Genomic DNA, 55,397 nt, shown 5'->3' with positions numbered 1-55,397 from the left:
GGCACTTGCAGCCAACGCGAGCCAAAGATGAGTTGGGCGAACAGGCCGAGTCGCGGCGGCTCGGCCTGCGCCGAAGGCGCTTTGGGTTCGGACGTCATGAATCGCTCCGGATTGCGGAAAGAGTTTCGCGTCAGAGACTCGCGATGACGGGAGCGAGTTCCAGAGAGCCCCGATAGATCATCTCGAACGCGACGTAAATGATAATGGCGAGACCGACATAGGCGATCCAGCGCTGCCTCTGGAGCACGCGGCCGAGCAGATCGGCGGCGACGCCCATCATCGCGACCGACAGCAACAGGCCGAAGGCGAGGATGTAGGGATGCTCGCGCGCGGCGCCCGCAACCGCTAGCACGTTGTCGAGCGACATAGAGACGTCGGCGGCAACGATCTGAATCGCGGCCTGCCCGAAGGTCTTTTGCTTCACGGGCGCGGCATCCGCGCCGCCGCCATGGCTGAACGCGAGTTGCCTCGAATGCGCCGCCTGCTCGCGCAGCTCGCGCCACATCTTCCAGCACACCCAGAGCAGCAGCACGCCGCCGGCGAGCAGCAGGCCGATCACCTGCAGGAGCTGGGTCGCGACGCCGGCGAAGACGATGCGGAGCCCGGTGGCGGCGGCGATGCCGACGATGATGGCACGGCGACGCTGCTCGGCCGGCAACCCCGCCGCGGCGAGACCGATGACGACGGCGTTGTCGCCGGCGAGCACAAGGTCGATCAGGATGACCTGAACCAGCGCGGTCAGGGCGTCGGAGGTGATGAATTCAGTCATGATTGATCATTTTTCGGTGCAGACGGCTCGAGCCAATGCGGCTTCTTCCGCTCGATCCAATCCAGGACCTTCGAACGTGAGGAGCGCAGCGCAGGCACGTCCTCGGCAAGCAGCGCGAGACCGAGCGGCAGCATCCAGACGCCGAGAATCGGCAAGAAGGACAGCACGCCGCCGACGATCAGCAGCGTGCCCGAGGGGATTCTCACCCAGCGACTGGACGGCTTGAGCAGATAGGTGAAGGTGTCGCCCATGCGTGGCGGCAGGCGGTGGACGAGCTTGTCGAGGCGCGGGTCACCGCCGGCCATCTGGCCGGTGGTGCCCTCGGTTTTCGTCGCGCGCTCGTCCGAAACTGTGCTCATGCTTACTCCTTCAAGGCGGCCTGCCGTTCGGCGCCCGCTGCACTCGGCACGACCGGCTTCGCGCGCGGCAGCACCAGCGTCAGCAAGCGCAACAATTTGATCGCCTGCACTTCATGGGGATGGACGTCCTCATCCGCCGCAGCAACGCGCTCCGACAGCTCGATCAGATGGGACGAGAGCGGCAGATTCGAAACCGGCCGCAGCGTGTCGATCACGACATTGGCAAAATCCGGCTCCTCGAGCCGTTCGGCGAGTTCATCGAATATCGCATAGAGCCGTTCATCGGGAATGTGCGGCGCCAGCTTGCGATCCCTGATGAAACGGATCACCTCGTCGCGCTCGACCGGCGAAACGCGCCGGTCGGCAACTGCAACCAGCGCCCCGACGATCACCAACGCGACCGCGGCCTGCTCGTTCAGGCTGGACGGTTCCGTGATCTCGATCTCGATCGGATTTGAGGATTTGACGGCAGACATCGTTGCTCCCTTAACTTGCGAAATGGCCGCACGGAGCTGCGATGGGGACGAATGGTCGGAGAGAACGAACAGGGGCCCGACGATCGGCCAATCCATCGCATTCGCGCGGGACAGGTCATCCGACATCACGAGGTTTGCCGACATCGTCGGCGTCCTCGCCAGAGGGGCCCGGATTCTTGTTCGCTCCAGAAATAGAGGTGGGTCTGTCGGAATCAAGGCGGCACGACTGCGACTAGCCGCCGCATCGGTTCCGTCGCGTTGCTGCACGGAGTCGGGACACAGAAAGCACGCGAATCCGCCGCTAGATGGGCCCCGGCTCTGCAGCCGCACCTCCAAGCTGCGCCGTGCCGGGGCACAAGGCCACCAATTCGGCGCGCAACTGCATTAAAGCGCGACTTACCCCACCCGCTCGACCAGATGCGCACGTGATGGAGCGGGATCGAAGCGGTCGCCGAAATATTGCGTCTCGTGCGCCACCAAGCCGTCGCGGAATTCCATGATGCTCACAACATACGACGGCACCCCGTCATAGCTCAGCACGAATTCACTCACCCAGAGATCGCCGCCGCCAACGATCCGTCGAACCGTGAAGCGTTTCTGGTTCGGCTGCACCAACCGGCTCTCCTGAATATTCCTGCGACCGCGGATGCGCTCGCCGGACTGCGGATAATCGAGCACCGCATCGTCGCGATAGATGTCATGCTCGGCCTCGAAATCATTGGCGTCCGAGACGTCCCAATGGCGCCGAAGCGCGGCCAATATGGCTTGATCGTTCATCTCGGTCTCCGATCTCGACGTCCGGCATCTTAACACCGAAGTCGCTCTGGTCGTGATCACTGCTTCGCGCCGGGAACCACGAGGCCGGCAGGTCGGTTAGTGCAACTCACGACCCATCCGCCGTCTACAGGAACCTCATGTGCCGCTGGATCGCATACCGAGGCGAGACCACCTCATTCGAACCTTACGTCACCGAACCCGAGCATTCTCTGGTCGCGCAGAGCATTCGCTCGCTTCAGTCGACGGCGGGCTCGAACGGTGACGGCTTTGGTCTGGGCTGGTACGGCGAGCATCCGGAACCGGGCCTTTATCGCGAGACGCGCCCGGCGTGGTCAGACGAGAACCTGCGCTATCTTTGCCGCCATCTGCGCTCGCATCTGTTCTTCGCGCATGTGCGCGCGGCCACCGGCACGGCGGTGACGCGGCAGAATTGCCATCCCTTTGCCTGCGGCCACTGGATGTTCATGCACAACGGATTCGTCGGGAGCTGGAATCGGTTGCGACGCAAGGTCGAGGCGCTGATCCCCGATGCTTTTTATCCATCGCGGCTGGGCACGACCGATTCGGAAGCCGTGTTCCTGGCAATGATGGGGGCCGGCCTCGACGGCGACCCGCTCGGCGCAACGCGGCGCGTGCTGCAAGCCCTCGTTGGTCTCGTCAATGAAGGCCAGCTCCGCGAACGGCTGCGCTTCACCAGTGCGATCGCCAACGGCCAGGATCTCTACGCCTTCCGTGTTGCGGTCAACGACGCCGCGAACACACTCTATTTCCGCGAGGACGGCGGCGAGGTCATCGTCGCGTCCGAACCCTTCGACAAGGAATCGGACTGGACCGAAGTGCCGCCGAATCACGCGCTGATCGCGCGCGCAACCGAAAGCGTGAAGATTGTTCCCTTCGACCTCGCAATTTCCGGTGAGTGCGATGCGGAACCCGCTGCTGTCAGGAGGATTATCGCCCTCAGGTAGTGCCTTGCCGGGTGGCCAATGACATTTGCTTCGGACGTTTTGAAATTGCTGCGCCTTGATTCCTCTCACGACAAGCAGCACCTCGTCATTCGCTCTGCCGGCGGCGGCGGCAAGGCGGCTGAATATTCCTTCGGCATCGAGGAGGAGTACTTCCTGGCCGACCGCCGCAGCTTCGAGGTCGCGATCCAGACTCCCAACGAGCTGTTCGAATCGGCGAACTGGTCGACCGGCGGTCAGGCCATGCGCGAGATGCTGCAATCCCAGCTCGAGGTCGCCACCAACGTTCACGTCGACGTCAACGACGCCCGCGAAGAGCTTCGCTTCCTGCGGCGCGAAGTCGCGAACGTCGCCGCGCAATATGGGTTCGTGATCATGGCCTGCGGCACGCACCCGACAGCGGTCTGGCGCATGTCGCAGCCGAGCCCGAAGCCGCGCTATGAGGAGATGATCGAGGATCTGCGCAGCATCGGCCATCGCAACATGATGTGCGGCATGCATGTGCATGTCCAGTTGCCCGATCCCGAGAAGCGCATGGCGGTGATGCGGGCGATGCTGCCGCATTTGCCGCTGTTCATCGCGCTGTCGGCATCCTCCCCATTCTGGAATTCGCACAAGACCGGGCTGAAGGGCTACCGGCTCGCCGCCTATTCCGAGCTGCCGCGCACCGGCCTGCCCGAATTGTTCGAGAGCAGGCAGGACTACGACGAATATGTCGGCGCGTTGCAGCGCTCCGGCGTGATTCCCGACGAGAGCCACATCTGGTGGGCAATGCGTCCTTCGATGCGGCACCCGACGCTCGAGCTTCGTGCGCCCGACACCTGCACCTTGGTCGAGGACGCCGTCGCGATCGCCTCACTCTATCGCTGCCTGACGCGCCACCTCCATCTGCGACCTCATTTGTCGAAGGAGGTCACGGTGGTCGAACGCGCAATTGCGGTGGAGAATAAATGGCGCGCCCAGCGCTACGGAACCGATTGCATCTTTGCCTCCAGAGACGGACCGGTCACGATTTCGGAGATGCTCTCCCGAATCATCGACGACACCGCCGAGGACGCGGACGCACTAGGCTGCGCCGCCGAGATCGAGCATTGCCGGACCATTGTGGATCGCGGCAGCTCGGCGGAATTCCAGCTTCGCGCCTATCGCGAAAACGGCGGCGACATCACAGCCGTGTCACGATGGATCGCTACATCAACGATCTCAGGAACGAGCGCGCCCATGGGGCGCAGTGCCCCAGCGCCGTCATAGCGCCCGCGCAAGCTTCGCGAACGACTATGTCGTTTCTGGATTTGCTACGCCGTAGAGGAATGCATGACTGACATCGCTTGGTGCGCCGGTTGCGGCCACAGCCTGGTCCCGATCCTGTCCGAGAACGGCCACACGCGGCCGAGTTGCTTCTGGTGCGAGGGCGTCGACGCGCGGACCATGGACATGGCAAAGTGGGCGGACAGCCCGGCCGGCAAGCCGGATCGGGCCGCGCCTCACGCTTTTGATTGAGGCGCCCCCTCCGCGTCAAACCCGCGCCACCACACGCGGACGGAACACGGATTCGGCGGTTAGCGCCGCGACCGACCTTCGCGTCGGCCGGCGCCGCGGGATGAAGAAGCTGTTCACGAGGATCGGCTCGTGATCGCCGAGCGCAGTTCGCTCCTTCACGAGCAGACTCATGACCGAGCGCATCTTGATGACTTCCTGCGCCACGAAGCTGCAGTCCTCATCACGGTTGATCTGCTCATGCATGATCGCTTCAGCTTCGCGCATGCTGACGCGGAGCGCTCTGATGGTTCTGCGGATTTCGTTGATGCGGTTGTCCATAGCTGCCTCCATCTCGGTCGCAGCATAAGAACAAAACATGAACAATCTGTCAATCGTCGCCCTGCCCGCTCGCGAAATTATCGCTCATCCCGGGGCCGGCATCGCGCCGCCCCCCGCCACCAGCGCCGCTGCACGTGCACCGGCGAGGCTTGCTGACAAATTAGACAGGTCTCGTCGCTGCCCCGGAAGCCTGCGCCCTTGGCACGGCCTCTCGGTCAGAACCAGTCGTCGATCTAACCTCCCGTGCAACCACCGGATTTTTCCTGGACGGGCACGTCCGCAGCACGGCGCCGGGCTCGCTTGCTGCTTCGCAAACCAACTGGCCCAAAATTCGCAATGACGTCGTAAGCGAAGCAACGACGCGGAGCGGAGAACGTCATGAACGTGCATGCTGCGGGCGATCTCAAGACGACCGGCCTCACCCATCCGAATGGCGCGCCGCTTCGCCTCAACACCCAGGACTTCGTCGCAATTGATCGCGACCGGAATGCGAAGTTCGAGGCGACGTATCGCCCGCAAGCGCTCTACAATCGCGCCAACGAAGGCTTTCACGCCAACAACGAAACCTTCCTCCTCCACGAAGTCGCGACCAATCTGCCAATCTACCGTCCCGACACCGGTCCCACCGACTTCCATCTGCATCTTCCACCCGGCGGCTTTCAGCTCGTGCTGGTCACCTCGGGCGCTTTCACCTTCGACTATGACGGGCGCTTCTACAACGTCGGCCCTGGCGCGGTGATGCTGCAAAGCGCGATCGTGCATCGCCAGTTGTTCTACACCTGGTCGGGCCTGTCGACCGAAGAGAATCTGAAGACGCCGCAGACGGTGGTGCCGGATCCGATCTCGATGGGCTATTCGGGCAAATTCCTCGAAGCCTTCATCACTGATCCCACCACCTTTCCGAATCCGACCATCGTAGGTCCCGATCAGATCGTTGAAGCTGAAACGCCGCGCATAGCCTGGAGCCATCCGCTGCACGATCGCCCGGCCAATGCCGGCTTCTGGCTTCAGGATCCCCTGGCGCTGGATGCACTGTTCAAGCCGCTCGCGGACGGCTCGATCAAGTCGGCGCTGCCGGTTTACGTACGCGACATCGGCATCGAGGCCCCGAGCGGCCAGCTCGTCACCGGCCACATCATCGCAACCGACCCGCGCGGCCAGTCGCTTCTGCCGAAGAGTACATCGGCATCCGCGGACGCCGCCTCGCTCGCCAAGGGTGAGGTCGTAATCTATCGCGTCATTCGCGGCACGGCCGAATTCAGGACCAAGGCGGGCGAGACCTTTGAACTCGCGGCCGGCGACGTGGTGACGGCCGGCAAGAGCGCGATCAACCTCATTGGTGTCGGCGAGAACACCCAGGTCCTCCGCCTCGGCCTTCTCAAGGGCATGAACGAGTTGCGGAGCTGGACGCCGACGCAGCGCGACGAGATCGACGGTCTCGCCGGCCAGATCATCACGCGGAGGGACATTCGTCCGCTGCGTATCGAAGGCAAGCCGGTCGGATATCTCTACGGTTAGGAGAGGCCTTACTCTGCCGCCTGGCGCACATGGCGCGCGGTCGGCGTGCGCATGGTGACGAGCTCTTCGGCCGCAGTCGGATGCAGCGCGATCGTCGCGTCGAAATCGGCCTTGGTCGCCTTCATCTTCACCGCGATCGCGACCGCCTGGGTGATCTCGGCGGCGGCATCGCCGACGATATGGCAGCCGAGCACGCGATCGGTCGCGCCGTCGACGACAAGCTTCATCAGCACGCGGGTGTCGCGGCCGGACATCGTCGCCTTGATCGGGCGGAACGAGGTCTTGTAGATGTCGACGTGGCTGTATTGAGCCCGCGCCTCGGTTTCCGTCAAACCGACCGTGCCGACCTCCGGCTGCGAGAACACGGCCGTCGGAATGTTGGCGTGATCGACCCTGACCTCGCGCTTGCCGAACACGGTGTCGGCAAAGGCATGGCCCTCGCGGATGGCGACGGGCGTCAGGTTGAAGCGATGGGTGACGTCGCCGATCGCATAGATGCTGTCGACCGAGCTCCTGGAGAAATGGTCGACCGCGATGCCGCCATTCGCAGGGTTGATGGCAACGCCGGCCTTCTCCAGCCCGAGATTGGCCACGGCCGGATGGCGGCCGATCGCGAACATCACCTGCTCGGAGGCGAGGCTCGATCCGTTCGACAGATGCGTGGTGAATTCCTCGCCGTGGCGGTCGACCTTGCTCACCGTGCAGCCGGTGAGAATGGTGATGCCCTGCTTTTCCATCTCGGCACGAACGTGGGTCCGAACATCCTCGTCAAAACCGCGAAGGATGTTGTCGCCGCGATAGATCACGGTGACGTCGGAGCCGAAGCCGGCGAAGATGCCGGCGAATTCCAGCGCGATGTAGCCGCCGCCCTGGATCACGATCCGTTTCGGCAGCTTCTTCAGGTGGAACGCCTCGTTGGAGGAGATCACGTGCTCGATGCCGGGAATCGAGGCGCCGTGGTTGGGCGCACCGCCGGTGGCGATCAGGATGTATCTTGCGGTGATCTTGCGGTCGTTTTCGAGCAGACGGACGGTGTGCTTGTCTTCGATCGCCGCGCGGCTCTTGACGATTTGCGCGCCCGACTTCTCGACATTGGCGGTATAGGCCGCCTCCAGCCGCGCGATTTCCTTGTCCTTGTTGGCGATCAGCGTCGCCCAGTCGAAGCTGGCGGGCGGAACGGTCCAGCCGAAACCGGCGGCGTCCTCGAGCTCGTGACGGAAATGCGAGCCGATCACGAACAGCTTTTTCGGCACGCAGCCGCGGATTACGCAGGTGCCGCCCATGCGGTACTCTTCCGCGATCATCACGCGGGCGCCGTACCCGGCCGCGATGCGGGCGGCACGCACGCCGCCCGAGCCGCCGCCGATGACGAAGAGGTCGACGTCGAATTCAGCCATTATCCACTCCGACCTCTTTCAGGACTCCCGATCAGATAGGATCGATCAGATCTCCTTGCCACGCTTGCGCATCTCGGCGCGGAAGGCCCCCATCACGGTTTCGGCGAAGTTCTGGGCCCAGGAGTTCATGAAGGCCATGCTGAGCCCGATGGCGCGCGGCTCGGCCTCGATCAGCTTCTTGCCCAGCGGCGACTTGTAGAAGACGACGAGGTCCTTCAGCTCCTGCTCGGTGAACTCGCTGGCATAGATCTGCGCCATGCCTTCGCCGATCTCGTTCTGACGTCCCTGGAGCTGCTGCGCCACGATCGGAGCGACCTCGTTGAGATCCTTCTGATAGTTCAGGTTCTGCTGGGTCAGCGCGATCTTGGTCTTCTCGACGAGGCCGGGCACGGCGCCGGCATACATCGCATTGGCGTTCTTGATCTGCAAAATCTCCTTGGCTGCCGCAATCGCCGCGGGCGAGGCCTTCGGCTGGGCAGGCGCGGCGGCAGCCTTCGGCTGGGCAGGCTGCTGCGCCACGGCCGGAACGGCCGCGAGGGCCAATCCCGCGGCAAGGGTCGCGGCCGGCAAAAATCTCAAAACACTCTTCATTCCTGGTCTCCTTTCGGCTTGCGCCGTTCAATCACGCGAATTCCCTCGCCGCCCGCCAGAACGGCTGAGCTGGCCAAGTCGATGAACAAGCCGTGCTCGACCACGCCCGGGATGGCGCTCAACGCCTTGGCGAGACCGGCTGGATCCACAATACGTCCGAGATGGGCATCGACGATCCAGTGGCCGCCATCGGTGACGAAAACGTGGCCGTCCTTGGCCTTGCGGACTGCCATTTGCCCGGAAACGCCGCATTCGGCAAATGCCTTCTCGATCGCCCGGCGCGTCGCCCCGAGGCCGAACGGGATCACCTCGACCGGCAGCGGAAAGCGGCCGAGCGTCGGCACCCATTTGGTGTCATCGGCAATCACGATCATGCGATCCGAAGCGGCCGCCACGATCTTCTCGCGCAGCAGCGCACCGCCGCCGCCCTTGATCAGGTTGAGCGCGGGATCGATCTCGTCGGCGCCGTCGACGGTGATGTCGAGATGGTCGATCTCGTCCAGCGTGGTCAGCGGCACGCCGCAGCGCTCCGCGTCCGCGCGCGTCGCTTCCGAAGTGGGCACCCCGATCACCTTGAGCCCGGCGGCAACGCGCTCGCCGAGCAGCTCGACGAAATGTTTGGCCGTCGAGCCGGTGCCGAGCCCGAGCTGCATGCCGTCCCGCACCTCATCGAGCGCGCGCGCCGCGGCCTGCCGCTTCAACTGGTCCATGTTCACCTGTGCGCCCGCCTCTGAATCCGGAAGATGTGCCGCCGATCATGGCCACTTTCGGCGGCCTATGTAGCCTCGTTTTTCTCGCGGGAACAGGCCTATAAGGTGATCTTATGGGCCTGCCCCTTGCGTGGACACGACCGGGCCGGTAGCGCTTGGATCATGAACTCCCCTCACACCATCGTCTTCGATCTCGACGGCACGCTTGTGGATACGGCGCCCGACCTGATCACCGCGCTGAACCACGTGCTCGACCGCGAAGGGCTGCCGCCCGTGCCGATGGCCTCGGCCCGCAACATGATCGGGGCCGGCGCCCGCAAGCTGATCGAACGGGGGCTGGAAGCGGAGGGCCGCACCGTCACCCCCGCCGACATGGACCGGATGACGGCGGATTTCATCGGCTATTATGCCGATCATATCGCGGTCGAATCCCGCCCCTTCGAGGGGCTCGAGGCCGCGCTCGACCATTTTGCAGCCCAGGGCCATCGCCTCGCGGTGTGCACCAACAAGCTGGAATGGCTCTCCAAGCGCCTGCTGGACCAGCTCGACCTCAGCCGCCGCTTTGCCGCGATCTGCGGCGCGGACACGTTTGGCGTTCAGAAACCCGACCCGACCATCTTTCGCGAGACCGTGGCGCGCGCCGGCGGCGCGGTCAAAGCCAGCATCATGGTCGGCGACGCCGGAACCGATGTCGGGGTGGCCCGGCGGGCCGGGGTACCCGTGATTGGGGTCAGCTTCGGCTACACGGACGTGCCGATCGCCGAGCTGAAGCCGGACCGGCTGATCCATCACATGCGCGACCTGCCGGCCGCCGCCAGCAGCCTGATGACCGCATAGCCCCCATCAAGCCACCGGAATTGCTTTGTTATTACGCGAATCCTCGGCGTTAACCCTTCATTAACCATGCGCAGCCCGCCGGTTGCCTGCCCCAAACGACGCTCCTAAGGTCCGTGCGGGGTTATGTGGCGGTTCGTCGCAGTTGAAGTGGATGGGTCATGCGTCGTAGCATCGCGGTTGCGTTAGCGGGAGCGGGTCTGTTGGGAGCGGCAAGTCTTGGCGGCTGCTCCTCGATGTCTTGGGACATGTTCAAATCGGCCCCGCCGACCGTCCAGGTCCGGCTCGAATCCAATCCCCCGGGCGCCGACGCTACAACCTCGCTCGGTCCGGGCTGCAAGACCCCCTGCTCCGTCTCGGTTCCCGCCCCTGACGCCCCTTTCACGGTCGCTTTCGCGCTGCCCAAATTCCAGCCTGCGAGCGTCCCGGTGAATGTGATCAAGAATCCCGGGGATTTCACCACACCCGCCGCGGTGACCACGGACCCGAATCCGGTGTTTGCGGAACTGCAGCCGGCCACCCCGCCAAAACCGGTTCGCAAGCCGCATCGGCCCAGGAAGCCCAAACCGGCTGCGGCCGCGCCTGCCGCAGCACCGACTGTGGCCGCTCCGGCCGGTGCTTCGCCGTTCCCCGACCCGAACGCCGGCAGACGCTAATCTACGTATACCACCCGATTGTCCTCGTCGCGTCCGATGCTTAGATTGCGTCCCGAGCACCGTTGAGCAAAGGTGCGCTCGTCGCCGTAAGTGACAAGGCCTCTCGCATGAACGGATCCGCCGCGCTGTCGACCCCGATGACCGATCCGTTCGGACGGACCATCAACTATTTGCGTGTTTCCGTCACCGACCGCTGCGACCTGCGCTGCTTCTACTGCATGTCGGAGGACATGACGTTCCTGCCCAAGGCGAACCTGTTGACGCTGGAGGAACTCGACCGGCTCTGCTCGGCTTTCATCGCCAAGGGCGTCAAGAAGCTGCGGCTCACCGGCGGCGAGCCGCTGGTCCGGCGCAACGTGATGACGCTGGTGCGCTCGCTGTCGCGGCATCTTTCGACCGGCGCCCTGAACGAGTTGACGCTGACCACCAATGGCACCCAGCTCGCGAAACACGCCGGCGAGCTCGCCGATTGCGGCGTCCGCCGCATCAACGTCTCGCTCGACACGCTCGATCCCAAGAAGTTTCGCGAGATCACCCGCTGGGGCGAGATCGACAAGGTCCTGGAAGGCATCGAGGCCGCGCGCGCTGCAGGACTTGCCGTGAAGATCAATGCGGTGGCGCTGAAGAACCTCAACGAGGACGAGTTGCCTTCGCTGATGCGCTGGGCCCACGGAAAGGGCATGGACCTGACGCTGATCGAGGTCATGCCGATGGGCGAGATCGGATCGGGACGGATTGACCAATATCTGCCGCTGTCGCTGGTGCGTGCGCGCCTCGCCCAGCAATTCACGCTGACGGATCTGGCCGAGAGCACTGGCGGTCCGGCCCGCTATGTCAGCGTCGCCGAGACCGGCGCCAAGCTCGGCTTCATCACGCCGATGACGCACAATTTCTGCGAATCCTGCAACCGGGTTCGCATTACCTGCACGGGAACGCTGCACACCTGCCTCGGCCACGAGGATGCCTCCGACTTGCGCAAACCTCTGCGTGCATCCGATGACGACATGCTGCTTGCGGATGCGATCGACCGCGCCATCGGCCTCAAGCCCAAGGGCCACGATTTCATCATCGATCGCCGCCACGACCGTCCCAGCGTCTCCAGGCATATGAGCGTCACCGGCGGCTGAGGTCGCCGCGCTGCGGCTTTATTTCCCTGAACTATCAACCAAGTTCCAATTGACGGCCCGCGCGCCCGCTGTTTTGGTGCGACAGCCTCATGCCTGCGCGGCGAGACAAGCCCACGCGCGCGCCCGGCACAATCCGGGCGGCGCGGCACAATCGGGGAGGACCTATCGTTGCAAGCGCTCCTGAAGTTGAGCCAAGGGATTGACGCGTTCACGCGCTGGACGGGCAAACGCCTGGCGTGGCTGATCGTAGCCGCCGTCATCATCTCGGCGGTCAATGCGATCATCCGCAAGACGTTCGATACGTCCTCCAATTCGTGGCTCGAGCTGCAATGGGTGCTCTTCAGCATCGTGTTCCTGCTCTGCTCGCCCTGGACGCTGCTCGACAACGAGCACATCCGCATCGACATCGTGAACAACGCGCTGCCGAAGACGGTCCGCAACGTGATCGACGTGGTCGGCCACCTGTTCTTCCTGATTCCGTTGTGCATCATCATGATCATCACCGGCGTGCCGTTCTTCCAGCGCTCGTTCCACATCAACGAACAATCCGGCAATGCCGGCGGTCTGCCGCAATGGCCCGCGAAATCCCTCATCATGATCGGGTTCGCTTTCCTGCTCGTTCAAGGCATCTCCGAGCTGATCAAGCGAATTGCGGTCATGCGCGGAATGCTGCCGGATCCCCATGAATCCCAGGTGTCGGCGCTGGAGGCGGAAGTCGAGCATCTCGTCGAAGCGATCGAGAAGAAGTAGCCGTTGGCGACGGTTCAGGGGGAATCATGACCGCATTCATCATCGCCAATATGGCGCCTATCATGTTCGCGTCGCTGGTCGTCGTGCTGCTGCTCGGCTATCCCGCGGCATTCTCGCTCGGCGCCGTCGGCCTGTTCTACGCCGTCGTCGGCGTCGAGCTCGGTCAATTTCACCCCGACTTCCTCCAGGCGCTTCCGGAGCGGGTCTACGGCGTGATGAACAACGACACGCTGCTGGCCATTCCCTTCTTCACCTTCATGGGACTGGTGCTGGAGCGGTCGGGCATGGCCGAGGACCTGCTCGACACGATCGGCCAATTGTTCGGCACCATCCGCGGCGGCCTTGCCTATGCCGTGATCTTCGTCGGCGCGCTTCTGGCCGCGACGACGGGCGTGGTTGCGGCATCCGTGATCTCGATGGGTCTGATCTCGCTGCCGATCATGCTGCGTTACGGTTATGACCGCCGCGTGGCATCCGGCGTCATCGCCGCGTCCGGCACGCTCGCGCAGATCATTCCGCCCTCGCTCGTCCTGATCGTGATGGCCGACCAGCTCGGAAAGTCCGTCGGCGACATGTACGAGGGCGCCTTCATCCCGGGCCTCGTGCTCGCGGGCCTCTACGCCGTCTACGCCTTCCTCGTCAGCATGATCTTCCCGAAGGCCACGCCGGGCCTGCCGAAGGAAGCCATCGGCTTCCGCGAGAACGACGGCAGCCGTGGCCTCGCCTCGCTCGGCGTGCTGTTCCTGGCGAGCTGCGTATTCGGCTGGTTCATGATGCGCAACTCCGAGACACACGGCGCCGATTACGTCGTGCTCAGCATGTTCTTCGGCATCATCTTCGCGTTCGCCGTCGCCGTGGTGAACTGGGTCATCGACAAGCTGACCGGCTTCCGCTTTCTCTCGAAGATGGCGCAGCAGACCACCTTCGTGATGGTGCCGCCGCTGTTCCTGATCTTCCTGGTTCTCGGCACGATCTTCATCGGCATCGCGACCCCGACCGAAGGCGGCGCGATGGGTGCCGCCGGCGCCCTCATCCTCGGTGCCGCAAAACGGCGGCTGAGCTGGGACCTGATCCGGCAAGCCACGGAATCAACCGCCAAGCTGTCGGCCTTTGTCGTGTTCATTCTCGTCGGCGCCCGCGTGTTCTCGCTCACCTTCTACGGCGTCAACGGACACGTCTGGGTCGAGCACCTGCTCACCTCCCTGCCCGGCGGCCAGGTCGGCTTCCTGATCTTCGTCAACGCGTTCGTGTTCGTGCTGGCCTTCTTCCTCGATTTCTTCGAGCTGGCCTTCATCGTCATCCCGCTGCTCGGACCTGCCGCCGAACACCTCGGCATCGACCTGATCTGGTTCGGCGTCATTCTCGGCGTCAACATGCAGACCTCGTTCATGCATCCGCCGTTTGGCTTCGCGTTGTTCTATCTCCGGTCGGTCGCGCCGAAGGATCGATACACCGATCGCGTCACCGGCAAGCGGATGGACCCTGTCACCACGGGCCAGATTTATTGGGGCGCGGTGCCATTTGTCGTCATTCAAATCATCATGGTCGCGCTGGTGATCGCGTTCCCGTCGATGGTGATGCACTACAAGGGCGTCCAGTCGAACATCGATCCCAGCACCATCAAGATCGAGGTGCCGCAGATCGAGCTGCCTCCACTGGATCTCGGGCCGCCGCAGAAGTAATCGGACGCGGCTCGCTGCCCTCTCCACCCTCCCCTGGAGGGTGAGAGCTATCGCATTCGAACTTTCACCGGAGGTCGTCATGCCCGGGCTTGTCCCGGGCATCCACGTTCTTTGTGCTGCGCGGCAAAACGTGGATGGCCGGGACAAGCCCGGCCATGACGCGGGGAGAGTGTCGGTGCCCCTTGCACACACCTCCTATGCAATAGCCCTACCCTCCAGGCGAGAGCGAAACGTCTTCTCCCTCCGCCAGCCGAAACCGCAGCGTGAACTCGGCGCCACCGCCGACGAGGTTCGCCACCGCGACCGTGGCCGCGTGGTCATCCGCCACGGCGCGCACGATCGAGAGTCCCAGCCCCGCGCCGTCGCTGCGTCGGCGGTCGGCACGCCAGAAGCGCTGGAAGATCAGCTCGCGCTCGGCCTCCGCGATCCCCGGCCCGCGATCGCGCACGCGCACCGAGCCGTCCTCGCCCACCTCGACGTCGACGGTGGTGTCCTTCGCGGTAAATTTGATGGCGTTTTCGGCGAGGTTGAAGATCGCACGCTGGAGCATCTCCGAATTGCCGTGGATCTTGACCGGCGCGTCGGTACCCCTCAGCGCAATGTCCTTGTGCTGGCTGATCGCGAACGGTGCGATCGAGGCGACCACATCGGCGCAGACGGCCCGCAAATCCGCGGTCTCGCCGGGATCTAGCACCAGGGTGTCGAGCTCGGCGATCTCCAGGAGCTGGGCGACGAGCCGGCTCATGGCTTCGATGTCGGCATGCAGCGCCTGCCGTGTCGCGCGATCGTCAAGCATCTCGATGCGCGTGCGCAGGATCGTGAGCGGCGTGCGCAATTGATGCGCGGCATCCGCCGTGAACTGCCGTTGCAGCCGAAAGCCGTCCTCGAGGCGGTCGAGCGCCTGGTTGACGGCGGTGACGAGCGGCAGGATCTCGCGGGGGATCTGTTCCGTCGGCAAGCGGATATCGGTGCGCGCCGGACCGATATTGCTGGCCTCCTCGGAGGCCTTCCACAGCGGCGCGATCGCACGGCGGAAGATGATGATGTCGGTGGCAAGCAGGACCAATAGGATCGGGATGGTGATCCACCCCACCCGCCGGAAGAAGTTCGAGACGATGTCATCGATGATGACGTCGCGATGTGCGAGGTCCTCGGCGACCTGGACGCGCACCGTCTTGCCGTCGATGTCCCGGGTGACCGCGGCGCCGGAAATGCTCTCCGAGGAGCGCGGTGCAGCGGCGGCGGAGCGCGGGTGCGAGGAGAACAGCAAGCGGCCCTCGGCATCGCGAATGTCGTACTGATAGCGACCATAGGCATCCGAGTAGAGGCCCTTGAGACTGTCGGGCAGATTGAACGTCATGAGGCCGTCCGGCTGCGCAACGATGCGCTGCGCCAGCACTTCGGCCTGGGCCCGCATGGCATCGCGATGCAGCTGGTCGATCTCGGAATTGAGCAGCCAGAACAGCACCAGCGGCAGGAAGATCGCGACCACCGCCACCGCCAGGATGTGCAGGAACACGATGCGCCAGATCAGCGATTTGAACGTCGGCGACCTGCCATAGGACCCGGCATAGGATCCGACGTGAGATCCGACCCGGGCCACGCTATTTCTCCACGTCCATGAGATAGCCGACGCCGCGGATGGTATGGATCACGACCTTGGCACCGTGTTCAGCGAGCTGCTTGCGCAGCCGCGAGACATAGACCTCGACCGCGTTGGAAGCGACCTCGCCGTCCAGCCCGAAAATGTGGTCCTCGACGTTCTTCTTCGGCACCACCCGCCCCTGCCGGCGCAGCAGGATCTCGAGCACCGAGGTCTCGCGCGCAGAAATGATCCGCGGCTGGTCGTCGACGAAAATCTGGCGGCTCTCGGTGTCGTAGACGAGGTTGGCGAGAGTGAGCGAGCGGCCGAGCAGCTGGCCGGGCCGGCGTAGGATCGCCTCCAGCCGCGCCACCAGTTCCTCCATCGCGAACGGCTTTGCGAGATAGTCGTCGGCGCCGCTGCGCAGGCCGCTGACGCGGTCCTGCAGGCCGCCGCGCGCGGTCAGCACCAGCACGGGGAGCGGTTCCATCTTGAGGCGCAGCTCGCGCAGCACCGACAGACCGTCGCCGTCGGGCAGCCCGAGGTCGAGGATCATCGCAGCATAGCTGACGCTGCTCACTGCCTCGCGCGCCTCGGCCGCGCTGCCCACGATGTCGCTCTGGTAGCCGGCCGCCGCCAGCCCGGCCGCGACGAGCCGCGACAGCTCGGCATTGTCCTCGACGATCAGAAGGCGCATCGCATGTCAGCCGAATACTCGGGTCGCCGCATGGCTCCTGCGGCATCTTCGCTCTATTCCATCATTCCGGTCGCCTCGGCCAGCGAAAAAGCACGGCTGGTCGCCCTGCCCTGTCAGATTCATGTAAGCCGGAGCCGCCCGTCTCCAGTAAGCGGCCGCTGCATGCTTGATCAAACGTCGCCGCGTCCGTCCCGTTGCGGAGCTCGGATCGCTGCCCCATCATGGCGTCATGCATCCATCATCGGCACTCATTGTGTTCGGCGGCCTTCCGGGCACGGGCAAGACGACGATTTCCCGCGAACTGACCGTTCGGCTCGCGGCGACATATCTTCGTATCGATTCGATCGAGCAGGCGTTGAAGGACGCTGGCCTTACGGTCAACGCAGAGGGCTATGCCATAGCCAACGCGCTGGCGGCCGAAAATCTCAAGCTCGGGCGCATCGTTATCGCCGACTGCGTTAACCAGTGCTGGCAAGCCGCGCTGCGTGGCGGCAATGTGCCTTGCAGACCTCGGCACGCTTGGTTGAGATCGAAATGGTTTGCAGCGAAGCGGTGCTGCACCGGCAACGCGTGGAGAGCCGTACGCCCGACATTGATGGCCTCGAACTCCCAAGCTGGAATGATGTCGTGAGCCGAGCGTATGAACCGTGGGATCGAGAGCATCTGGTGCTCGATACGGCGGGTTGTTCGCTCGATGATCTGCTGGGGCGAGCGGAGAGCTATGTTCGCGACAAGATGGCTAGCTCGCAGGATGGCCGCTTCTAAAAGCGTCTCTGAGTTCGGCCAGTTGATCGCTTGTTGCGCCGAGCTCCGCCTCGGTCCGACTCGCAGGCAAATCCACATACGCGATCGGCTCTTCGAACTGGCTCGCCGTGAAGTCGTACCTCTTGCCTTCGATCCGATTGTAAAAATGGTCGCCAGCCGGCAGCGGCGTCTTCAGCAACTCGCCGCCGAACAGTTCATGGATGAGCAACGACGTGACGTTGCATTGTCCCGACGCAGGATTGCTCGCCGTCCATTGGCTGGCCGTCGACAGCGACCAAGCCTTGTGCAGCGTTCCCAAAACGTCGTTGGGGATCGAAGCTCATCCTCGTCTTCCGGGTTGGCATCGACGAACTCGATTTCGGATTATTCGATGATTGCTTTCTACTCCTGCTTTGCCCGACGGGTCAAGCTGCACCTGGTTGGCAGGAGTTACGAAACGAAAGCATCCATCGATCCGCCGGCTTTCGGGGGCGACTTCGCCCGCACACCGCAGCACCGGTATCATCTCCGCGAAGGCCGCTTGTCCTGCCAATTTTTTCCTATGACTTATCAAGCCATTGGCTACTGTGCATGGGGTTGTTTTTCAGTTTTTGAGGTTTGGGCCCTTCCATATACGACAGCGCCCCGAAGCTTCCGCTTCGGGGCGCTGTCCGCGAGAGATGACGTGATCAGCTCTGCGAGCGCCGCGCCATGAAGATGTCGTAGCCGACCTCGGCGACCTGGAACCAGGCGTAGCCGTCGCTTGTGAACTTGGCGAGGGAGTCATGCACCTTCTTGAAATTGGCGTTGGTCGCGCCGACCTCGGCGTGCAGCTCCTTGGCGGCCTTGTGGCAGGCATCCATGATCGATGGCGAGAAGGGGTGCAGCTTGGTGCCGCCCGCGAGCAGCTTCTTCAGCGCGAGCGGATTGGCGGTGTCGTAGCGCGCCATCATGTAGTTGTTGGCGTAGTGGCCGGCCTGCTCCAGCACGCTCTGGTAATATTTCGGCAGCGCGTTCCATTTGTCGAGGTTGACGAAGGCCAGCAGCATCGGCCCGCCTTCCCACCAGCCGGGATAGTAATAGTGCGGCGCGATCTTGTAGAAGCCGAGCTTCTCGTCGTCATAGGGGCCGACCCACTCGGCGGCGTCGATGGTGCCCTTCTCCAGCGCGGGATAGATGTCGCCGCCGGCAAGCTGCTGCGGCACCACACCGAGCTTCTGGAGCACGCGGCCGGTGAAGCCGCCGATGCGGAACTTCATGCCCTTGAGATCATCGGGCGTGTTGACCTCTTTCCTGAACCAGCCACCCATCTGGCAGCCGGTGTTGCCCGCGAGCAGCGAGGTGACGTTGTAGCTCTTGTAGAACTCGTTGAGCACCTCGCGCCCGCCACCCTGCATGTACCAGGCCTGGTTGATGCGCATGTTGGGACCGAACGGCACGGCCGAGCCGAAGGTAAAGGTCGGATCCTTGCCGAAATAGTAGTAGGAGGCAGTGTGGCCGATTTCGCAGGTGCCGTTCTGCACGGCGTCGAGCACCTGCAGGCCCGGCACGATCTCGCCGGCCGCGAAGATCTGGATCTGAAATTTGTTGTCGGTCGCCTCAGCGACCATCTTGCACATCATCTCGGCGCCGCCAAACAGCGTGTCGAGCGATTTCGGCCAGCTCGTCGGCATCCGCCATTTGATTTCCGGCATCGATTGCGCGATCGCGGGAGCCGCGAGCGTGGCGGCGCCGGCCGCGCCAAGTCCGGTGACCTTGATGAAGTCTCTTCTCTTCATGATTTCCTGCCCTGATGGATCGTGATGGTGAGCCTTCTTGCCGAGGCTTGGCATCACCATGACGCAAGCCGCCGCCCAATTCCATCCCGATCGCACTGCGGCAAACAAAAAGCCCGACCTCCAGGGGAGGCCGGGCTTTCCGGTCTTGCGACTTTAGGCCTAGGCGATCAGCCGCGCGTGCGCGAGCGGATCATGAAGCTGTCGTAGGTATATTCGGCGACCTGCCACCACAGATATTCATCGGAGCGGTAGGCCTGCATGGCGTCGATCGACTTCTTGAAGTCGGCGTTCTTGCCCGAGATGTCGGCCCAGAGCTCGTTGGTCGCCTTGAGGCAGGCTTCCAGCACCTCGTTGGTGAAGGGACGAAGCTGGGTGCCGCCGGCGACCAGACGCTTCAACGCCGCCGGGTTCTGCATGTCGTAGCGCGCGGCCATCCAGGTGTTGGCATTGGCCGTCGCGTTGGTGAGGATCGCCTGGTAGTTCTTCGGCAGCGCATTGAACTTTTCCAGGTTGGCGAAGGCATGGACGGTGGGACCGCCTTCCCAGAAGCCCGGATAATAGTAGTACTTGGCGACCTTGGCGAAGCCGAGCTTTTCGTCATCGTAGGGGCCGACCCACTCGGCCGCATCGATGGTGCCCTTCTCCAGCGCCGGATAGATGTCGCCGCCGGCGAGCTGCTGCGGCACCACGCCGACCTTCTGAAGCACCTGGCCGGCAATGCCGCCGATGCGCATCTTCAGACCGGAGAGGTCGGCAACGGTCTTGATCTCCTTGCGGAACCAGCCGCCCATCTGGGTGCCGGTGTTGCCGCAGGGGAAGCCGACGACGTTCGACTTCTTGAAGAACTCGTTGGCGAGCTCATTGCCGCCGCCCTGATAGAGCCAGGAATTCTGCTGGCGCGCATTGAGGCCGAACGGCACCGAGGCGAAGATCGCGAAGGTCGGGTCCTTGCCGACATAATAGTAGGACACCGTATGGCACATCTCGACCGTGCCGCTGGAGGTCGCATCGAGCGCCTGCAGGCCGGGAACGAGCTCACCGGCGGCGAACACCTGGATCTGGAATTTGTTGTCGGTCATCTCGGCGACGTATTTCGCCACCTGCTCGGCGCCGCCATAAATGGTATCGAGCGACTTCGGGAAGCTCGAAGTCAGGCGCCACTTGATCTCGGGCGAGGACTGCGCGATCGCCGGCGAGGCCACTGCGGTCGCCGCCGCGCCTGCTGCCGACACTTTCAGAAAATCACGACGCTTCATCTTCAGGTCTCTCCTTGCTGGGGCGTTTCCCCTTGACGTCTCTTGTGCCGCCGCTGATTCCGGCGACGCGCCAAGGCGCGTCGAACCGAAGGGGCTTGACTGCCGTGGGCCTTTACCACGGAAGCCCCGCTTGCGGAACGCGACAATGGCATGACAGGGCTCTACGAAAGTCGCATGCCCCCAAAGGAATGAGAAGGCGCGCCGCGGGCGGCCTCATCAGGCCGCTGCGATGACACCCTTGAGCTGGTCCCGGACCTGCCCTGCAATGGCGCGGTAGATCGCCGCATGGGGACCGTCCGGCTCGCTATCGACGACGGGATTGCCGGCGTCCGAGGTGGCGCGAATCGTCATGTGCAGCGGGATCTCGCCGAGGAACGGCACCTCGAGCTTCTCGGCCTCGTGCCGCGCCCCGCCGTGGCCGAAAATGTCCGACTTGGTGCCGCAATGCGGGCACTGGAAGTAGCTCATGTTCTCGACGATGCCGAGCACGGGCACGTTGACCTTCTTGAACATGGCAAGTCCCCGCCGCGCATCGATCAGGGACAGGTCCTGTGGGGTCGAGACGATCACCGCACCCTTCAGCGGCACGTTCTGCGCCAGCGTGAGCTGGGCATCGCCGGTGCCCGGCGGCATGTCGACCACGAGAACGTCGAGCTTGCCCCATTCGACATCGCGCAGCATCTGCGTCACCGCCGACATCACCATCGGACCGCGCCAGATCATCGCGGTCTCCTCCTCCACCAAAAAGCCGATCGACATGATGGCGAGGCCGAAGCGCCGGAGCGGAATCATTTTGCGCTCGCCGTTCAGCTCCGGCTTGTCGTGCAGGCCGGTCAGGCGCGGCACCGAGGGTCCGTAGATGTCGGCGTCGAGCAGCCCGACCTTGAGGCCGAGGTCCCGCAGACCCAGCGCCAGGTTCAGCGCGGTGGTCGACTTGCCGACGCCGCCCTTGCCGGAGGCGACCGCGATCACGGCGGCGACGCCCGGGATCTCCGACTGCCGCGCCATGGGCGATTGGGCGCCGCCCTGCGGCGGCGGCTTGTGGGCATGCACCGGCTGCACGCCCGGCGCGCCGCGGCTGGGTTGCGGAGGCGGTGGAGGTGCGGAGCCCGGCTTGCGCTCGGCGGTCAGCGCCACCATGACGGTGGTGACGCCGGGAATGGTGCGCACGGCAGCCTCGGCCTCGGCGCGGATGGATTCCCAGGCCCTGGCCTCGGCGGCGTCGACATTGATCGAGAAGAACACCTTGCCGTCGGACGCGCTGATGGCGCTCAGCACATTGGCATTGGTGAGCGCGACCCCGCGGGGCGACTTGATCCTGGCGAGGCTGTCGAGAACCTGTTGCTGCGTCACGCTCAAAGCGCATCTCCTGAACGGAGCCTGATCCGGACCCGGAGGGCTGCGCCAGCGCAAAGCGTGGAGCGGCTTTCCGGCAAGGTCATGCTCGAGACTCTAGGATGCCCCATTAGAGCGGAAACGCCCAAAAGGCTACTGCCTGCCGATATCGTCAGCCATCTCGGCAGGCGCGGCCCCCTGCTCCTTGGCAGCCTCGTAGTTCAGCTCAATCATGACCCCGTTGGGGTCGTGAACGAAGATCTGCCAGAGGTTGCCGCCGGGCACCTGGCGAGAGTCGAACTTCATCCCCTTGGATGTCAGCCGCTGCTTCATGCCGTCAAAGCCGCGGCTGACGAAGGCGACATGGTGGACAACGCCGGAATCCGGCTTTTGTGGCTCAGCCGTCGCAGAAATATCGACGAGATGCACCACCGCCTTGCCCTCGCTGTACATCCAGGCGCCAGGGAAGGCGAAGTTCGGCCGGGCGCCTTTTTCCAGGCCCAGTACATCCTCGTAGAAGCGGACGGTCTCAGCCAGATTTCGGGTCCGGATGTTGAAATGATCGAGGACGCCAACGCTCACGCCGCCCATGCTCTCGCTCCCTTTTTTCGAAGTCCTTAGGTCCCGCCATCCTAGCACAGGGGGCCGCCAAACGAAGCCGTTGCCCTCCCGGCTTAACGGTTTATGGTGCGCCTCCGGCCCGCCCTTGCAGCGGAACTCCGAGGATGCCGCCCGGCGCCCTCGCCCGGATACAACCGTAAAACTCAAGCTACGGACAAGGTACCACACATGGCTAAAGTCGCTTTCCTCGGTCTCGGCGTCATGGGCTTCCCAATGGCCGGACACCTCGTCAAAAAAGGGGGCCATGAGGTCACCGTCTACAACCGCACCGCGGCCAAGGCGAAGGAATGGGCGGACAAGTTCGGCGGCAAGACCGCACCGACCCCGAAGGCCGCCGCCGAAGGCCAGGATTTCGTGATGTGCTGCGTCGGCAACGACAACGATCTGCGCGCGGTCACGATCGGCGCCGACGGCGCCTTCGCTGGCATGAAGAAGGGTGCGACCTTCGTCGATCACACCACCGCCTCCGCCGAGGTCGCACGCGAGCTGGACGCAGCCGCCACCAAGGCCGGCTTCAAATTCATCGATGCGCCGGTCTCCGGCGGCCAGGCCGGCGCGGAGAACGGCGTGTTGACGGTGATGTGCGGCGGCGCGCAGGATGCCTATTCCGGCGCCGAGCCGATCATCTCAGGCGCCTATGCGCGGATGTGCAAGCTGCTCGGGCCCGCCGGCTCCGGCCAACTGACGAAGATGGTCAACCAGATCTGCATCGCCGGTCTGGTGCAGGGTCTCTCGGAGGGTATCCACTTCGCCAAGAAGAGTGGCCTCGACGTCGCCGCAGTGATCGAGACCATCTCCAAGGGCGCAGCGCAGTCCTGGCAGATGGAAAATCGCTACAAGACCATGAACGATGACAAATACGATTTCGGCTTCGCGGTCGAATGGATGCGCAAGGACCTCTCCATCTCGCTGGCTGAAGCCCGCCGCAACGGCGCCACCCTGCCGGTGACCGCCCTCGTGGACCAGTTCTACGCGGAGGTCGAGAAGATGGGCGGCAAACGCTGGGATACGTCGAGCCTGCTCGCGCGCCTGCAACGCTGAGGAGCGCGTGACGGTCGTTGCCCGGGCAGCTGCGACCGTCACCGGCCTTGATGCTGCGCAGCGCCGCGTCAAGGCCTGACTAGCGCAGTTGAGCCGACGAACGAATTCCGGGGGGCCGATTTGCTGAGCGTGATAGCCGCCGTTTTCATCGTTGCGTATGCAGCCATCGCGCTCGAACACCCGCTAGGCGTTAACAAGAGCGCTTCGGCTCTCTTGGGAGCGGGCCTGCTCTGGACCATCTATGCGATGTCCGTGGGCGACGCTTCGCTCGTCAACCGCCAGCTCGACGAATCCGTCGCCTCGACCGCGCAAATCGTCTTCTTCCTGATCGGCGCCATGACGATCGTCGAGGTGATCGACGCCCACAACGGCTTCGAAGTTATCACCTCGATCATCCGCACCACGAAGCAGACCACGCTGATGTGGATCATCGGCTTCGTGACGTTCTTCCTGAGCTCCATCCTCGACAATCTGACGACCACCATCGTGATGATCTCGCTGATCCAGAAGCTGATCGGCAACAAGAGCGATCGCCTGCTGTTTGCGTCCATCATCGTGATCGCCGCCAATGCCGGCGGCGCCTGGACCGTGATCGGCGACGTCACGACGACGATGCTCTGGATCGGGGGCCAGATCACGCCTGTCAGCATCATGAAGGCGGTGTTCCTGCCGTCCCTGCTCAACCTTCTGATACCGCTGCTCATCGTCGGCTACTCTGTCAGGGGGAAGGACATCGCTCCGCCGCTGCAGCAGGAAGCGCAGGCTCTCAGGGTCGAGCTGTTCGAGCGCAATCTGATGTTCTATCTCGGGCTCGGTACGCTGATCGCGGTCCCGGTTTTCAAGGCCGTGACGCACCTCGCCCCCTTCATGGGCATCCTGTTCGGGCTGGGCATCCTCTGGCTGGTCGGCGAGATCGTTCACCGCCACAAGGACGAGGATGCGCGTCGCCCCCTCACCCTCGTCCATGCGCTGACGCGCATCGACATGAGCTCCATCGTGTTCTTCGTCGGCATCCTCATGGCCGTCGCGTGCCTGGAGCATGCCCGCGTCCTCGAGCTGTTGGCCAAATGGCTCGACGCCACGGTTGGTCGTCTCGACATCATCGTCATCCTGCTCGGACTCTTGAGCGCCATCATCGACAACGTGCCGCTCGTCGCGGCAACGATGGGCATGTACAATCTGACGCAATATCCGCCGGACAGCTTCATCTGGGAGTTCATCGCCTATTGCGCCGGCACCGGTGGCTCGATCCTGATCATCGGCTCGGCCGCGGGCGTTGCCGCCATGGGACTCGAGAAGATCGAGTTCTTCTGGTACGCCCGCCGCATCGCAGGCCCCGCGCTCGTGGGATATCTGGCGGGAGCGGTGGTATACATCGTGCAGTACGCGGTGCTGCATTGATCGGCGCAGCCGAGATCCAAATTAACGCCGGGTTAACGTAATTCTTTAGCTCCTTAAGTCACCTCTTAACGATTTGTTGCCAGAGATAGACAATGCAGAAGGCCCGCGTCCGGCGTGGGCAGGAATCGTGTTGCTTGATGAGTAACCCCGCTGAAAAGCCCGAGGTTGTGGAGCTTCCGGCCGAGCCGGTGAGCGCTCCATCGGCGAGCAGCCGAAGGGCTGCGGCGCAGCGGGTGCGCGAGGCGCGCGACAAGTTAACATCGACCAGCGGCACCCGGCCGGCCTTCGACGCCGAGATGCTGCGCCAATACGCCCAGACGCGGCTATCGGCTTCCTACGTCGTGATGCTGCTGGTGGTCGCAACCGGCGTGCTGTTCGGGCTGTGGATGCAGCCGATCCCGGCCGCGGCCTGGACCGCGGGCATGCTCTGCATTCACAGCGCCATGATCCGCAGTTGCCGGCGGTTCCTGATCGAGCCCAGCTCTCCAGCCGCGACGCGGGCATGGCGGACGCGCTTCGTCGTGCTCGACCTGCTCTATGGCCTCTGCTGGATGGCGATCCTGATCCATCCCGTGCTCGACATGGTCACGGAAACGCTGATGATGTTCCTGATGCTGCTGGTGATCGCAGTATCGAGCATGCTCGCCGCCAATCTGCCGATCGCAGCCCTTGCCGCCACCGCGCCGGTCGCGGTCGCAATGGCGCTGAGCTTCGCGATGACCGGCTCGCTGGACAATTACGTCCTGGCTGCGCTGGCGCTCGCCGCCGAAGGCTACTTCGTGCTGCTGGCGCATCGCCTGCACTCCTCCACCTTCGCCACGCTGGAAGCACGCGCCGAGAAGGACGCACTGATCGGCGAGCTCGAACAGGCCAAGGCGATCTCGGACGAAGCGCGTCATCGCGCCGAATCCGCCAACGTCGCCAAGTCGCGCTTCCTCGCCCAGATGAGCCACGAGCTGCGCACGCCGCTGAATGCCATCCTCGGTTTCTCCGAGGTGATGAAGAGCGAGATTTTCGGCGCGCATGCCGTGCCGGTCTACAAGGAGTACTCGGCGGACATCCATAATTCCGGCGTGCACCTGCTCAACCTCATTAACGAGATCCTCGATCTGTCGCGGATCGAGGCAGGCCGCTACGAGCTGAACGAGGAAGCGGTGTCGCTGGTCGGCATCGTCGCCGACTGCCATCATCTGATGAAGCTGCGTGCCTCGAGCCGCGGCATCACCATCCACGAAGTGTTCGAGCAGGCCATGCCGCGGCTCTGGGCCGACGAGCGCGCGATCCGTCAGGTCGTGCTCAATCTGCTCTCCAACTCGATCAAGTTCACCCCGCAGGGCGGCGAGATCTGGCTCAAGGCCGGTTGGACCGCCTCGGGCGGACAATACCTCTCGGTGAAAGATTCCGGCTCCGGCATTCCCGAGGACGAGATCCCGGTCGTGCTCGCCTCGTTCGGCCAGGGCTCCAACTCGATCAAGTCGGCCGAACAGGGCGCAGGTCTCGGCCTGCCGATCGCCAAGAATCTGATCGACCTGCATGGCGGCACGTTCACGCTGAAATCCAAGCTGCGCATCGGCACCGAGGTGATCGTCACCTTCCCGCCGGAGCGCGTGATGAGCGCGCTTGCGCCGCTGTCGGATGATTCTCCACCGCTCCAGCCGGAGAGTTCCGCACTGCCCGAGGAGAAGCGACGGCCGCGCCACAAGCCGATCATGAGCGCAGGCACGGGCTCTTAACCAGATGCTTGCAGACATGCCCGACAACCCCTCACTATGTCCGAATGAGCAAAGAAACGCCGTGCGTCGCCGTGTGCATGATCGATCCCAGGACCAAGCTATGCTTCGGCTGCGGCCGGACCTTGCCCGAGATCGCGCGCTGGCACGCCATGGAAAGTGCGGAACGGCTCGCAGTCATGGCCCGGTTGCCGGCACGCATGACGGAAGCTGGACTTGTGCCGATCGCGGGATCTCCGAAACGCACCTGACCGGCCTGCGCGCCTCCGGAGGCGCGCAATGATCCGCTTCCTCCTCGTTCTCGTCATGCTTGCCGGCACGGCAGGTGCGGTCGTCGCCTATGGCGATCCCGAGCAGATCGCGCGCGCCAGCCACAAGGTCTCGCACATTTTTCGCGCAAAGACGGCAACGCCTGCCCCCGCCGTGCAGATCCCACGCGGCCAGGGCGGCGAATTTGCGCTGCGTGCGAAGATCAACGGTGTCGCAGCGCCAATGGTGATCGATACTGGTGCGACGTCGGTCGTGCTGACCTGGGAAACCGCGAAAGCAATCGGGCTGCCGCTCGAGATGCTCGAATACGATGTCGATCTCGAAACCGCCGGTGGTCACACCAAGGCGGCCCGCCTCACGCTCGACCGCCTCTCCGTCGGCCATCTGGTCGAAAAATCGGTGCCGGCCCTCGTCGTCCAGCGCGGGCAGATGAAGACCAATCTGCTCGGCATGAGCTTCCTCGACCGCCTGGAGAGCTGGGGCGTCCGCGCCGACAGGCTGATGCTCACGGGCTATCCCGAACTTCAGAGCGGCCACCGCCGCCCGCGCACGGCGATCGACTAGCCGACCTACGCCGCCTCGGCCGGCACGCGTGCGCCGACGCGCGCGATCGCATCGCGCAGCACCTCGAGGCCGGCGCCCGGCTTCACGCCCTGCTCTGCGAGATGGCGACGGAAGGCCCGTGCGCCGGGCACGGCATGGAATGCGCCGACGAAATGCCGCGTGATCGCATGCAGCCGCGTGCCGCGCGCGAGTTGCTGCTCGATATAGGGCATCATCGCCTCGAGGGCTTCCTGCATGGATCCATGCGGGGCCGCCTCGCCGAAGATGTCGGCATCGACGGAGAGAAGCCGCCACGGATCCTGATAGGCGGCGCGGCCGAGCATCGCGCCGTCGACGTGTTCGAGATACGCCTTCGCCTCGTCGATACCAGGAATGCCGCCATTGATGATCACGGGCACGCCGGGCATTGCGCGCTTGAGGCGATAGACGCGCTCATAGTCTAGCGGCGGGATGTCGCGGTTCTCCTTCGGAGACAAACCGTTGAGCCAAGCCTTGCGGGCGTGCACGATCAGCGCGTCGCAGCCGGAGGCGACCACCTCGCGCGCAAGCGCATCAAGCGCAACTTCCGGATCCTGGTCATCAATGCCGATACGGCACTTCACCGTGACGGGAACGGCGACTGCGCGCTTCATTGCTTCCACGCACCTTGCCACCAGTTCCGGCTCCGCCATGAGGCAGGCGCCAAAACGACCATCCTTGACGCGATCAGACGGGCAACCGACGTTGAGATTGATCTCGTCATAGCCGAACGCCTGGCCGATCGCCGCCGCCTGCGCGAGCTCGCGCGGATCCGAGCCGCCAAGCTGAAGCGCAACCGGATGCTCGATCGCGTCGAACCCAAGCAACCGCTCCCGGTCGCCATGAATGATGGCGCCAGTGGTCAGCATCTCGGTATAGAGCAGCGCCCGCCGCGTCAGGTGACGATGGAACACCCGGCAGTGACGGTCAGTCCAATCCATCATGGGTGCAATGCAAAATCGATGCGATAACATATTGATGTTATTTCGCTTTTCGTTCTCGGTAGGTAGTTGCTGTTTTTGGGCCGACAGAGATTTCAATCTAACATTCGAGGCATTTTCCTTTCATTTCAAGTGCTTATTTGGAAGGCTTCCCAGCGCTTTAGAACACGGCACCCCTTCTCGGTACTGCGTTGCAGTACCGGATGAGCTTCCGCAGTACCGTGCTGCTTTGGACCCTTCTACCGATCCCGTTCGCTTCGGCCGCAAAATAATGAGCCGCTCTCACCGTGCCGAGGGCAGAACAGGTGTAGTCGTAGTATTGGAGGCGATAGAGCAAGAAGACTTGCGAGCTGCGGTTCCCAGGCGGGGCGACGCGCGCTATCAGAACCGCGGGCTAGCTAGCGAAAGCTTCGGTGCATCTTGGCCTCGAAGAATAAGCGTTGCCCTTCGAGGCAAAGGTCACACCTTCGACTCGCGCCGGGTGCGCCAACATCATCGACCCGCAATCTCGATTGTCTGCTGACAACGGCCTTGACGGGAAACAGCGGCAAAAGCGGGCATCAGGACTGCCGACAGCCACCGTCGACAGGCATAAGCTACGGTCTCGGCTACTAGCCAGTCGCCCATCCGACGATAGCTTTTCCAAGTTCTGGCCCAACCGGCCAATGTCGATGCGTGATCCGCGAACGCGGCATGCTAACGTGCGTATCGTCGCCTGCCAGACACTGCCGAGAGGTCTCTCATGACCGCCTATTTTATCGTCCAGAACACGATCAAGGACGAAGCGCAGTACCAAAAATACGTGCAAGCCGTCGTACCATTCATCGCCACCTTTGGCGGCAAGCTTGTCGTCAGACGTGCAAAGGTGGAGGTACTGGAAGGCGAACATGACGAGCGGCCGGTCATCATGTTCGAGTTTCCCGACATGGAGGCAATCCATGCATTCTGGAGCTCGCCGGACTATGTTCCGATCAAGAAGCTGCGCGAGGGAATAGCGACGATGAACATCTGGGCCTTTCCTGGCGCCTGATCGGCCGCACCAAATCCTTTCGTCGCCTCCCATCTCATCGCGCTCTAGAACTCGACGCAGATCTTGCCGAAGTGCGAACCCGACTCATAATAGCGAGATGCATCAATCAGCACGGAGAGAGCGAACGTCCTATCGATGACCGGCTGCAGTCCGGTCGCTTCGATTGCCCGCACGAACTGTTGCTGGTGCGCGCGGCTGCCGACGATCAGGCCCTGCAGCTGGACTTGCTTCACCATCAACGCAGCCGTCGGCACGTCGCCGCCCAGCCCCATCAGCATGCAATCAGGGAAATATGCCCCCCGTTGCGCACGGCTTGAATCGACTCGGGAAGCGTAGCTGGACCGCCGACCTCAATCACGTGGTCAACGCCCCTGCTATTGGCCAGCTTTTGTGCCGCCCTTCCCCAGTTCGGAACGGCCTTGTAGTTGAGTCGACCCCGAGCGCGCGGAGCCCCTCGAGCTTTGCGTCCTATGACGAAGTCGCGATGACGGTCGCGCCCGTCTTAGCGTGTCGAAATTGGGCGTTTTCCTGCGCCTAATCTCCCGCCTCCCGAGGCTGCCCGAGCCGGATAGATGAAGCGCACAAGGAATTCTATTAATTTTTCTTACTGACGGCCTGAGGTGTGGTGATGGCGGTGTCGGCGCTGTCGTCATGGCGGGAGCAACGATCGTGAGTCGCTATAACGTCATTTAGAGTGTCAATAAATTCTTGGGCTAGACGAGATTGCAGCAGGTGACGCGGTCGAACGAGCCTGCCCATGACCTTGATCGAAGGATAGAACGGCCGCATGACCAGATCTGTTGCCGGCGTACCCATCATCGCCAAGCCATCCAGTAGCGCGAGGCCTGCGCCGGCTCGCACCAATGCGCATGCAACTGTGGACTGTGACACCTCGATTGCAATCTTCAATGGGACGTCCGCATCGGCGAACGCGCGTACGGCCTGGATTCCGAGGGGGAGTTGCCTGTTGAGACACACCAGCGTTTCGTGATCGAGATCAGCGGGAACGACATGGGGCTTCGCCGCCAACGGATGCGTCCGCGGCATGACGCATCCAAAATCAGTCGCCCAGAGATCACTTACCGACACTCCGGGCGCCGCAATGGAATCGATGACAAACCCCAGGTCGGCCTGGTGGTTGGCGACATAGGTGGCGACCTGGAGCGCACTCATCGACTGCAGCGAGATCACGACACCAGGCCGCGACTGGCAGAATTTTGCCACGGCGGCCGGCAGCAATGCATTTGCGAAGGCTGAAATCGCCGCGATGTTGAGTCCGCCCGCTCGCCCTGCCTGCAGGTCGGCCGCACGCTTCTGGACGACGTCGAAGGCCGCGAACGCGCTGACGGTCTCTGGAAACAACGACTGGGCCTCTGGTGTCGCCAGCAATCGCTTCCTTCGCCGCAAAAAGAGCGGAAACCCGAGCCGTCGCTCAGCCTGCTGCAACGTTCGACTGACGGCCGGCTGCGAAATACGAAGCACTTCGGCAGCCGCGGTGATTGTGCCGAGTTCCATGACCCGCCGAAACACCTCCAATTCCCGAATACTCAACATCATAACCTCAGGATATGATTGATGTAGCTTTCGGTATTTTGAACACATGGATCTTGGGGCCACAATGGCTCCCGACGGCCATGTGGCCGTTCAGCCGGCGCCGGCCGGCCAACTGCCGCTTCGTCTATGGGCCCCACCGATGAACCCACCCCGGATTGCCACGATCACGGCTTTCCCGTTGGGGATTCCGTTCGACCACTGGTCGTCCCCGCCCATGTTCGCGGGCCGGCCCCGCACCACCCTCGATACTGTTCTGGTACGGGTAACGACCGATCAGGGCACGGTGGGCTGGGGCGAAGCCTATGGCAGCTTTTCGTCCGCGGTCGTTCCGGCGATCGACCAATGGGTTGCACCGCTGGCGGTTGGCGAAAAAGTCGATGACGTCGAGCTGCCGGCGCGGATTGAGCGAACCTTGCACAATCTCGGTCGTGCCGGCGCCACGATCCACGCGATCAGCGGCCTCGACATCGCTCTGTGGGACATCAGGGGCAAGCTCGCGGGAGTGCCGGTTTCGACCTTGCTGGGAGGCCGCCGGCGCGACCGTATCGAGGTCTATGCGTCCCTGCTGCAATACAACGGCAATACCGAAGAAATCCGCCGCGTCGTGGACCGTGCGCTCGGCGAAGGCTTTCACCAGATCAAGTTGCATGAGCGCACGGCGAACGCTGTCGCCGCTGCCCGCGCCGCGGCGGGCCCGAGCGTGCCGTTGATGGTGGATACCAATTGCGCTTGGTTGCCCGCGGACGCGACCGCTGCGGTCATGGAAATGGCGCCATCCGATCTGCTGTGGATCGAAGAACCGATCTGGCCGCCGGAAGATTTCGCATCGCTTGCGGCGCTGAGGCAATCGGCCGGCGTTCCGACCGCCATCGGCGAGAATGCCGGCAATGCTCTCGATTTCAAGAAGATGCTCGCAGCACGCTGCGTCGATTATGTTCAGCCCAGCGCGATCAAGATCGGCGGTCTGACGCCGCTTTGGCAAATCTGCACCGACTCGGAAGCCGCCGGGACGACCTGCGTTCCCCACTCACCCTTCTTCGGCCCGGGCTATCTCGCCACCATTCACGTGCTGGCCGCCAAAGCGAAGGCGAGCGCCTTGGAAAGATTCTATTGCGACCTCGCCTTTGATCCCTGCGGCGGCTTCGTTCCGATCGAGGCAGGCTTCCTCGCCGTGCCTGACGCCCCGGGTCTCGGGGGCGATCCGGACACGGAGTTGATCGACCGGTACCGCATCTGACGGTCGCAAAAAACACGGAAGGGAAATTCATGCAATGCATCAACCGGCGTTCGCTGTTGATCGGGCTGACATCTGCCGCGACAACGTCGCTGTCAGGAGCGCGGGCCCAGCCGCAGCCATATCCGCAGCGTCCAGTCCGCGTCATCGTTCCTTACGCCGCCGGCGGCGCATCGGACATCGTGGCGCGTCTCGTCGTCGCCGCCATGGCAGAGAAGCTCGGCCAATCGCTCTTCGTCGATAACCGGGGCGGTGGTGCCAGCATGATCGGCACTCAGGCGATCGCCACCGCCGCACCCGACGGCTACACGATCGGCGTCGTAGACAGCGCCTTCAGCATCAACCCCAGCCTGTTCGGCGCCAAACTGCCGTATGACACAAAAAAGGATTTCACGCCGGTGTCCCTGCTGGCGCGGACCTCGCTGCTGCTGGTTGTTTCGGAATCTCTTCCGGTCAGCAACGTCAAAGAGCTTGTCGCGCTCGCCAAGTCGAAGCCCGGCGCGCTCAGCATGGCGACCGCCGGCCTCGGCACAGCGGTCCATCTCGGCTGCGAACAATTTCGGCAGGAGGCCGGCATCGACGTCGTCTCCGTGCCTTATCGCGGTGGCGGGCCATCCATCATCGACCTGCTCGGCGGCAAGGTCGATTTTACATTCAGCACCATCCCCGCTGTTCTTGAGCATGTCCGCGGCAACAATTTGAAGGCGCTTGGAAGTACGACGGGACGCATCGCGCAGCTACCTGACGTGCCCAGCATGGTGGAGGCCGGTCTGCCAAAGGTAGACGCAGCTCCGGACTTTGGAATCGTTGCGCCCGCCAATCTATCGCCCGCGATCCTCTCCCAGCTCGGCACTGCAGCGCAGGGCGTGCTGAAATCAGACGATCTGCGCCGGCGCCTCGATGAAATTGGATGCGAATCCATCGGCTCCACGCCTGGGGAATACATCGCTCATATCGATGCATCGATCGAGAAATGGCGTCACATCGTGACCGCCGGCAACATCAAGCCGGAGTAGCGCAGAGGCTCGTTCCGAGATGGCCGTCGTTGCCATGATGCGGAGTGGAATGCGCTGTCGATGATTTGCCGTGATCGCCCTGGTTCTTTTCGCTAACGGGGTTTCAACCGCGGCGTCGGCTTGGTCTGCCTGCAGTACTCAACTAACGGTTCGCTCGGTGTTAGGTCGCCTTGGCATATGGCGGTCATGCAACTCGCGGCGCACTGGTGCTATGGGGTTCGGGTCAGAGGAGCGTTGCGCGCCTTTCTCCCCAAGGAGCCGAACGTCCAGCCTATAATAGGGTGAGCTGAACCAGGACTAAGTCACTGACGGTCAAGTCCCTGCCCAAACGCGGCGCGTCCTGCTCGATAGTGCCACGCTTTAGAGGCCCCGCGACCATGCGACGATGGCTTGAACGACGGCTGCAGGCTTTTCACTGGGAAGAGCGTGGCTGGCGTTTGGCACCACGACAACGCTCACGCGTTCGCCGAAATCGTTCTTCAGTTCATCGGTCGTGTCACGTGGCCGAAATGGGTCGTCTGCGGCTTGCAGATCGAGCATAGGCGCCGTGCCGCCCGCCCACCAGGATTCCCGTTTCGTGTTGAGGCCCCCGGCCCGCTGGGCCTCGGTGACATCCTTGTGCCACCCTTCGAGCCAGGACGATGCATCGTTGCCCGGAGCGAAGAAGGCGAATTGCAGCGCCTTCAATCGTGACGCCGCCGGCTGGCCGCCATCATTGATCGTGGTGATGGCATCGCTCAGCTCGCGTGGCCAGGTCTTCGCACCCGCCGCCATCAACACGACGCCGCGAACGAGCTGCGGATGGTCGGTCGCCACGGTGCGAGCGATCCAATTGCCGTAGGCATGGCCCGCAATGATGGCCGGACCACCGCCTTCGTGCTTGATGATCCCTGCGATGTCATTAGCGAAATCGTGGAAGCTGACATCCGTCATCGGCCCGACACTACCGCCGATACCACGAGGCTGAGGACGCAGCACCCGGAAGCCCACCTTCGCGAGTCCTCCGGCGAGCATGTCGAAGTCTTCCGAACCGCGACCGGTCGATGGGAGCACGACGATCACAGGTCCCTGCCCTTCAGCGATCACCTCGATCCGAGCCGCGCCGACATCGACGACATCCCGCGATGGGCCATCGGCCGCGGATGCGATGGTGAGATGAAGAGCAAACCCCATCGCGATACCGACGCGGCCGAGAACAGCTCTGGTCATGCGAATTCCGTCAGGCATCAACGCGCTGCTTTGCTGCCAACCGAAGCTCACCGTCGGGAGCCTGCGCTGTAACGGATGCAGATCCGATCGGTCTCGTTCCCACGAGCATCACCACGGCGCCGAGTGTCATGATCGCGCCGTAGGCGTATAGTCCGTAAGTCAGCGACCCCGTCGCCGTGGTCATCCAGCCGACCAACGTCGGCGCAAAGAAGGCGCCAATGCCGCCGCAGGTCGTGATCATCGCGATGCCGCCGGCCGCGGCCGACCCTGACAGATAGAGGCTGGGCATCGTCCAGAACGGGCCGGTCGCGCCGAGATATCCAGCCGTCATCACCGTCAGCAGGCCAATCGCCATCCACGGGTGCCCCATCGCTTGCGGAAGCAGAACCCATCCGGCGGCGCAAAGCAGTGTCGGCACGGCGGCATGCCAGCGGCGCTCGCGCAAACGGTCGGAGCTTCGTGCAATGAGTTGCTGGACAACCACGGCGACAATGTAGGGGATGGCAGAGAGCAGACCGATCGTGAACGAATCCCGAATTCCGGTCCCCCGGAGAATGGTCGGAAGCCAGAGCGGAATGCCGGCGCCGCCCGCGATCAGACCGACCGACATGCCCGCAAGGAGATACAGGCGTTTATCGCGCAGCGCAGCCGCAAAATTATGCTGACGCTGCTGCTGGCCGGTGTTCGCTTCGCTCTGCAACTCGGCAGTGATGATCCCAACCTCGCGCGCGGAGAGCCACTTGGCCGTCTGAGGGCTGTCGGCGAGCACGAAGTAGATGACGATGCCCGTCAACGCCGAAGGCAATCCCTCGATGATGAACAGCCATTGCCAGCCCTTCAGGCCGAGCAGCCCGTCGGTCGCGCCGAGAATCGCGCCGGACAAGGGCCCGCTGATGATGCCGGAAATAGCAATCGCAGACATGAACAGCGCAGTGAACTGGCTGCGGCGCGACGGGGGAATCCAGGTGGTGAGATAGAACAGCACCCCTGGAAACAGGCCGGCCTCGGCGGCCCCCAGCAGAAAACGAAGAATGTAGTAATGAGAAGGCGCGGTCATGAAAGCGAGCGCAGCCGAGCAAAGCCCCCAGCAGACCATGATGCGCAGCAGAGTGGTCCGCGCTCCGATGCGGGCGAGCCAAAGATTGCTCGGTATCTCGAAGACGCTGTAGCCGAGATAGAAAAGACCGCCGCCGAGGCCGAACGTCGCCTCGCTGAAATGCAGATCCCCCATGAACTGCAGCTTCGCGAACCCGACATTGCCGCGGTCGATGAAGGCAAGCACATAGGCCAGCATCAGAATTGGAATGAGGCGCCAGGCCACCTTGCGAAAGGTTGCGTCCACCTCCTGGTGACCCGGCGTATCAGTGGTTCTATCCGTCACGCACAACCTCCCCTCGGCCGCGCTCGCGGCGGCCTTTATGCCATAAATATGGACTATAGGGCTAAAGTTGTCTAGCGGCGTTTTACAGTCGCATGTCCAGACGAACTAGGTCCCCCCGGTAGACGCCCTTTGACAGGAGGATGAGGCACCCTCGATCATCGACGGCCGATCGATCGACGAGGCAGACAGGCGCGTTCAGTGAAAGCTCGAGCAGCGCGGACATCTCGAGATCGGCGGTGCCGATCACGATCGTCTGATGGGCGTGGCCGATATTGCGCGGAAAGAAGGTCGCCAGACGCATCGCCGTCGTGCTGCTCAGGGCTTCACGCGGAATGAGGGGAAAGAACTCCGCGTCGATGAACACGTCGGCGACGAGAAATATTTGACCATCGCGCGAATGACGCCGCCTCAGCCGGCGATATCGTGGCGTCGGCGTGCCGATATCATGAAAACGCAGTGGCAGAACGCTTACGTCTTCCTCTTCCAGCACCTCGATGACGGCGCCCTCTCGCGCATTCAGAAGCCCGCGCCAATCCGTGGTCATGTCGAGCCAAAGATGCTGGCGCTTCTGCGCGTTGACGAAAGTCCCCTTCGCCCTGAAGCGGCTGATGAGGGCATCGCTCTCGAGGATGCCGAGCGCCTGGCGAATGGTGGCCCGCGCCACGCCATGTTGCGCCGCCAATTCGTCCACTGTCGGGATCTGGTCACCTGCCGCCCAATGGCCGGACTCGATGTGCCGGCGAAACAGTGTCGCCAGTTGGACGTAGCGGGCCACGTTGCTGCGCGAGAGATCCGGCTTGGCCGGGGACACGGTGCGGCTAGACATGACAGGACTGCGGGGCAACTATGACCAATAAGCTAGACATATGACCTTTTCTCCTCTAAGGCGAGGTTCATCATAACGCGACACCACAGGAAACGCCCAGATGTCTCATGTCCATTTCCGACGAGGGCGCCGGTGAAACTTCATTGGTCACCTCGTTCGCCCTACGTCCGCAAGGTGATGGTTGCCGCACATGAGCTCGGGCTGGCCGAGCGCATCACATGCGTGCGCAGCGTTGCAGCCCTGCCGACGCCGAATCCCGTCATCATGGCGGACAATCCCCTGAGCAAGATCCCGACCCTGGTCCTGGACAACGGAGATGTCCTGCTCGATTCGCGGACGATCGTCGAATATCTGGACAGCTTGGCAGGACCGGGCGTGCTGGTGCCGCTTGAAGGGCCGGCGCGCTGGCGCGCGCTCAGCCAGCAGGCGCTTGCGGACGGCCTGCTCGATCTGCTGATCCTGTGGCGAAACGAGCGCACTAAACCGGCGGAGCGGCAGACAGAGGCGTGGATCGAGGCGTTCGCGACCAAGGTCAACACGACATTCGATCGCTTCGAACAGCAGGCTGCGGACGCCCCCACGTCGAGCTTCGGTATCGGCGAGATCGCGCTTGGCTGCGCGCTGTCCTATGCCGACTTCCGTTTTGCGGAGCTCGACTGGCGGGCCGGCCGTCCTCATCTTTCCAAATGGCACGAAAGCTTTGCCATCCGTCCGTCCGCGCAAGCCACGGAGGCCGTCGATGGCTGACGACGCTTCACCCGCCGAACGCAGCGGTCCACTCAGCCATATCCGCGTGCTCGATCTCAGCCGCATTATGGCCGCCCCCTGGGCGACGCAGATCCTGGCTGATCTTGGTGCCGATGTGATCAAGGTCGAACGGCCGGAAAGCGGCGACGACACGCGCAGCTGGGGCCCGCCCTTCCTGAAAGACGCGGAGGGCCGGACCACCACGGATGCCGGCTACTTCCTCGCGGTCAATCGCGGCAAGCGGTCAATCACCGTGGACATCGCGCAGCCGAAGGGACAGGCGATCGTGCGGCAGCTCGCGGCGAAGGCCGACGTCGTCATCGAGAACTTCAAGGCCGGCGCGCTCGCCCGCTACGGACTGGATGCGAAGTCACTTCGGGCGCTCAACCCCGCGCTGATCTACTGCTCGGTGACAGGCTTCGGTCAGGACGGACCGCGCCGCGATCAGGCCGCTTATGACTTCGCCATCCAGGCAATGGGCGGGCTGATGAGCATTACCGGCGAACGCGACGGCCGCCCCGGAGCGGGTCCGCAGAAGGTGGGCATTCCCATCATCGATCTGATGACAGGGATGTACGCGGCGGTCGCGATCCTGGCCGCATTGGCGCGCGCTGCAGAGACGCGCCAGGGCGAGACCATCGATCTTGCGATGCTGGACGTGTCGGCGGCGATCCTCGCAAACCAGGCGATGAACCATCTGCTCACCAGCCGCGTTCCGACGCGCGGCGGCAACCGGCATCCGAACATCCAACCGCAGGACGTGTTCGCCTGCGCGGACGGGACGTTCGTCCTCGCGGTCGGCAATGATGGCCAGTTTGCCAAGCTCTGTTCGGTCCTCGGTAGGTCCGAATGGGCCGGTGATCCCCGGTTCAGCACCAACGCCGCGCGCGTGACCAACAACACCGCGCTGACCGAGCTGCTTGGCGCGCAGTTCGCCGGGTGGACCCGGCAGGATATCGTCAGCGCCCTCGACGAGGCCGGCGTACCCGCAGCCCCCATCAACACGATCGACCAGGTTCTCGCCGACGATCAGGTCCGGCACCGGCAGATGCTTCAGCATCTTTCCCATCCAATCGCCGGAAGCCTGCCCCAGATCGTCAGCCCGATCCGGATGCAGGACGCTGCGCTCCGCTTCGACCGGGCGCCTCCCACGCTCGGTCAGCATACGCAGTCGGTTCTCGCAGAGATTGGCCTTAGCGAAACCGAGATCGCCGCACTCGCGGCCGAGGGCATTGTATGAGCATCGACAGCAAGACGGCATCTCGCGACGCGACGCGCATTCCGCTCCTCCGAACCGACGAGATGAGTCCCGCGCAGCGGCAGATCTATGATCAGGTGGTGTCGGGACCACGCGGCCAGATGATCGGTCCGCTCCGCGCCGCGATCCACAGTCCGGAGCTCGCCGCGCTGTGGTCCGAATTCGGCGAGTTCCTGCGCTACCGCACCTGCCTGCCGCCGCGATTGAACGAGCTTGCCATCCTCGTCACGGCCCGACGCTGGACCAGCCAGGTCGAATGGTGGGTGCACGCCCGCGCCTGCGCGACCGCCGGAATGCCCGCAACGGTGATCGAAGCCATCGCCGCCAAGCGAGCACCTGTCTTCTCCGACACGGCGGATCTCGAAGTCTACGAATTTGCGCGAACTCTGCAGCAGAGCGGTCAGGTCGAAGCGGAGATTTATGATGAGATCCAGCGACGCTGGAAAACCCGCGGCGTGGTCGAGCTGACGGCCGTGATCGGCTACTACACGATGGTCGCGATGACGCTCAACGCGCACCGATTGCCGCTTCCCGAGGGCACCGAAGCGCTGCCGTCCGAAAACGATCTGGTCGCCCTGCCGGCGGGACGGCTCGGAGCGGCAGCGTGAGCGGCGGGTCGGTCATGACCGTCCCTGCGCCGCCGGTCTCGGCACCGGCGCGCGCCCTTCCATGTGGAGCCTGCGACGCACATAGCCACGTCTTCGGACCTTTCGATCGCTTTCCGCCCACCGAACGGTCCATTTATGCGCTTCCCGAGGCAGGGCCTGAGATTCATTCCGCCGCTCGCGACAGGCTCGGCGTAGCGCGCGGCGTGCTCACGCAACCGGCGCCCTATGCCAACGATCCAGGCGCCATGCTGGCCGCCATCGCCGGCGCTCCCGAGTCCTTGCGCGGAATAGCGGTGACTGACGACTCCATCGACGATGCGACGCTCGCGCGCTGGCGCATGGGCGGCATTGTCGGATTGCGCTTCACCGAAATGCGCGCGCCGTCCGGCGAACGCTATCCCGGCAGCGTCGGCTTTGCCGCGCTCGAAGCCCTCGCGCCGCGCATGCGCGAGCTGAGCTTGCATGCCCAGCTCTGGGCCAGCGCATCCCAGCTCGCGGAGCATCTGCCCGGATTGCTCCGGCTCGGCGTACCGCTCGTGATCGATCACATGGGCTGCCCCGATCCGAAGGAAGGTCCGGACGGGCCGGCCTTCGCGGGCATCGTCGATCTGCTCGGGGACGGCGCGCTGTGGATCAAGCTGGTGATTTGCCGGCTCTCCGCCGGCGAATCCGACTACGCGCGCATCCGTCCCCTCCACGATCGCCTCGTCGAGCGCGCGCCGCACCGGCTCGTATGGGGCTCCGACTGGCCTTACATCCGCATCCAGCCGGCGCCGGACGCCGGATATCTCGCCAATCTCGCTCAGGATTGGATCGACGATTCCGGGCTCATCCGGCGCATCCTGGCCGCGAATCCGGCCGAACTCTATGACTTTAACGAGGAGGAACGAGCATGAGAGGATTAGAGGACATCGAACGCTTTCGCGTCACGGTGGACGCCCATGTCGCGACCATCACGATCACCGCGCCCCCGGTGAATGCGCAGGACCGACGCTTCCGCGAGGAATGCATTCGCGTCTTCGACGTGCTCGGAGCGGACGTCGACGTCCGCGCAATCGTCCTGACCGGCGACGGCAAGGCCTTCTCCGCAGGTGCGGATCTTTCCGAGCGCCCCGGAATCCTAGCGGAGCCCGGTGGGTACTCGCGGCACAACCGGCTGGTTCGTGCGTCATTCGATTGCGTGCTCGAATGTCCGAAGCCGGTGATCGCCGCGGTCAATGGCGCCGCGATCGGTGCGGGATGCGTCCTTGCACTCGTCTGCGACATCCTCGTCGTCGCCGAGGAGGCGTTCCTCTCCATGACGGAGGTCGACTACGGACTCGCCGGCGGCGTCCGTCACGTGCTGCGCGCCTTCAGCCCGTCCGACGCACGCCTGATGATCTACACGGCCAAGCGCATCTACGGGCCCGAGTTGCTGCGAATGAACGCTGCATCTCTGTGCGTTCCAAAGGCAAAGCTTCTCGAGGAGGCTACTGCCATTGCCCGGACCATTGCCGACAAGGTGCCTCTCGCGGTGGTTGCCGCCAAACGCTCGTTTGGCCTTACCGAGGAAATGCCGCTGCGCGACGGCTATCGTTACGAGCAGGGCCAGACTGCCGCGCTCGCGGAAACCGAGGACACCAAGGAGGCACTGGCCGCCTTCCGCGAAAAGCGAAAGCCGGTCTTCAAGGGGCGCTGATGCCGTGCCGCAGGACGCGAATGCGGAACAACTCGATCGCCTCGACGCCCTTGCAAGTGACTGCGCGTCCCGACTTCTCCAGCACGAGGATCACGCGCGTGCGAAGGTAGGCCAACATCAACAGTGGCTCATCGGACTGAGTTTTTCTCTCAAGTAGCGGAGAGCCAGAGGCCCAATTCCGCGCAGGTACCGCAGATCTCGATCTGAAGCCGTTCGTATCTCTCCAACTGTCTCGAAGCCGCCGCGCTTTAACGAATTCATGATGCGCGACGGTATTTGAAGATTGATGATCTTCACAGAGTCCTTCAATTTACTCGTCGGAGCTAGTCGTCCTCGGACAACGGTGACCGGCCAACGCCCCTGATCTCGTCGGTAGTTCATTTGAACCCTGTGCTGCGCTCGAGACATCGGCCCTCCGAACTGGGTCGAGTCCATTGAAAAATGTTTAGCTATATGCCCGCGGCTTATGATCGCCGCAGGCTCCCTTTTGCTGATCGGACGATGGGTTCCTCCCCAACCGCGTTCAAAACTGGTACTGCAATCCGCCGTTGAGCGAATAGCTGTCGCCACCACTGCGACCAAAGGTCGATGATGCCGTCAGCAGTCCCTTGAAGCCGTTTCCAAGATTCGCATCGAAGCCGCCGGAAACCTTGCCATAGATGTCGCTTGGAGTGCGACCACCAGCCGTGTTGATCAACAGCAGCGGTGCATCCGTACTGAATGAGGTGACGGTCCGGACACCACCAAGGAAATCATGCTGGGCCGTGAGATTGATGAAGGGATTGAAGCTGGCGCGCGCGAACGGAATGTTGGCCCTGATCTGGGCTCCGACCCCGCCGGTCAAGCCATCAAAATTTTGACCGTTAACCCCAAGCGTCAGCAGATCGTCGCCCCGTTCGGAGTAACTTCCCAGTCGGACGTTGCTGTAGGCAAATTCAGCGATCGGGCCGGCCTTCATCGTGCCCACGTCGAACAAATAGCCCGAGCGACCCGCCAGGGTGAAGGTATTCCCATCCACCGAGCCCCTAATCGTATCAATTACTCCGGGCCTGCTCGTGCCGAGCTTGTTCAACCCATAGGTTACCGCACCGTCGAGAAAGAAATGCGGATAGGACAACGAACCGAACAGCGCTCCCTGGAACGAATTCGAGTCAAGGTGCGTGCGGCTGAGTCCGGCGAGATCGGTGCTCGCGGTGTAGAAGTTGAAGGCCGCTCCCACGAACAGGTTTTTTGCAGCTTGATACCCGGCGCCTATCGTAAGGCCCGCGAAATTGGCACCGATATCGGAATTCGCCGGACCATTCGGGCTCGCTACGCCGGCTTGCGACAGCCGGGCGCCGGCGCCCTCGACAAAGACCGAGAATTTGTCGTCCTGCGGGACTGAAACGGGTCCCATAACCTTTGCCGGCATGTACGCCGCCAGCGCGTCGAATGCATTGGAGGCGGCGGCACGCCGTTGCGCATCGAGGCGATCGATCAGCGAATTGGAAAAGGAAACTCCCGCGCCTTGCGCAATATCCCCCGGAGCGGAAAGCGCTTCGCGGGCGTTGATCATGTTGCCGATATATTTCGACATGAGCGCGTCGAAGCCGGTGGTCGTGTGGATGTTGTCGTTGAAGACATAGGTGTTCTGTACGGCAGTCGAGGCCGAGTAACAGGTTGGAGACCCGTAACATGTATCCAGGGTGGTGTAGTGGACGAACCCATATGCTGCGGGATTTGCCTGGACCCGGTTCAGCAAGGTCAACGTATCAAGAAAGTAAGTGTTCACGCCCGGCGTATAGAGGGTTGCAAGCTGATCACGGATCGCAACGGAGTACTGTTGGCCGTATGCGCGGGTCGTGGCATTGTTCGAGGCGCCATATCCGGCGTAGGTCGCTGGCTGACTCAAATCATAAGGCGAGACCAGGATAATGTTGCGGAATCCGCTCGCCACCAGACTGTCGATGCCAGTTCGCACATTCCCGATCACGTTGCTCGTGAAGGTCGCCACATCGGGGCGTGCCCCGATCGGCTGGAAGATTGTCGGTGTCGTCGGAAGCGCTGCGGCCAGGATGTCGTTCGTTCCGATCCACAGACCGACGATATCCCGCGGACCGACCGGCACATTCCCTGCTCTGAATCTGGCCACTTGGGGCAAGAGCCCCGTTGGAGCGCCGTACCCGGTCTCCAAGGCAAAATTGATGTTGTGATCCCCGCTTTGTGCCCCTCCGATTGCGAAGTTGCTCTGGGGGCTGGCGGTGTAGGATGCGCCGATCAGCAGTGGCACCTGGTCGGCCCAGTTAGGCGAGCTTTTGTTCGCGTAGTTCGTGTAACGAGCATACGGCGTATTGCAACAGTCCGTCAGGCTGTCGCCGAACGCATAGAAATTTCCAAAGCTTTGCGCTTTTGCTGAACTTGCTGCGACGCAACATGCCAATGCCGTCGAAATGGCCGTAAGCCTTAACTTCATGGTCCCCCCCCCTATTTTTTATGGAGGGGATTAGGTCGCCTTCAGAAAAGCTGCGCTATCGCGATCGGGACGCACTTTCAGAAACAGGACTCGGCTGCGCGGCAACTTATTGAGTGTTGCGAAATTGTGACGGCACGCGATTCATAATCTGGCGAAATGCTGCCGTCATGTGGGCATGACTGCTGAAACCCACCGCCGCAGCGATCTCGCTAAGATCGATACCACCACCGCGGATCATCTCAATGGCCTTGTCCAATCGCTTCCGCACAATGTACTTGTGCGGCGGAAGGCCGGTCATCATCTTGAAGATGCGCGACATGTGACGGATACCCACGTCAGCCCGCTCTGCGACTTGGTCGAGCCGCAGGTCCTGTCTGAGGTTGGCGTCGATATAGTCGGCCATCCTCGCGAACTTGGTCGGGTCCTTTTGCTCCTGCAGACGCCGGGAGCGGTCATCGTCAGGAAACACGACACTCAACACACCTACCGCGAGGGCTTGCGCAACAGCACCGCCCGCCGGGCTACCCGCCCTGACATCAGCCCTGATCATCTCGAGATAGTGCTGAAGTTTGCCGAAATGCCGATCCGTCAACTGGGGCTTCGCGAAGCAGGCCAGCGACTGGCCGAAAGTACTTTCGATGAGATCGTCGTACACGCAAAGGATAACGGTTCGCGCGATCCCTTGCCATTCGCCGTGGCCGCCATCGCCGGGCAGCATCAGCCGTGGGAATCTATCGACGGTCCGGAATGTCCGGCTGCCATCAGCCCGCACGTACAGCGGGTCAAGGGTCCAGCCCAGAGAAAACATGCTCGCAGCTGAATCGAACGATCCAAAGCGCGGTGACTCGATTTCCTGGAACGCCATCCCCGACCGCGTATCGCCGAGCGTGCTCAAAAGGACCTTCGGCTTGGGCTCGTACCCTTCATACCAGCGCATGTTGGGTACCTTAAGCATGTCCAGGATATCCTTTGCCCCTTACCGCCGCCCGATGAAGCTGCCTGCATGGCCTCCTTGCTGTCAATATGGACGTTCAGCGGCGCGAGGGGCTGGACCTAAGTCGCGCTGCGCAAGAGTGAGCGTTTACGCTCGAACGCTGACGGCAATCTAGAGATGACATTTTATCGGAGCTCGCCTTCGCCTTCTTGGCATGCTGCATCCTTCAGCTCACTTCGTCTTTACCCAGGGAGTGTCGAGCGGTCGCAAACAGGGCGGCGGGGACGAGACCAACCAAGGTAACGACGGTCAACGACCAACGAACCCCTTCAGCCGGCCCGTAGCCGAGACCGATATTGATCCAATCTGATAGCGCGCCAACGGTCAGGGGACCCAGGCCAAGGCCGACCAAGTTCATCGAAAACAATAGAATGGCCGCGGTTGTCGCCCGCATGTGCCGCGGCACAATCGACTGAAAGGCTCCGAACAACGGCCCAGCGAATACCGTCGACAATGCTCCGCAAGCGACCATCATCGACAAGGCGACCTTGATCGAGCTCGTGCTGAGAACGGCGATAAATATCGGCACGAGCAGGAACGAGGTCACCCCCGGGATAATCATGGAGCTGCGTGGATCCCGGCGGCCGAGGCAATCTGCCAGAAGGCCCCCGAGCGATGCGCCTATAGCGCCGGTGATCCCCGCTATCAGGCCCAAGGCGATTCCCAGGAACCCGAGAGGCTGGAGCTTGAAGCCAAAAGCGGCATTGAATTCTGACGTCAATCCGACCAGCTCGTCGCCATGACATCGGAGAAAGAAGGACACGATGAAAAGGCCTTGGCCGTACCCAATAAACGCGATCAGGGACCCTGTAACGACCAACACGCGAAAGGTCCGCTTGCTCGCCAGATAGGACAACGTGGCGCGAAGACTGGAGGCCGGTGTCGGGGCGGCAGCTCGCAGGTTTCGAGGCTCCCGCAATGTCGTCAGGAGGAGCAACGAAAGCAGGAGACCCGGCAGCCCGGCAGCGACGAAGGCAGCCCTCCAGCCGAAGCCATCGGCAACCAGGCCGCCCAGGGCCATGCCTGCCAAAAAGCCCAGCGGAGCACCTGCCGAAAAAATGCCAAGCGCGGACACGCGTCTTTCCTTGGGTACGTAGTCTGATATCAGGCTGTGTGAAGCAGGCGTGCAACCGGCCTCACCGATCGCCACTCCCACGCGCAGCAACAGGAGCTGAACGAAATTCTGAGCAAGGCCGCAGAGCGCGGTGAAAGCCGACCAAGTCGCCAATGATATGCTGATGATGAGACGACGATCGCGGCGTTCCGCCTGCCGGCCAATTACAATACCAAATACCGTGTAGAAGAGCGCGAATGCGAGGCCGCCGATCGCGCCGATCTGCCAGTCTGCGAGTTGAAGATCCTGCTTTATCCGCTCGGCCAGAACGTTAACGATCTGCCGGTCCAGGGCATTTAGTACATTTGCGAAAACCAGCAGGCTCATGCCATATGTCGGATAGCGCGGCCCATAAGGTAAGTGCGGGTCGCCTTCTGGTCGCGATAAGCGAACCTTCGATTGACCACCTGGAGTCTCCAGCATCAAGGATTGCTCGCGCGATGCATTGCAGCGCTGCCAAACCCTCTGGTGATGCAAGGGGCACCGCCTAGCAACTCCATCATGGTCGTCCCTTAGCTTTCCAACATGCTGCCATAAATTCTTTATCCAACAATGGAAACTTAACCCGAGCTGCTGCCGGATTGATGGACAGCGGGTTAAGCTAATCTCACCTTGCTCCCGAACTCAACAGGGCTGACGTAGCACGGGCGTGTCGAAGTCCGGCTCGCCTTGCGACAGCCCTATGACATCGCGCCCCTGGCGGCGCGGTTCGTTGGCAAGCCGTGTGATAGCGATGGTCGGCGAAGCACGAACGGCCGATAATCGGGACGATAGCTTGATTGGCTTGAAATGCGCGTTCATGGGTCTTTTCTCGGTTGATTTTCTAGAATTTTTTGCAGTCACAATCGAAAGTCGTCGCCAGCGACGACACCGTCGATCAAATTGAGGTTGAGTAGGAACTCGGAGGAGAACTGGCTACGCACCAATGGCTCGACGACGATACCGCCTGCGAGCGCCGCCACCTCCCGGGCGCGCAGCAACAGCTTGCGCGGGCTACGCCCGTTGATGGGTCGAGCGTTCGGCGAGCCTCAGCTCGGTCTCACGAGTTTTTCACACGCTTTGCGGATGCGGTCACAAGCGGCACGCAAGACATCCGTGTCAACCGCGTAGGCAATACGCACGTATGGGGACATACCGAATGCGGCCCCGTGAACGACGCCGACACCCGCTTCGTTGAGAAGATAGGTGGCGACATCGAGGTCGTTCTCGATAAGCTTACCCGCCGGAGTCCGACAGCCAAGTAAGCCAGCGACGTTGACGAAGACATAAAAGGCGCCTTCCGGTTCGGAGCAGCGAAAACCTGGCGTCGCATTGAGCACTGAAATGACGATGTCGCGCCGTGATCGCAGAGTACTGATCCAATCTCCAACGAAGCCCGTCCCGGCTTCAAGTGCGCGCGCTGCCGCGGCTTGGCTGATCGATGTCGGATTTGAGGTGCTTTGAGATTGAAGCACTTCCATGGCCCCAATCATTGTTTGCGGACCAGCAGCGTAGCCGACCCTCCAACCGGTCATCGAATAACTCTTCGAGACACCGTTTACGAGCAGGGTGCGAGATTTGAGGCGCGGCTCGATCTGAGGTAGCGCGACATAGGAGCGCTCGAATCGCAATAATTCATAAATGTCGTCGGCAAGCACCATCACCTGGGGATGGCGTAACAGCACCCCTGCGAGGGCAGCATATTCCTCGGGGCCATAAACGGCGCCCGTGGGATTGTTCGGCGAATTGAGGATGACCCATCGGGTTCTGGGCCCGATCGCGGCCTCAAGCGCCTCCGGCCTGAGCTTCCAGCCGGCATTCTCCTCGCAATTGACGATCACAGGCTTGCCGTCGGCAAGCGAGACCATGTCCGGGTAAGACACCCAGTACGGGGCGGGCACGATGACCTCGTCCCCTTCGCGCAGGGTCGCAAGCATCGCGTTGAGGATCAGCGACTTGGCGCCGCAGCCGGCAATGACCTCGGAGTGTTTGTAGGTGAGGCCGTTTTCCACTTCCAACTTGCGGATGATAGCGGCCTTCAGGGCGGGCGTTCCACCGACCGCCGTATACTTCGTGTCTCCGGCCTCGATGGCATCATGCGCTGCGTTGCGGATATGCTGTGGCGTCTCGAAATCGAGTTCACCCTCTCCGAGATTGTCGACTTGACGTCCCTCGGAGCGTAACGCGCGGATACGCTCCGAGATGGCCGCCGTGGGCGAGCGCCGAAGGCGCGTGACCCGCGGCGCGAGTGTGGTCGTATAGTTATCGAGCATGGCTGGTTCTCCGGACCCGGCACGGGCGCCATCGATTAAGCAGATACCAATGTTGATTAAGCCGACGTAATTTTCGTCGTTGCGGCTTTGACGGCGGCCAAGGGGGCACCTTCGAGATCGAGCAACGGACGGCGCACGCTGCCGCCTTTGAAGCCGCGAGCGTTCATCGCAGCCTTCGTCGTTTGGGGTTGGCCAAAGCGACGAGCAAGCTCGCGAAGCGGATACCAGGACCGGTGCAATTCACGGGCGGTCGCAGCGTCCCCGCCTTCAACGGCCCGGAAGGTCTTGAGAATGATCTCGGGAAGTGCACAGCTGTTCGTCGAACTGATGCCGTCGAAGCCACACATCATTGGCCCGAGGAAGGCGAGATCTGATGCGCAGAACAGCTTGATGCGGCCCTTGAGCCGGTTGGCAAGAACGTCGATAACCGTGGGGCTCAGATCGCCCTGCTTGATACCGACTACGCCTTGGATATCCGCGATCTGCTCGATGACCGATGCGGGCAGATTCACGCCAATGCCTGGCGCGTTGTAGATCAACACGCCTGTCCGCGACAGCGGCGTCATCTCGCGGAAAAAAGCAACGATCTGATCATCCGTAATTTCCGATACGTAAGGTGGCGTGACCATCGGCAATCCGCCAAGATCGCCGGCCAGCTTGGTTAAATCCCGCACGACACGAGCATCGGAACCGGCGCTGCAAAGCATGACCGGGACCTTGTCGCCCACAATATCCATGACTTTGCGGAACAAGTTGGCGCGTTCGTCCGGTGACATGACCGGAAACTCGCCGTAGGTGCCGCCGATCAGGATGCCATCGAAGCCGAGGCCGATCACACGTTCGATGTTCTCGGCCAAGGCCGCATAGTCGAACGCACCGTCGGCCTTGAACGGTGTAACGGTGATATTGAATAGTCCGTGCAGACGCGCGCTGCATTCCGCGATGTCTTTCATGGTGTTTTTCCTCGAGAAGATTTGTTGGAGCTCTTTTCGTCAGCCCGGAATCCGCAGGATCGGCCGATCGATTGCGCTGAGCGACTTGCATCCCGTTTCAGTGACCACGACCGTCTCGCTAACGCCGACCGTGAACTGACCGAATACGCGGAGTGCCACTGGAATGTGGAACGTCATGCCTTGACGAAGCTCGGTGGTGACGCCGGTGTAGAGGCTGAGAATACCGCCCTCACCCCAATCGGGCGCGAACGAAATGCCGACGCTGTAACCGGCGCGCTTCTTGAAGTTCTCGGTATAGCCGGCCCGATCAATCACCTTCTGGCAGGCATTGTGAGCCGCTTCGCAAGGCGCGCCGGGACGGATGGCCTGGATTGCGGCCTCAAGTCCTTCCTGACAGGTCTTCTCCATGTCGGTCGCGACCTGCGGCATCGCCCCCAGCCATGCCGACCGCATGAGGGCGGCGTGGTAGCGATCGTGACATGCTGCCATTTCGAGGAACACCGGCTGGTCGTTCGCGAGCCGTCCGCGACGCCAGGTGCCGTGTGGCACGCCGGAGCGCCGGCCGGCCGAAACCAGGGGCTCCATGCCGACATATTCCGAACCGGCGGCGATCGACGACCCCATCATGGCCGCGACGAGATCGTTCTCAGTCGCCCCGACCCTCACGGCATTCAGGCCCGCGCGCATGCCCACTTCGACGTAGGAGGCCGCCTTGGCGAGCTTTTCGAGTTCGGCCGCCGATTTCACCACACGGAGCTGCTCGATGATGCCGGCACCGTCATGAATCGTGCCGAGTTTGGCTTGAAGCGCTTCATAAGTGGCGATCGGGAGGAACCAGCCGCGCTTGTCGATAGCGATGCGCTTCGATGCCCAGCCTTTGCTCTTGATGACGTTGACGAGGAAATCCACCGGCTGATCGCCGTCCTGATAGACTTCCGCATTGGCAATGAAGGTGTTCGAGATGAAATTGAAATACTCGAGCTGCCGGATCACGAAGGCAGGCTCGCCCTCCACCGGAAGGACGAGTGCCTGGAACGTATAATAGCCGGGCGTCTGTTGCCCAGTGAGATAGAAGATGTTTTCGGGGCCGGTGACGACCATGACATCAATTCCGGCGCCGGCCAGCAACTTGCGAGCGCGTGCGACCCTCTGATCATATTCCGCCTTTGGGAATGCCGACTCGGCGCCCTGTTGAACGGCTTGGTTGCTCATGTCTTATGCTCCGATGAGTTGGGTGACCGCAGGGTCGAAGACGACGCCGAGGCCAGTTGCGTGATCGGCATGCACCGCGCCTGCGGCGTAAGAAATGCCTGTGATTGGATCGTCAACGAGCCCATCGGCTCCGTAGAGTTCGGCGAAGGCGGGCCGCACCGCGCAAGCGACCTGAAGGGCCGCTGAGGTAGCCGCGGCGCCTTCATTCATCTGGCCAATCATGAACGGCACGCCGGCCGCGGAAAGCTCTTGCGCAGCCGCTATGGTCGGACCAATTCCCCCGAGCTTCACGAGCTTGAGATGAGCCAAAATCCGGCCACCGTATCCGCAAACGCTCGTTACGTCCTTCGCGCCCGCGATACTCTCATCGAGCATCACTGGTATCGGAGTTTTGTCGGCGAGACGGTCGATTGCGTTCCAATCGTTCGGGGCGACCGGCTGTTCGACGTATCTAAGATCGTAACCGGCCAACGCATCGAGCTTTTCGATCGCCTCCGCGCTACTCCAGCGTCCATTTGCGTCCGCCGCGATCTTGATTTGACTGCCGAAGCGCGCGCGCAAGGCAGCGATCCGTTTTACATCTTCAGCGAAGTCACCGGCGGCCACGCGCACTTTGAGATCCACGTAGCCGCGATCAACGTAGGACTGCGCCCGCTCGAGGAAATCCTGCATGGACGACCAGAACAGCGTTTGGTTCGTCTTTGCGGCGACGGTCGGCTCATTGGCGCCGAGCCATGCCGCAACGCTCTTTTTGGCGCGACGCGCCACGAGATCATGTAGGGCGCAATCGATCAGACAACGCACCGGCGCAATCAGCGGCGCTGCCGAATCCTTCAGACTGGCGAGCAACTCTGCCGGATCGCGCTTCCAATCGATCGAGCTGATTGCCGAAACAGTCTTCTCGACGACGTACTCCTCGGAGAAGCCGTTGAGATAGGAGATGTTGGCACGCACCTCGCCGACACCGACTGACGTTCCGTCATCCAGACGCAAATAGAGTTCCGACAGATGCACTATCCGGCCCGAGGAGGCCGTATGGAGGGCAAGCCCACCGCCATAGTGCAAATGCGCGGAATGGAGGGAGACGCGCAATGGCTCAGCCCCCGTTTCGCAGCATGGCCTTCGCCACATCGCGGTAGATCAGGCTTGAGGTGATGAACTCATCGATTGGAACAAATTCATCGGGCTTGTGGGCGACGGCGAGGTCGCCGGGTCCAATGACAGTTCCCTGTGCACCGATGCTCGCGAAATGCACGAGGTCGCAGCCGCCCTGAAAGCCGAAGGGTCCAGGCTTGGCAACGCCGTGGGCCCTGCTTGCGGCGAGGCTCGCCTGCGCAATGGGGCTCTCCACCGGAGTATTCGTCGCTCCGCCAGTCGTGGCCTTGTAGTCGACGATCTCGGCTCGCACCCCAAAGCGCTCCCGGGCCACTGTAAGCAGATCACCAAGCTCCCGCTTGACTACCTCCTCGGATTCTCCGGGCACCATCCGGCGATCGACGAGAAGATCGCAGCTTCCCGGCAGCACATTATCGGCGTGACCGCCATTGATTCTCGTGACGGTGACGCTCGCGCTGCCGACGAGAGGATGACTACGGTGACGTACGACCTTCTCGTGATGCTCCGCGATGAGCCGCAAAAATTCGCCGGCTCGATAGATCGCGTTCTCGCCGAGGTGAGGCGTGCCTGAATGCGCGGTGACGCCGTGCACCCGCACGACCGGGCGCAGGCTGCCCTTGTGCGCGGTGAACGTCGCGTTCGAGGTCGGCTCGCCCACGACCGCAAAGTCAATCTTCGGGCGGCCCGCAGCGTAGAACTTGGCGCCCTCGCTCGCTATCTCCTCGTCGGCGACGAAGATGCCGAGCAGCGTTCCCGACCAGGCGCCACGCTCGGTTTTGAGCATGCGCATTGCTTCCAGCATGGACGCAAGCGGTCCTTTGCAGTCACAGGCACCGCGGCCGTAAAATCGACCATCCCTCTCGGTAAGAGTGAATGGGTCGGACGACCAGCCCTCGCCCACCGGCACGACATCCATATGGGTGTTGAATGCGAATGTAGGTCCAGCACCGTTGTCCAAGCGTGCAATGACATTGATACGCCCAGGCTTGTATTCCTGGTGCGAGACCTCGAATCCTTCCGCTTTCAGGAGCTGTTGCACATAGGCTGCGGCTTTCGCCTCATGGCCTGGAGGATTCTGGGTGTCAATAGCGATGAGGCTCGCCAGTTCGCGCTTCATGCGCGCAGCATCGGGAGAAGTGGACATCGGTGGACTCCGGCGATTGGCTGTTAGTGCAAGATCTGATCGAGAAATCGCCTTGCGCGATCGTTGACCGTCCCGTTGAAGAACTGATCGCTTGGCGCACTCTCGATGATCTCGCCGTGTTCCATAAACACGATACGATCGGCTGCACGGCGGGCAAAACCCATCTCATGGGTCACGACAATACTGGTCATGCCCTCGGAGCTGAGCTGCGTCATGACGTCGAGCACTTCTCGGATCATTTCGGGGTCAAGCGCCGACGTCGGCTCATCGTAGAGCATCAGTTGGGGCCGCATCGCGAGCGCTCGGGCAATAGCTACGCGCTGCTGCTGCCCGCCGGACAATTCATCAGGGAAAGCATCCGCCTTATCCGGAATCTGGACCTTGCGCAGCAAGTCTGTTGCAATGTCATGGGCGTCGGCCTGGCTGAGACCCAGGATCTTCACGGGCGCCAACATGATGTTCTCTACTGCGGAGAGATGGGAGAACAGTTCGAAATTCTGAAAGACCATGCCGATCTGCCGACGCAGAAGATGCGCTGAACGGTGACTATGGGTGATATTCTCGCCTTGGAACAAGATGTCGCCGCTGTCGACCGTTTCAAGCAGGTTGACACACCGTAACAGTGTCGACTTCCCGGATCCCGAAGGGCCAATCAGGACGACCGTTTCCGATGGATTCACCTGAAGTCCGCACCCCTTTAGAACCTGAAGGCTGCCAAAGCTCTTGTTGATGCCGACAATTTCGAGCAGATGTTGCATGGCGTTTCCCTCGCTCTAGCGTACAGCAAGCGTTTCGGCGCTTCCGAGCAAGCGCTCGGTCAACGAGACCCGGCGCGTGCGCCTGCGCTTCTTGGGGTCGAGAGCGCTTTCGATGGCAACCTGGATGGCCATGAACACTGTCGTCAGCACGAGGTAGTAGATGCCGGCGGCGCTCAGTGCCTCGAAATAGCGAAAGTCCGCGCTGGCCGTCTGATTTGCGACCAATAGCAACTCTTCGACGGCAATCACCGACACGAGCGCGCTGAGCTTGAGCATGCCGATCATCTGATTGCCGATCGGCGGCAACACGATACGGGCGGCTTGAGGAATGACGACATATCGCATCATCTGACTGGTCGTCATGCCAAGGGCTAGACCGGCAGTGCGCTGGCCTTTTTTGACCGCCTGAAGTCCAGACCGAACGATTTCGGCCATGTAGGCCCCCTCGTTCAACGACAAAGCCAACACCGCACAAACGAAGGCAGACAGCTTGATGCCGAAAGAAGGCAGCACGTTGTAGATGAAGATGATCTGAAACAGTACCGGAGTGCCGCGAAATACCCAGAGATATGCGAGCGTCCCGATACGCCCGGCGCGCGTCTGCGTCTCCTGTATAAGCGCAAGGACGAGACCGATGAGGACGCCGAAGAACAGTGAGGCGACCGTCAAGAGCAAGGTCATCACGGCGCCGCGAATGAAGATCGGCGAGACAAGGTAATGGAAGACGAGATCGAGCGACATGTTCAGACCTCCTCAATCGAACAGCGACACGGAGAGGGGAAACTTCCAGGTCTCGATCAGCTTTTTGTATGAGCCGTCAGCAACGATCTCCTTGAGGGCAGCTTCAAGCGCGATCTTCATTGCGGCGTCGCCCTTTCGGACTGCCATGCCAATTTGAGTGGTCGCCTCAAACTCCTGACCGACGACGGCGTACACGCCGGGTACCTTGTCCATCAATTCGACCGAACCGGGCGTCGAATTGAAGAACGCGTCCGCGCGGCCTTGTCGAACGGTCAACGCTGAATCCTGGGCAGTCGGCATGGTCATCACGGTGACGCCAGACTGTCCGCTGTCGCGACATCGCTTGTCATCCTGGCGCGCGTAAGTCTCCTGGATGCCGCCGAGCGTGACCGCGATCGTTTTGCCGCACAACGAATTGTCGCGGCCGGTGATCTTGGACGGATTGGCCGCTTGAACGACGACGAGGGTACCGATCCTCAGGTAGGGAATGAAATCGACCTGCCCCGAGCGCTGCTCATTGATATACATTCCGGAGTTGATCATATCGACGCGGCCGCCTTGCAGCGCGACGATGAGCCCCTTGAACTCCATGTTCATCGGCTTTGGCTCGACGCTGAGCTTCTTCGCCAACAGGCCGATCATGTCGACGTCGAAGCCCGTCAGCTTGCCGTCTTTTTGAAATTCGAGAGGCGCGAAGGTGGCGGCGACGCCGTAGGTGAGCGCCCCCTTTTCAACCAGCGCCGCGGAGGAGATGTCGGCAGCCAGGGCCGGACCAGAGAGGAAAAGCGAAAAGATTCCACAGACAAGGCGCAAGCGTGACATGGCGACCCCTCTCGATTGATTTAATTGGCTACAATAGTACAATTCTTTCCAATGGGGTCAAGCCAAATTGTAAGGCATAACGCTGTGAATTCGTAGACATCCGGCCTTCGTAGGAGGCAAAATCGTGATTGAAATTGTATTCCTTAGCGTTCTTGGTACGCACCGGCCCAGGCGCCGGCCACCCGAGCCGCAGAAATTGCGTCGCGCGCCGGAATCACGTCACCCCCTCCCCGAGAGCGACGGAACGTAAGCGAGTAGCACCGTGACTCCTGCCGAGTTGTCCATTTCCCGCGCACCGGAAGGTGCTTCAGTGAGAACCGGGAAGACCGAGCGACGAAATAGCAAAGAGTCGTCGGGCAGTTCCTCGACCCTGTCTGATCGAAATAACTTAGGCTGCCGAACTTTTGCTTGCGGCGAGCCCGTGGGCTGGAAAGTTATCTAGCCCTGGAATGCACTCGCTTGATCGTCCTCAGAGGACCTTGGACGGAAGAGAACCAGGGCGCGGAGAATTCAAATGGCGCCCCATCACCGCTCCACATCGCAGCCTTAGCCTGCAACAGCGCATAATGCGATCAGCTTCGCACCAATTCCAAATTCTTCTTGTAGCTCGGCGAAGCGCTGAAGGCCGCCTGAAGGTGCTCAGCCATGAGTTGCGCAGCCGTAGCCCTGTCGCCGGAAGCGACCGCATCCAGAATCTTGAGGTGCTCCCGGCACCAATCTTTCACCCGGCGACGGTTGGCATATCCGCCGAATTCCAAGAGACGCCGAAGGCGATTCTGCTGTTGGATTGCCTGCAAAAAGAAGTTGTTTCCACTGAATTCCGCGATCATCTCATGGAATTGAGCATCCGTTTCGAACAGCAAAGTCGGATTGACCGCCGCGATATTTGGATGG

Annotated in this window: 60 protein-coding genes (2 of these 60 cut by a window edge); 23 read left to right on the top strand and 37 right to left on the bottom strand. The window is 62.4% G+C overall.

Annotation, left to right across the window (positions count from 1 at the left end; translation table 11 throughout):
• The 5 genes from IVA81_RS04115 to IVA81_RS04095 all read right to left on the bottom strand — a co-directional run.
• Nucleotides 1–98: the beginning of a TIGR00645 family protein gene (locus tag IVA81_RS04115; protein WP_247312616.1), read on the bottom strand. The gene continues 484 nt to the left of window position 1, outside the view; the window shows 98 of its 582 coding nt (coding positions 1–98); its start codon is at nucleotides 96–98; its stop codon lies beyond the left edge, outside the window.
• A 32-nt stretch (nucleotides 99–130) separates the two neighbouring features.
• Nucleotides 131–769, bottom strand: a complete 639-nt coding sequence (locus IVA81_RS04110) for a TerC family protein (RefSeq protein WP_247312612.1) — start codon at nucleotides 767–769, stop codon at nucleotides 131–133.
• Nucleotides 766–1,128, bottom strand: a complete 363-nt coding sequence (locus tag IVA81_RS04105) for a hypothetical protein (RefSeq protein ID WP_247312609.1) — start codon at nucleotides 1,126–1,128, stop codon at nucleotides 766–768. Before IVA81_RS04105 ends, IVA81_RS04110 begins: the two co-directional genes overlap by 4 nt.
• Before the next feature lie 2 nt (nucleotides 1,129–1,130).
• A complete protein-coding gene (locus IVA81_RS04100) occupies nucleotides 1,131–1,604 on the bottom strand; it encodes a TerB family tellurite resistance protein (RefSeq protein ID WP_247312606.1) in 474 nt (157 codons plus the stop codon).
• 396 nt (nucleotides 1,605–2,000) lie between these two features.
• Nucleotides 2,001–2,381: a nuclear transport factor 2 family protein gene (locus IVA81_RS04095; RefSeq protein WP_247312603.1), complete on the bottom strand. Its 381-nt coding sequence runs from the start codon at nucleotides 2,379–2,381 to the stop codon at nucleotides 2,001–2,003.
• 137 nt (nucleotides 2,382–2,518) lie between these two features.
• Here IVA81_RS04095 and IVA81_RS04090 point away from each other — a divergent pair, with 137 nt between their 5' ends.
• The 3 genes from IVA81_RS04090 to IVA81_RS04080 all read left to right on the top strand — a co-directional run bounded on the left by IVA81_RS04090 (nucleotide 2,519) and on the right by IVA81_RS04080 (nucleotide 4,843).
• Nucleotides 2,519–3,346, top strand: coding sequence for a class II glutamine amidotransferase (locus IVA81_RS04090; RefSeq protein ID WP_247312600.1), 828 nt, complete (start codon nucleotides 2,519–2,521; stop codon nucleotides 3,344–3,346).
• A gap of 18 nt (nucleotides 3,347–3,364) precedes the next feature.
• Complete coding sequence (locus IVA81_RS04085) at nucleotides 3,365–4,594, top strand: carboxylate-amine ligase (protein WP_247312597.1); 1,230 nt, start codon at nucleotides 3,365–3,367, stop codon at nucleotides 4,592–4,594.
• A gap of 63 nt (nucleotides 4,595–4,657) precedes the next feature.
• Nucleotides 4,658–4,843: a hypothetical protein gene (locus tag IVA81_RS04080; RefSeq protein ID WP_247312593.1), complete on the top strand. Its 186-nt coding sequence runs from the start codon at nucleotides 4,658–4,660 to the stop codon at nucleotides 4,841–4,843.
• Nucleotides 4,844–4,858: 15 nt separating this feature from the next.
• Here IVA81_RS04080 and IVA81_RS04075 read toward each other — a convergent pair whose 3' ends face one another.
• Nucleotides 4,859–5,161, bottom strand: coding sequence for a hypothetical protein (locus IVA81_RS04075; RefSeq protein ID WP_247312591.1), 303 nt, complete (start codon nucleotides 5,159–5,161; stop codon nucleotides 4,859–4,861).
• A gap of 378 nt (nucleotides 5,162–5,539) precedes the next feature.
• Here IVA81_RS04075 and IVA81_RS04070 point away from each other — a divergent pair, with 378 nt between their 5' ends.
• Entirely contained in the window at nucleotides 5,540–6,679 is a 1,140-nt protein-coding gene (locus IVA81_RS04070; protein WP_247312589.1) for a glucuronate isomerase, read from the top strand.
• An 8-nt stretch (nucleotides 6,680–6,687) separates the two neighbouring features.
• Here IVA81_RS04070 and gor read toward each other — a convergent pair whose 3' ends face one another.
• The 3 genes from gor to rpiA are packed head-to-tail and all read right to left on the bottom strand — an operon-like array spanning nucleotide 6,688 to nucleotide 9,383.
• A complete protein-coding gene (gene gor / locus IVA81_RS04065; protein ID WP_247312585.1) occupies nucleotides 6,688–8,076 on the bottom strand; it encodes a glutathione-disulfide reductase in 1,389 nt (462 codons plus the stop codon).
• A gap of 45 nt (nucleotides 8,077–8,121) precedes the next feature.
• Entirely contained in the window at nucleotides 8,122–8,667 is a 546-nt protein-coding gene (locus IVA81_RS04060) for a DUF2059 domain-containing protein (RefSeq protein WP_247312582.1), read from the bottom strand.
• The gene (rpiA, locus tag IVA81_RS04055) at nucleotides 8,664–9,383 is read right to left on the bottom strand and encodes a ribose-5-phosphate isomerase RpiA (RefSeq protein WP_247312579.1); all 720 of its coding nucleotides are present in this window, start codon (nucleotides 9,381–9,383) and stop codon (nucleotides 8,664–8,666) included. The genes IVA81_RS04060 and rpiA overlap by 4 nt, the downstream gene beginning before the upstream one ends.
• Before the next feature lie 156 nt (nucleotides 9,384–9,539).
• On the opposite strand from rpiA, the gene IVA81_RS04050 reads away from it, so the two are divergent.
• The 5 genes from IVA81_RS04050 to IVA81_RS04030 all read left to right on the top strand — a co-directional run bounded on the left by IVA81_RS04050 (nucleotide 9,540) and on the right by IVA81_RS04030 (nucleotide 14,426).
• Nucleotides 9,540–10,214: an HAD family hydrolase gene (locus IVA81_RS04050; protein WP_247312575.1), complete on the top strand. Its 675-nt coding sequence runs from the start codon at nucleotides 9,540–9,542 to the stop codon at nucleotides 10,212–10,214.
• A 158-nt stretch (nucleotides 10,215–10,372) separates the two neighbouring features.
• Complete coding sequence (locus IVA81_RS04045) at nucleotides 10,373–10,867, top strand: hypothetical protein (protein ID WP_247312571.1); 495 nt, start codon at nucleotides 10,373–10,375, stop codon at nucleotides 10,865–10,867.
• Nucleotides 10,868–10,974: 107 nt separating this feature from the next.
• Nucleotides 10,975–11,994 (top strand): GTP 3',8-cyclase MoaA, encoded by a 1,020-nt coding sequence (moaA, locus tag IVA81_RS04040; RefSeq protein ID WP_247312568.1) that lies wholly within the window; start codon nucleotides 10,975–10,977, stop codon nucleotides 11,992–11,994.
• Between the two features lie 168 nt (nucleotides 11,995–12,162).
• On the top strand, nucleotides 12,163–12,744 hold the full coding sequence (locus IVA81_RS04035; protein WP_247312565.1) for a TRAP transporter small permease subunit: 582 nt from the start codon (nucleotides 12,163–12,165) through the stop codon (nucleotides 12,742–12,744).
• Between the two features lie 26 nt (nucleotides 12,745–12,770).
• Complete coding sequence (locus IVA81_RS04030) at nucleotides 12,771–14,426, top strand: TRAP transporter large permease subunit (RefSeq protein ID WP_247312563.1); 1,656 nt, start codon at nucleotides 12,771–12,773, stop codon at nucleotides 14,424–14,426.
• Nucleotides 14,427–14,634: 208 nt separating this feature from the next.
• Here the strand turns inward: IVA81_RS04030 and IVA81_RS04025 are convergent, their stop codons facing one another.
• Nucleotides 14,635–16,029 carry an ATP-binding protein gene (locus IVA81_RS04025; protein ID WP_247312560.1) on the bottom strand — a complete coding sequence of 465 codons (1,395 nt, stop codon included), beginning with the start codon at nucleotides 16,027–16,029 and terminating at the stop codon, nucleotides 14,635–14,637.
• Nucleotide 16,030: 1 nt separating this feature from the next.
• Nucleotides 16,031–16,705, bottom strand: a complete 675-nt coding sequence (locus IVA81_RS04020; RefSeq protein ID WP_247312558.1) for a response regulator transcription factor — start codon at nucleotides 16,703–16,705, stop codon at nucleotides 16,031–16,033.
• A 166-nt stretch (nucleotides 16,706–16,871) separates the two neighbouring features.
• Here IVA81_RS04020 and IVA81_RS04015 point away from each other — a divergent pair, with 166 nt between their 5' ends.
• Nucleotides 16,872–17,336, top strand: a complete 465-nt coding sequence (locus tag IVA81_RS04015) for an AAA family ATPase (RefSeq protein ID WP_247312556.1) — start codon at nucleotides 16,872–16,874, stop codon at nucleotides 17,334–17,336.
• Nucleotides 17,337–17,444: 108 nt separating this feature from the next.
• Here IVA81_RS04015 and IVA81_RS04010 read toward each other — a convergent pair whose 3' ends face one another.
• From IVA81_RS04010 to IVA81_RS03990, 5 genes are all read right to left on the bottom strand, one after another.
• Nucleotides 17,445–17,768, bottom strand: a complete 324-nt coding sequence (locus tag IVA81_RS04010; RefSeq protein WP_247312553.1) for a hypothetical protein — start codon at nucleotides 17,766–17,768, stop codon at nucleotides 17,445–17,447.
• A gap of 370 nt (nucleotides 17,769–18,138) precedes the next feature.
• Nucleotides 18,139–19,227: a TRAP transporter substrate-binding protein gene (locus IVA81_RS04005; protein ID WP_212092529.1), complete on the bottom strand. Its 1,089-nt coding sequence runs from the start codon at nucleotides 19,225–19,227 to the stop codon at nucleotides 18,139–18,141.
• Nucleotides 19,228–19,394: 167 nt separating this feature from the next.
• Entirely contained in the window at nucleotides 19,395–20,483 is a 1,089-nt protein-coding gene (locus IVA81_RS04000; RefSeq protein ID WP_247312550.1) for a TRAP transporter substrate-binding protein, read from the bottom strand.
• Between the two features lie 216 nt (nucleotides 20,484–20,699).
• Entirely contained in the window at nucleotides 20,700–21,842 is a 1,143-nt protein-coding gene (locus tag IVA81_RS03995) for an Mrp/NBP35 family ATP-binding protein (RefSeq protein WP_247312545.1), read from the bottom strand.
• A 129-nt stretch (nucleotides 21,843–21,971) separates the two neighbouring features.
• Entirely contained in the window at nucleotides 21,972–22,409 is a 438-nt protein-coding gene (locus IVA81_RS03990) for a VOC family protein (protein ID WP_247312542.1), read from the bottom strand.
• Nucleotides 22,410–22,607: 198 nt separating this feature from the next.
• Here IVA81_RS03990 and IVA81_RS03985 point away from each other — a divergent pair, with 198 nt between their 5' ends.
• The 5 genes from IVA81_RS03985 to IVA81_RS03965 all read left to right on the top strand — a co-directional run bounded on the left by IVA81_RS03985 (nucleotide 22,608) and on the right by IVA81_RS03965 (nucleotide 27,445).
• Nucleotides 22,608–23,480: an NAD(P)-dependent oxidoreductase gene (locus tag IVA81_RS03985; RefSeq protein ID WP_247312539.1), complete on the top strand. Its 873-nt coding sequence runs from the start codon at nucleotides 22,608–22,610 to the stop codon at nucleotides 23,478–23,480.
• A gap of 120 nt (nucleotides 23,481–23,600) precedes the next feature.
• Nucleotides 23,601–24,881 (top strand): sodium:proton antiporter NhaD, encoded by a 1,281-nt coding sequence (nhaD, locus tag IVA81_RS03980; RefSeq protein ID WP_247312536.1) that lies wholly within the window; start codon nucleotides 23,601–23,603, stop codon nucleotides 24,879–24,881.
• A gap of 137 nt (nucleotides 24,882–25,018) precedes the next feature.
• Nucleotides 25,019–26,614 (top strand): ATP-binding protein, encoded by a 1,596-nt coding sequence (locus IVA81_RS03975; RefSeq protein WP_247312533.1) that lies wholly within the window; start codon nucleotides 25,019–25,021, stop codon nucleotides 26,612–26,614.
• Between the two features lie 44 nt (nucleotides 26,615–26,658).
• Nucleotides 26,659–26,862, top strand: coding sequence for a DUF1289 domain-containing protein (locus tag IVA81_RS03970; RefSeq protein ID WP_247312530.1), 204 nt, complete (start codon nucleotides 26,659–26,661; stop codon nucleotides 26,860–26,862).
• 28 nt (nucleotides 26,863–26,890) lie between these two features.
• A complete protein-coding gene (locus IVA81_RS03965; protein WP_247312527.1) occupies nucleotides 26,891–27,445 on the top strand; it encodes a TIGR02281 family clan AA aspartic protease in 555 nt (184 codons plus the stop codon).
• 5 nt (nucleotides 27,446–27,450) lie between these two features.
• Here the strand turns inward: IVA81_RS03965 and dusA are convergent, their stop codons facing one another.
• On the bottom strand, nucleotides 27,451–28,443 hold the full coding sequence (gene dusA / locus IVA81_RS03960) for a tRNA dihydrouridine(20/20a) synthase DusA (protein ID WP_346659363.1): 993 nt from the start codon (nucleotides 28,441–28,443) through the stop codon (nucleotides 27,451–27,453).
• 703 nt (nucleotides 28,444–29,146) lie between these two features.
• Between dusA and IVA81_RS03955 the strand changes: the two genes are divergently transcribed.
• The gene (locus IVA81_RS03955; protein WP_247312521.1) at nucleotides 29,147–29,434 is read left to right on the top strand and encodes a DUF1330 domain-containing protein; all 288 of its coding nucleotides are present in this window, start codon (nucleotides 29,147–29,149) and stop codon (nucleotides 29,432–29,434) included.
• Nucleotides 29,435–29,478: 44 nt separating this feature from the next.
• Here the strand turns inward: IVA81_RS03955 and IVA81_RS03950 are convergent, their stop codons facing one another.
• On the bottom strand, nucleotides 29,479–29,712 hold the full coding sequence (locus tag IVA81_RS03950) for a zinc-binding dehydrogenase (protein WP_247312519.1): 234 nt from the start codon (nucleotides 29,710–29,712) through the stop codon (nucleotides 29,479–29,481).
• 316 nt (nucleotides 29,713–30,028) lie between these two features.
• Nucleotides 30,029–30,988 (bottom strand): LysR substrate-binding domain-containing protein, encoded by a 960-nt coding sequence (locus tag IVA81_RS03945; RefSeq protein WP_256469297.1) that lies wholly within the window; start codon nucleotides 30,986–30,988, stop codon nucleotides 30,029–30,031.
• A 64-nt stretch (nucleotides 30,989–31,052) separates the two neighbouring features.
• Between IVA81_RS03945 and IVA81_RS03940 the strand changes: the two genes are divergently transcribed.
• Nucleotides 31,053–32,225: a mandelate racemase/muconate lactonizing enzyme family protein gene (locus tag IVA81_RS03940; RefSeq protein ID WP_247312514.1), complete on the top strand. Its 1,173-nt coding sequence runs from the start codon at nucleotides 31,053–31,055 to the stop codon at nucleotides 32,223–32,225.
• A gap of 29 nt (nucleotides 32,226–32,254) precedes the next feature.
• Nucleotides 32,255–33,238: a tripartite tricarboxylate transporter substrate binding protein gene (locus IVA81_RS03935; protein ID WP_247312509.1), complete on the top strand. Its 984-nt coding sequence runs from the start codon at nucleotides 32,255–32,257 to the stop codon at nucleotides 33,236–33,238.
• Nucleotides 33,239–33,598: 360 nt separating this feature from the next.
• Here the strand turns inward: IVA81_RS03935 and IVA81_RS03930 are convergent, their stop codons facing one another.
• The 3 genes from IVA81_RS03930 to IVA81_RS03920 form a co-directional block, all read right to left on the bottom strand.
• Entirely contained in the window at nucleotides 33,599–34,300 is a 702-nt protein-coding gene (locus tag IVA81_RS03930) for an alpha/beta hydrolase (protein ID WP_247312508.1), read from the bottom strand.
• 157 nt (nucleotides 34,301–34,457) lie between these two features.
• A complete protein-coding gene (locus IVA81_RS03925; protein WP_247312505.1) occupies nucleotides 34,458–35,741 on the bottom strand; it encodes an MFS transporter in 1,284 nt (427 codons plus the stop codon).
• Nucleotides 35,742–35,910: 169 nt separating this feature from the next.
• The gene (locus IVA81_RS03920; protein WP_247312500.1) at nucleotides 35,911–36,639 is read right to left on the bottom strand and encodes a GntR family transcriptional regulator; all 729 of its coding nucleotides are present in this window, start codon (nucleotides 36,637–36,639) and stop codon (nucleotides 35,911–35,913) included.
• Nucleotides 36,640–36,786: 147 nt separating this feature from the next.
• On the opposite strand from IVA81_RS03920, the gene IVA81_RS03915 reads away from it, so the two are divergent.
• From IVA81_RS03915 to IVA81_RS03895, 5 genes are read left to right on the top strand one after another with little or no spacing between them, the layout of a single operon-like run.
• Nucleotides 36,787–37,401: a glutathione S-transferase family protein gene (locus tag IVA81_RS03915; RefSeq protein WP_247312497.1), complete on the top strand. Its 615-nt coding sequence runs from the start codon at nucleotides 36,787–36,789 to the stop codon at nucleotides 37,399–37,401.
• On the top strand, nucleotides 37,394–38,641 hold the full coding sequence (locus IVA81_RS03910) for a CaiB/BaiF CoA-transferase family protein (RefSeq protein WP_247312495.1): 1,248 nt from the start codon (nucleotides 37,394–37,396) through the stop codon (nucleotides 38,639–38,641). Before IVA81_RS03915 ends, IVA81_RS03910 begins: the two co-directional genes overlap by 8 nt.
• Nucleotides 38,638–39,267 (top strand): carboxymuconolactone decarboxylase family protein, encoded by a 630-nt coding sequence (locus IVA81_RS03905; protein WP_247312492.1) that lies wholly within the window; start codon nucleotides 38,638–38,640, stop codon nucleotides 39,265–39,267. The genes IVA81_RS03910 and IVA81_RS03905 overlap by 4 nt, the downstream gene beginning before the upstream one ends.
• Nucleotides 39,268–39,281: 14 nt before the next feature.
• Nucleotides 39,282–40,163 (top strand): amidohydrolase family protein, encoded by an 882-nt coding sequence (locus tag IVA81_RS03900; RefSeq protein WP_247312489.1) that lies wholly within the window; start codon nucleotides 39,282–39,284, stop codon nucleotides 40,161–40,163.
• Nucleotides 40,160–40,945, top strand: a complete 786-nt coding sequence (locus IVA81_RS03895) for an enoyl-CoA hydratase/isomerase family protein (protein WP_247312486.1) — start codon at nucleotides 40,160–40,162, stop codon at nucleotides 40,943–40,945. Before IVA81_RS03900 ends, IVA81_RS03895 begins: the two co-directional genes overlap by 4 nt.
• On the opposite strand, the gene IVA81_RS40450 is transcribed toward IVA81_RS03895, so the two are convergent.
• From IVA81_RS40450 to IVA81_RS03825, 15 genes are all read right to left on the bottom strand, one after another.
• A complete protein-coding gene (locus tag IVA81_RS40450) occupies nucleotides 40,932–41,063 on the bottom strand; it encodes a hypothetical protein (RefSeq protein ID WP_256469296.1) in 132 nt (43 codons plus the stop codon). The two genes, IVA81_RS03895 and IVA81_RS40450, sit on opposite strands and share 14 nt — an antisense overlap.
• A 405-nt stretch (nucleotides 41,064–41,468) precedes the next feature.
• Complete coding sequence (locus tag IVA81_RS03890; RefSeq protein ID WP_247312483.1) at nucleotides 41,469–43,397, bottom strand: autotransporter domain-containing protein; 1,929 nt, start codon at nucleotides 43,395–43,397, stop codon at nucleotides 41,469–41,471.
• Nucleotides 43,398–43,503: 106 nt separating this feature from the next.
• Nucleotides 43,504–44,352: an AraC family transcriptional regulator gene (locus tag IVA81_RS03885; RefSeq protein WP_247312480.1), complete on the bottom strand. Its 849-nt coding sequence runs from the start codon at nucleotides 44,350–44,352 to the stop codon at nucleotides 43,504–43,506.
• 205 nt (nucleotides 44,353–44,557) lie between these two features.
• Nucleotides 44,558–45,832, bottom strand: a complete 1,275-nt coding sequence (locus IVA81_RS03880; RefSeq protein ID WP_247312477.1) for an MFS transporter — start codon at nucleotides 45,830–45,832, stop codon at nucleotides 44,558–44,560.
• 297 nt (nucleotides 45,833–46,129) lie between these two features.
• Nucleotides 46,130–46,306 (bottom strand): hypothetical protein, encoded by a 177-nt coding sequence (locus IVA81_RS03875; protein WP_247313342.1) that lies wholly within the window; start codon nucleotides 46,304–46,306, stop codon nucleotides 46,130–46,132.
• Between the two features lie 38 nt (nucleotides 46,307–46,344).
• Nucleotides 46,345–46,485 carry a hypothetical protein gene (locus tag IVA81_RS03870; protein ID WP_247312474.1) on the bottom strand — a complete coding sequence of 47 codons (141 nt, stop codon included), beginning with the start codon at nucleotides 46,483–46,485 and terminating at the stop codon, nucleotides 46,345–46,347.
• 48 nt (nucleotides 46,486–46,533) lie between these two features.
• Nucleotides 46,534–47,757 carry an aminotransferase class I/II-fold pyridoxal phosphate-dependent enzyme gene (locus IVA81_RS03865; protein WP_247312471.1) on the bottom strand — a complete coding sequence of 408 codons (1,224 nt, stop codon included), beginning with the start codon at nucleotides 47,755–47,757 and terminating at the stop codon, nucleotides 46,534–46,536.
• A 56-nt stretch (nucleotides 47,758–47,813) separates the two neighbouring features.
• Nucleotides 47,814–48,710 carry a dihydrodipicolinate synthase family protein gene (locus IVA81_RS03860; protein ID WP_247312469.1) on the bottom strand — a complete coding sequence of 299 codons (897 nt, stop codon included), beginning with the start codon at nucleotides 48,708–48,710 and terminating at the stop codon, nucleotides 47,814–47,816.
• A 39-nt stretch (nucleotides 48,711–48,749) separates the two neighbouring features.
• A complete protein-coding gene (locus tag IVA81_RS03855; RefSeq protein ID WP_247312467.1) occupies nucleotides 48,750–49,922 on the bottom strand; it encodes a Xaa-Pro peptidase family protein in 1,173 nt (390 codons plus the stop codon).
• Between the two features lie 3 nt (nucleotides 49,923–49,925).
• Complete coding sequence (locus tag IVA81_RS03850; RefSeq protein WP_247312464.1) at nucleotides 49,926–51,014, bottom strand: mandelate racemase/muconate lactonizing enzyme family protein; 1,089 nt, start codon at nucleotides 51,012–51,014, stop codon at nucleotides 49,926–49,928.
• A gap of 4 nt (nucleotides 51,015–51,018) precedes the next feature.
• A complete protein-coding gene (locus IVA81_RS03845; protein ID WP_247312461.1) occupies nucleotides 51,019–52,182 on the bottom strand; it encodes a M20 family metallopeptidase in 1,164 nt (387 codons plus the stop codon).
• 23 nt (nucleotides 52,183–52,205) lie between these two features.
• Nucleotides 52,206–52,940 (bottom strand): amino acid ABC transporter ATP-binding protein, encoded by a 735-nt coding sequence (locus tag IVA81_RS03840; protein WP_276578178.1) that lies wholly within the window; start codon nucleotides 52,938–52,940, stop codon nucleotides 52,206–52,208.
• 15 nt (nucleotides 52,941–52,955) lie between these two features.
• Nucleotides 52,956–53,681, bottom strand: coding sequence for an amino acid ABC transporter permease (locus IVA81_RS03835; RefSeq protein ID WP_247312457.1), 726 nt, complete (start codon nucleotides 53,679–53,681; stop codon nucleotides 52,956–52,958).
• 12 nt (nucleotides 53,682–53,693) lie between these two features.
• Complete coding sequence (locus tag IVA81_RS03830; RefSeq protein ID WP_247312454.1) at nucleotides 53,694–54,503, bottom strand: ABC transporter substrate-binding protein; 810 nt, start codon at nucleotides 54,501–54,503, stop codon at nucleotides 53,694–53,696.
• A 572-nt stretch (nucleotides 54,504–55,075) separates the two neighbouring features.
• On the bottom strand, nucleotides 55,076–55,397 hold the 3' end of the coding sequence (locus IVA81_RS03825; RefSeq protein ID WP_247312451.1) for a GntR family transcriptional regulator. Its footprint extends 581 nt past the window's final position; only the last 322 of its 903 coding nucleotides appear in the window; the start codon falls outside the window, past its right edge; it ends in the stop codon at nucleotides 55,076–55,078.

The organism is Bradyrhizobium sp. 141, from assembly GCF_023074055.1.
Classification (GTDB): Bacteria; Pseudomonadota; Alphaproteobacteria; order Rhizobiales; family Xanthobacteraceae; genus Bradyrhizobium.
Note: the sequence above shows the minus strand (reverse complement) of the source record. Positions and strands in the feature narration are given on the sequence as shown.

Bases quoted from the DNA above. Each gene is read 5' to 3' on its own strand.
- IVA81_RS04070 (WP_247312589.1), top strand. From the start codon at position 5,540: ATGAACGTGCATGCTGCGGGCGATCTCAAGACGACCGGCCTCACCCAT.
- IVA81_RS03950 (WP_247312519.1), bottom strand. From the start codon at position 29,712: ATGCTGATGGGGCTGGGCGGCGACGTGCCGACGGCTGCGTTGATGGTG.
- IVA81_RS03900 (WP_247312489.1), top strand. From the start codon at position 39,282: ATGACCGTCCCTGCGCCGCCGGTCTCGGCACCGGCGCGCGCCCTTCCA.
- IVA81_RS03895 (WP_247312486.1), top strand. From the start codon at position 40,160: ATGAGAGGATTAGAGGACATCGAACGCTTTCGCGTCACGGTGGACGCC.
- IVA81_RS04050 (WP_247312575.1), top strand. From the start codon at position 9,540: ATGAACTCCCCTCACACCATCGTCTTCGATCTCGACGGCACGCTTGTG.
- IVA81_RS03955 (WP_247312521.1), top strand. From the start codon at position 29,147: ATGACCGCCTATTTTATCGTCCAGAACACGATCAAGGACGAAGCGCAG.
- IVA81_RS03860 (WP_247312469.1), bottom strand. From the start codon at position 48,710: ATGAAAGACATCGCGGAATGCAGCGCGCGTCTGCACGGACTATTCAAT.
- IVA81_RS04005 (WP_212092529.1), bottom strand. From the start codon at position 19,227: ATGAAGAGAAGAGACTTCATCAAGGTCACCGGACTTGGCGCGGCCGGC.
- IVA81_RS04090 (WP_247312600.1), top strand. From the start codon at position 2,519: ATGTGCCGCTGGATCGCATACCGAGGCGAGACCACCTCATTCGAACCT.
- IVA81_RS04075 (WP_247312591.1), bottom strand. From the start codon at position 5,161: ATGGACAACCGCATCAACGAAATCCGCAGAACCATCAGAGCGCTCCGC.
- IVA81_RS04020 (WP_247312558.1), bottom strand. From the start codon at position 16,705: ATGCGCCTTCTGATCGTCGAGGACAATGCCGAGCTGTCGCGGCTCGTC.
- IVA81_RS04085 (WP_247312597.1), top strand. From the start codon at position 3,365: ATGACATTTGCTTCGGACGTTTTGAAATTGCTGCGCCTTGATTCCTCT.
- IVA81_RS03910 (WP_247312495.1), top strand. From the start codon at position 37,394: ATGGCTGACGACGCTTCACCCGCCGAACGCAGCGGTCCACTCAGCCAT.
- moaA (WP_247312568.1), top strand. From the start codon at position 10,975: ATGAACGGATCCGCCGCGCTGTCGACCCCGATGACCGATCCGTTCGGA.
- IVA81_RS04045 (WP_247312571.1), top strand. From the start codon at position 10,373: ATGCGTCGTAGCATCGCGGTTGCGTTAGCGGGAGCGGGTCTGTTGGGA.
- IVA81_RS03975 (WP_247312533.1), top strand. From the start codon at position 25,019: ATGAGTAACCCCGCTGAAAAGCCCGAGGTTGTGGAGCTTCCGGCCGAG.
- IVA81_RS03865 (WP_247312471.1), bottom strand. From the start codon at position 47,757: ATGCTCGATAACTATACGACCACACTCGCGCCGCGGGTCACGCGCCTT.
- IVA81_RS03935 (WP_247312509.1), top strand. From the start codon at position 32,255: ATGCAATGCATCAACCGGCGTTCGCTGTTGATCGGGCTGACATCTGCC.
- IVA81_RS03855 (WP_247312467.1), bottom strand. From the start codon at position 49,922: ATGAGCAACCAAGCCGTTCAACAGGGCGCCGAGTCGGCATTCCCAAAG.
- IVA81_RS04110 (WP_247312612.1), bottom strand. From the start codon at position 769: ATGACTGAATTCATCACCTCCGACGCCCTGACCGCGCTGGTTCAGGTC.
- IVA81_RS04000 (WP_247312550.1), bottom strand. From the start codon at position 20,483: ATGAAGCGTCGTGATTTTCTGAAAGTGTCGGCAGCAGGCGCGGCGGCG.
- IVA81_RS03970 (WP_247312530.1), top strand. From the start codon at position 26,659: ATGAGCAAAGAAACGCCGTGCGTCGCCGTGTGCATGATCGATCCCAGG.
- IVA81_RS03890 (WP_247312483.1), bottom strand. From the start codon at position 43,397: ATGAAGTTAAGGCTTACGGCCATTTCGACGGCATTGGCATGTTGCGTC.
- IVA81_RS03835 (WP_247312457.1), bottom strand. From the start codon at position 53,681: ATGTCGCTCGATCTCGTCTTCCATTACCTTGTCTCGCCGATCTTCATT.
- IVA81_RS03990 (WP_247312542.1), bottom strand. From the start codon at position 22,409: ATGGGCGGCGTGAGCGTTGGCGTCCTCGATCATTTCAACATCCGGACC.
- IVA81_RS03830 (WP_247312454.1), bottom strand. From the start codon at position 54,503: ATGTCACGCTTGCGCCTTGTCTGTGGAATCTTTTCGCTTTTCCTCTCT.
- IVA81_RS04100 (WP_247312606.1), bottom strand. From the start codon at position 1,604: ATGTCTGCCGTCAAATCCTCAAATCCGATCGAGATCGAGATCACGGAA.
- IVA81_RS04095 (WP_247312603.1), bottom strand. From the start codon at position 2,381: ATGAACGATCAAGCCATATTGGCCGCGCTTCGGCGCCATTGGGACGTC.
- IVA81_RS03945 (WP_256469297.1), bottom strand. From the start codon at position 30,988: ATGTTGAGTATTCGGGAATTGGAGGTGTTTCGGCGGGTCATGGAACTC.
- IVA81_RS04105 (WP_247312609.1), bottom strand. From the start codon at position 1,128: ATGAGCACAGTTTCGGACGAGCGCGCGACGAAAACCGAGGGCACCACC.
- IVA81_RS04030 (WP_247312563.1), top strand. From the start codon at position 12,771: ATGACCGCATTCATCATCGCCAATATGGCGCCTATCATGTTCGCGTCG.
- IVA81_RS03965 (WP_247312527.1), top strand. From the start codon at position 26,891: ATGATCCGCTTCCTCCTCGTTCTCGTCATGCTTGCCGGCACGGCAGGT.
- IVA81_RS40450 (WP_256469296.1), bottom strand. From the start codon at position 41,063: ATGTTGGCCTACCTTCGCACGCGCGTGATCCTCGTGCTGGAGAAGTCG.
- IVA81_RS03885 (WP_247312480.1), bottom strand. From the start codon at position 44,352: ATGCTTAAGGTACCCAACATGCGCTGGTATGAAGGGTACGAGCCCAAG.
- IVA81_RS03840 (WP_276578178.1), bottom strand. From the start codon at position 52,940: ATGCAACATCTGCTCGAAATTGTCGGCATCAACAAGAGCTTTGGCAGC.
- gor (WP_247312585.1), bottom strand. From the start codon at position 8,076: ATGGCTGAATTCGACGTCGACCTCTTCGTCATCGGCGGCGGCTCGGGC.
- IVA81_RS04060 (WP_247312582.1), bottom strand. From the start codon at position 8,667: ATGAAGAGTGTTTTGAGATTTTTGCCGGCCGCGACCCTTGCCGCGGGA.
- IVA81_RS03985 (WP_247312539.1), top strand. From the start codon at position 22,608: ATGGCTAAAGTCGCTTTCCTCGGTCTCGGCGTCATGGGCTTCCCAATG.
- IVA81_RS03880 (WP_247312477.1), bottom strand. From the start codon at position 45,832: ATGAGCCTGCTGGTTTTCGCAAATGTACTAAATGCCCTGGACCGGCAG.
- IVA81_RS03875 (WP_247313342.1), bottom strand. From the start codon at position 46,306: ATGAACGCGCATTTCAAGCCAATCAAGCTATCGTCCCGATTATCGGCC.
- IVA81_RS03940 (WP_247312514.1), top strand. From the start codon at position 31,053: ATGGCTCCCGACGGCCATGTGGCCGTTCAGCCGGCGCCGGCCGGCCAA.
- IVA81_RS04080 (WP_247312593.1), top strand. From the start codon at position 4,658: ATGACTGACATCGCTTGGTGCGCCGGTTGCGGCCACAGCCTGGTCCCG.
- IVA81_RS03905 (WP_247312492.1), top strand. From the start codon at position 38,638: ATGAGCATCGACAGCAAGACGGCATCTCGCGACGCGACGCGCATTCCG.
- IVA81_RS03845 (WP_247312461.1), bottom strand. From the start codon at position 52,182: ATGTCCACTTCTCCCGATGCTGCGCGCATGAAGCGCGAACTGGCGAGC.
- IVA81_RS03925 (WP_247312505.1), bottom strand. From the start codon at position 35,741: ATGCTGGCCTATGTGCTTGCCTTCATCGACCGCGGCAATGTCGGGTTC.